Source organism: Prevotella sp. ICM33 (assembly GCF_000517825.1).
Classification (GTDB): domain Bacteria; phylum Bacteroidota; class Bacteroidia; order Bacteroidales; family Bacteroidaceae; genus Prevotella; species Prevotella melaninogenica.
In genome coordinates, this window is the sequence record NZ_JACD01000087.1 from 1 (window position 1) to 48,186 (window position 48,186).

Sequence of the window (48,186 nt, forward strand, 5' to 3'; positions counted from 1 at the left end):
TCCAAACTTTTGAGTGTTAAAACTCGAATGAGTGATGATTTATTTCATCTTTTTGACAAGTTTGGCAATGGTCACTTGTTATCTCGCCTTTTATTATAGATGACACCATGCTTGGGGAGAATAGCGTGAGAATGCAGGGTATTAGTCGTGGTTTCAATCATGTAAGAGGTAGATGTGTATTGGGCTACAAACTGCTACTTCGTGCATCCTTTGACAGCAAGACAACCATACCCTTTGTTTTTTTTATCATTCCAGTCCAATTTGACAACTTATAGCTAAGTGAAAAGTACTCCATCCCATTGGTGTTAGTACTTCGCACCAATGGTGCTTACCAACAGCACAATATGTGCTAAGCAACACTACAAGTATTTTAAAGTTTCTATATGCAAAGTTATATCAAGATGAAAAAGAATGAATATTCATATCAAACTTTCGAATAGTTTAATCATCATTCTTAAACACAATCATTTACGTTTCCCTAAAACTTATTGGTATATCCATATTAACCGAATGCACTTTAATGCGCCCAACTTCAGTATTCAGAGAACAAAGTATTTCTCTAAAATAATTTTGCTGTCACTACTGTCATCCAAAATCATCATATAACATATTAGTTTACAGTGGTATTACATGAAATGTTAAAAGTGACAGCAACTTAAAATAAAAAATACTCTTGTAATAAGATGTGTAAAATAATCCTTCTATTCGAGTGTAAAACTTCAAAAAACACATTTACATAATCCTACCTTTATGCTTTAACCCAAGCAAATAAAGTCAATTCCAAACGTTAGTCATGTTCTTTTCATCACATTTTATTATAATTTCTCCACTCTCTTTATGTTGTTTTGATTAATATTATTATCTTTGCAGTGATTATTTCGAAATAAATATCTCTGCTTATCCGAGAAAGATGAGCAGACAGTAAATTCTAATCGTATAAATGAAACAATTCAGACTGGTGGACAACATCGTCGGATGGCTTGCATTCTTTATTGCAGCCTTCGTCTACTGTTCCACAATTGAACCGACAGCCAGTTTCTGGGACTGTCCCGAATTCATTACAACAGGCTATAAACTGGAGATTGGACACCCTCCTGGGGCACCATTCTTTATGCTTACAGCCAATCTTTTCTCACATTTTGCAAGCGACCCAACAGAGGTAGCACGTATGGTTAACACCATGAGCGCATTGCTTTCTGCAACGTGTATCATGTTCCTTTTCTGGACCATTACCCACCTCTCACGTAGACTGATTGTGCGTGATGGTGAAGCTCCTTCACTTGCAAAAACTATCGCCATCGAAGGTGCAGGCCTTGTTGGTGCACTGATTTATACTTTCAGTGACACTTTCTGGTTCTCAGCAGTTGAGGGCGAGGTATATGCCTATTCATCAGCGTTTACAGCTGTTGTTTTCTGGCTTATATTGAAATGGGAAGATAATGCAGACAAACCTCATTCTGACCGTTGGTTGATACTGATTACCTATATGACTGGTCTGTCAATTGGTGTGCACCTACTCAACCTCCTTTGTATTCCAGCCATTGCACTGGTTTACTATTATAAGAAGGTGCCAGATGCAAACTTGAAGGGTTCACTCTTTGCTTTGCTCCTCTCAGTAGTCCTCGTTGCAGCCGTTCTGTATGGTGTTGTTCCAGGTATTATCACAGTAGGTGGATGGTTTGAGTTGTTCTTCACGAATACACTTGGCATGCCATTCAACACGGGTACCATTATTTATATTGCCTTACTTATTGCTTCCTTCATTTGGGGCATCTATGAGACATATCAGGATAAGAACCCACGCCGTCAGAATATAGCATTCTTGGCAGCACTGGGACTGATTGGTATTCCATTCTATGGCTATGGATGGGCAGCATTCTTTACTGGACTTGTTGTTCTTGCACTCGTTTACGTACTGCTTCAGTGGCAACGTCCATTTAGCAAAGATGGCAAGAAGCAGCGTGTTGCACTTGTTTCTTCACGCATAAAGAATACAGCTTTGCTTTGTATGCTGATGTTGTTTATCGGCTACTCTTCATATGCTGTAATCGTTATACGCTCAACAGCCAATCCACCAATGGACCAGAATTCACCAGAGGATATCTTTACTTTGGGTAGTTATCTGAGTCGTGACCAGTATGGTGACCGTCCATTACTCTACGGACAGGCATACTCAAGTCAACCTGCAGTTGCAGAAGACGGTATGCACTATAAGTTTGATGAAGGTGCTCCGGTCTATGAGCGTAAGGAGAAAGCGTCTAAAGACGAGAAAGACTCTTACTTCATTGTCCGTCATAAAGCAACACAGGTTTTTGAACAGAATATGTTATTCCCACGTATGTACAACCCTGGTTCTGCTGGTCTATACGAACAGTGGATGGGTGGTATTACTGGACATGATGTTGATGGCGTAAAGATGCCTACACAATGGGAAAACTTAAAATTCTTCCTTTCTTACCAGTGTAACTTCATGTACTGGCGTTACTTCATGTGGAACTTTGCAGGACGACAGAACGATATTCAAGGTAATGGTGAACCAGAACATGGTAACTGGATTACAGGTATATCATTCATTGACAATTCACTTTATGGTGACCAAAACTTGTTACCAGATGAGTTGAAAGCAAATAAAGGACACAACGTCTTCTATTGTCTACCATTATTGCTCGGATTAATCGGTCTTTTCTGGCAGGCATGGCGTGGAAAACGTGGTATACAACAGTTCTGGGTCGTATTCTTCTTGTTCTTTATGACTGGTCTTGCCATTGTTATCTACCTGAATCAGACACCAAGTCAGCCACGTGAACGTGACTATGCTTATGCTGCTTCATTCTATGCATACGCTATCTGGTGTGGATTAGGAGTATTGGCACTCTACGACTGGGCACGTAAACTCAAGGTTGCACCAGTATTATCAGCCTCTGTCATCTCACTTGTTTGTCTGCTTGTTCCTATCCAGATGGCATCACAGACATGGGATGACCACGATCGTTCAGGTCGATATACTTGCCGTGACTTTGGTCAGAACTATCTTAATTCATTACAACAGAAGGGTAATCCTATTATCTTTACGAATGGTGACAACGATACCTTCCCACTTTGGTATAACCAAGAGGTTGAGGGAGTACGTACAGATACACGTGTTTGTAACCTTTCTTATCTGCAGACAGACTGGTACATCGATCAGATGCGCCGTCCAGCATACAACTCACCAAGTGTACCTATCTCATGGCCACGCCTTGATTATGTAAGTGGAACAAATGAATATGTACAGATTCAACCAGAATTCAAGGAACAAATACGAGAGTTCTATAAGCAGGATCCTGTTTCAGCAAAGGCACAATTTGGTGACGACCCATTTGAATTAAAGAATATTCTCAAGTATTGGGTACGCTCAAAGAATGCTGACAGCCATGTTATCCCTACTGATACCATCTACATGACTATCGATAAGGAGGCTGTTCGTCGCAGTGGTATGATGCGTCCAGGTGATTCTATTCCAGATCGAATGGTTATCTCATTGGCAGGAAAACAAGCTTTATACAAGAATGACTTGATGATGCTTGAGATGATTGCTAACTGTAACTGGACACGTCCTCTCTATGTAGCTGTAACCGTTGGAGCTGAGAACTTTATGAACTTAGGTGAAAACTTCATTCAAGAAGGTCTCGTAAATCGTATCACTCCATTCTCTACAATGGACAATGCAAATTCTACTGGCATCAATATGCGTAACTTCGATACTGAGAAGACTTATGATGTCATGATGAATCGCTTCAAATGGGGTGGTCTTAGCAAGCCAGGACTTTACATCGATGAAACTGTAGCTCGTATGTGCTATACACATCGTCGTGAGATGGCTGACCTTGCACTTCACCTCATTGCAAAGGGTGAGAAGGCTAAAGCGTTGAAAGTATTACAGAAGGCTGAGAAGGAAATACCAAGCTATAACGTGCCAATTAGCTACATGAGTGGTTCATCAGATATGGCACGTGCATACGCATTACTTGGTCAGAAAGTAAAGGCACGCCAGATGTATGATGATTTGTGGAAGATTTCACTTCAGTATGTAAACTACTATTTGAGTCTTAATCCTCGTCTCTTTAATATGTCTCAGAGTTCATGTAAGATGAATTTCCAGATTATGATGAATCTTGTTAACGAGAATGAGCAAGCTGATCGTGAATGGGCAAACAAACATGCAGCCCAGCTTGACAATCTTTTTGTAAGATTCAAAAATAGAGGTGGTGCATTGATGTAGGATTACTATAATCCTATTAAAGAGATTCAAAACTAAAAGCCAGAATCTGGTTGTCCTTAAAGACAGCCAAACTCTGGCTTTTTGCTTTACACTATCCGCTCTTAGCTCTACACAAACAGGATCTTAGTTGAATAGACGATAATAATATTAAAGTACAAATTCTTTCTCAGTCATTGAGAAAAGAGTTTAGGGATGTATTAAATAATATGCTAATAGAACAACCTGCACGCTGGCTACGTATCTTTTATCCACACGCTCTTTGGCGTATGGACAAGAACGATCACTCCGTTTATCTCACATTTGATGATGGACCAATACCCGAAGCAACACCATTTATTCTCGACATACTTGACCAATTCAATGCAAAGGCAATGTTCTTCATGGTTGCTGACAATGTAAGAAAACATCCAGAAATCTATGAGGAAGTAATACGTCGTGGACATAAAGTAGGAAATCATACTTATCATCATCTTGGTTCTTTCAAACACTGGACACTAACCTATGCTGTAGATGTTACTAAGGCAGATGCGCTTCTCAATACTCCTTATTTCCGTCCACCACACGGATGGTTACGCCATACAGTATATTGGTGGGTAAAACAAAATTATCGTGTTGTTATGTGGGACCTTGTAACACGTGATTATTCTAAATGGTTATCAGCTGCAGATGTTGTAAACAATGTAAAGCGATATGCTCGTAATGGTTCTATCATCACATTTCATGACTCTCTCAAAAGTATTGATAAGCTTCGTACAGCACTCCCAGAATCATTGCAATGGCTTAAAAACCAAGGTTATGAGTTTAAAGTCTTCCCTGATGACCCTGCCGAAACATTTTAATCACCCATACCTCTATGGTATAAAAAATAAAAATATTGTGGTAGTAGTTTATGTTTCTCCTTTAACTATCATCTAATTACCCCCTTTCTATAAGGAAATTTAATCTAATTATATGTCATCAATAGATGCTTTAAGCCCTAACATAAATAAGGAAGATTCAATTGTCGTTCAATCATCAACAATAAAATCTTTAGCACACTCCATGGGATTCTTTGCTTGTGGTATAGCAAAGGCAGCACCTGTTGATGAAGCTGTAGCACTGAAATATCGTAAATGGCTGGAGAATGGTGAAGAAGCTTCAATGGCATATATGACAAATTACTTAGAGAAACGACTTGACCCACGGCTTCTCGTTCCTGGTGTACGGAGTATCGTTTCACTTGCTCTCAACTATACTCCAGCTCAACAGCTACCTAAAGGCGAGTATCAAATAGCAGCATATGCACTTGGTTTAGATTATCATGACCTAATGAAGCAAAAGATGAGGGAATTAGCGATAAAGATAACAGAACGGTGGCAACTCCCCAAACAAGAAGAAGGCGAAGAATCCTCAGTACGTTGCTTCTGTGATACTGCTCCTGTCCTTGAACGTTATTGGGCACAGAAGGCAGGACTTGGATGGGTAGGACGCAATCATCAGCTCATCATTCCTCATGCAGGTTCTATGTTCTTTTTGGGTGAGATTTTCTTACCTTTTGATGTTGATGTATACGATGAAGCGATGTCAAACCGATGTGGAAGTTGCCATCGTTGTATTGATGCCTGCCCTACTCGTGCAATCATCCCTGATGAAGATTTCCATGCCGAACGATGTCTTTCATATCAACTGATTGAAAATCGTGGAGAACTAACTGACGAAGCAAAAAGCCACATGGGTGATACAATATATGGCTGTGATCGATGCCAAACTGCATGCCCTTGGAATCGCTTTGCAACACCTAATACAGAACCAGCTCTCCAACCTAAGCCTGAGCTTCTCAGCATGAGCAAAGAGAAGTGGCACAATCTAACAGTTGAAGATTATCAACGGTTATTTAAAGGATCTGCTGTTAAGCGAGTTAAATACGAGGGTCTGAAAAGAAATATTAAGGTAAAGGAAAAATAAGTAATTCTTTAGATATATGTAGTAACAAAGGCTCTCTAACAAGAGATATTACTATACTTCCTACAAGAATAAGTTTATTTTTAATTTGCTGTCACTTTTAACACTTTCCGTAACTATACTGTAAACTAAGTTGTTAGCCAAAGACCTTGAATGACAGAAGTGACAGCAAAATTAGTTTTAAGGAAAAACATCTTATTATCAGTACTCAGTTGTAAAGTGCATCATCTATCTCAGTACTTTTAAAATTCTTTAGAAGAAGGAGTCAAACACAATTAAGAATCTTATCAATACTCCATTCAAAAAATGAGATGGACCAAATAAGTTACCATTATATCTACCTACAACGCACCATAAACAACTTTAATAGTAACATTTGTTCCCACTTTCTAACTTGGCATCAACTTTGTAGCATTTAATATAGAGAAATAAAACAAAATATTATAAATCAAATAAAGGAGATACAACATGGCTAAAGTAGAAAAAGGAATTGTTTTCACTTCAAACAGTGTGATTGATTATGCAGAAGGTGGCGTAGTAAGTAAAGAATTGGTACACAGTAATGCTGGTAGTGTTACTTTGTTCAGTTTCGATGCTGGTCAAGGACTTTCAGAGCATACCGCACCATTCGATGCTTTCATTCAGGTTGTTGATGGAAAAATGGAATTGACCGTTGAAAACATAAAGCACGTGATTAGTGCTGGCGAAAGTTTCATCATTCCAAGTGGTGCACCTCATTCTGTGAACGCACCTGAGCGATTCAAGATGATTATAACAATGATTAGAGGGTAGGGTTGATAGTTTACCAGTTGACGAGTAAACGAGTTGACGAGTAAACAAGTTGCTTGATAGAATAGTTAATTAGTTGACGAGTTGACAAGTTAACGAGTAAACAAGTTGCTTGATAGAATATAGTTAATTAGTTAACGAGTTTACAAGTTAACAAGATGCTTGATAGAATATAGTTAATTAGTTGACGAGTTAGCAAGTAAACAAGTTACTTAATAATAAGATTTAAAAGGACTAATTAGTTGGTTAATAAAACGAGTTGGCAAGTTGAAATGATTAAAGGGGATTGAATCCTTCTTATCAAACAACTTGTCAACTCGTTTACTTGTTCACTCGTTTACTTATCAAATTATCAACTATCTTCTACTTCACAATAGCTTGATAATCCTTTTCAAATGAACGAGGATGGCGACCTATTAAAACAGTATTCAATAAACAGTTAGCAACCAATTCTTCATTTGTAAGATCAACCTTAGGTTCTTTCTTAACTTCCTTACCAAGAAGAACTTCCCACGGACCATTAAAGTCATGGTCATCTGCTCCATAGAACATCTCGTTAGTATCTGGATCTTCCATTAACTGATAACGAATCTGCTTCTTTGATGCAACAGGATTAAGCGTTAACAATAAATTGTATGCATTACCAAACTGCACACGCAAATGGCGACCTTTAGGAAACATAAGTCCTATCTGTGGATAAATTTCATCAAACTCGTAAGCTTGGAATAACTCTTTTAGCTTCATAGATAATCTTGTAATATATTATCAATTAATACTTTCGACACACCATTGCAATGATGCAGACGAACCATTATAAATGCAAAGTTACATTATTTTTTTGATACACTTGCAAGTTAGAACATTAATTCGTATATTTGCAGCGTATCACTAACCAGGGGGTCATTTACAGAAAATGATTCCCCATAAACATTCAATACACATGAGAAGAGACCAAGAAATTTTTGACCTTATTGAGATGGAACACAAACGCCAGCTCAAAGGTATGGAGCTGATTGCATCAGAGAATTTCGTCAGTGACGAAGTTATGCAAGCCATGGGATCTTACCTAACAAACAAGTATGCTGAAGGTTACCCAGGCAAACGCTATTATGGTGGTTGTCAAGTGGTTGACCAAGTTGAAACACTGGCCATTGAGCGCGTAAAGCAACTCTTTGGTGCTGAATATGCCAATGTGCAGCCTCACTCTGGTGCGCAGGCTAACCAAGCTGTGTTGCTTGCCGTGCTGAAACCAGGCGACACATTTATGGGACTTGACCTTGACCAAGGCGGTCATCTCTCTCATGGTAGTGAAGTAAACACATCTGGTATCCTTTATAACCATGTTGGTTATACATTGAACCGTGAGACTGGTCGTGTTGACTATGACGAGATGGAGCGTCTCGCACGTGAGCACAAGCCAAAGCTTATCATCGGTGGTGGTTCTGCTTACAGCCGTGAGTGGGATTATAAGCGCATGCGCAAGATTGCTGACGAGGTAGGTGCTTTGTTAATGGTTGACATGGCTCATCCTGCTGGTCTTATTGCTGCAGGTTTGCTCGATAACCCTGTAAAATATGCTCATATTGTTACCACAACAACTCATAAGACACTCCGTGGTCCTCGTGGCGGTATTATCCTTATGGGTAAGGACTTCGATAATCCTTGGGGCTTAACAAACAAGAAGGGTGATTTGAAACCAATGTCTATGCTCTTCAATTCTGCTGTATTCCCAGGTAACCAGGGTGGTCCATTGGAACATGTTATTGCAGCTAAAGCTGTTGGCTTTGGTGAGAACCTCCTACCAAGCTGGAAGGAATATGCAACACAGGTGAAGAAGAATGCTTCTGTTCTTGCTCAGGCACTTGTTGAGAAAGGCTTCAGCATTGTTAGCGGTGGCACAGACAACCATTCTATGCTGCTCGACCTACGTCAGAAGTATCCAGACCTTACTGGTAAGGTTGCTGAGAATGCACTTGTTGCTGCTGACATCACCGCCAATAAGAATAAGGTACCATACGATGAGCGTTCTGCGTTCCAGACCAGCGGTTTACGCCTTGGAACAGCTGCAATGACAACACGTGGCTGTAAGGAAGATATGATGTTACTCTGTGCTGACCTTATTGATGAGGTATTGTCAGACCCAGAGAACGAGCAGGTTATCAAGCGTGTACGTGAGAAAGTGAATGAGACGATGAAAGATTATCCTCTCTTCGCTTACTAAACACAAGATTTATAAAAGATATTATACAATAGAGGTGTGCCAATCATTTGGTACACCTCTATTCGTAAAATTACCATATAACGAAATTAGTGTTTTCCAATACCCCACATTATCCATTAGCAATTTACAATATTCAATAAAACGGGTATAATATTCCCTAAATTCCCATCTTCAATCATTGTAGTATTGCTCAACACACATCGTGTTGATGCTCAGCACACATTGTGCTGTTGGTAAACACCAATGGTGCTAAGCGCTAACCACAATACACGATGTAAGCAACTTCTTACATATCAAACGGCTTATGTATTCTCAGAACAATACTGAAGTAATACACAAGCCGTTTTTATGAGTTCATTAATACAATCCAATTCAATGGAATGTAAACTAAACTGACATTCTCCTACTCTCCCGTATAGAACTTGATAAGTTTTGTAAGTCCTAAATTGCAAGCAGGACAGAATTCAGGGTGCATATTTGTACGCATACGACAGTCTGGGTATGCGCGATAAACACCATGCTGAGAATAGCCTGCAGGTTCATAAACGCCCACCTTCCACTTATCATAACGCGCATTGGGTTTATCAAGGTCAGCTGGCTGAGGAGTTGGAATAGGCGTCTTCTTGTTAATAAGATTCTCCCATTTTCCATGGAAGTCAACTAAAGTTGTAAGGTTTGGCTCCCAAGGTTCTACGTCGGTTGGATACATATTAATCTGCTCCTTTTCGTATGCATATTCATCACCCAGACCTGCAAAGGAATGTCCAAACTCATGTACAACAACTGGCTTGAAATAAGGATTACGCACCATTGAAAGGTTATAAGAGTTCAGAATACCACCGCCGCCATACTTCTCTGTATTTACAAGTACGATGATATGCTCATAAGGTGTACCAGCCAACCAGTCATGTAAATCCTTTAGATGTAATGTTGTCAGATAACGGTCACTGTAGAATGTATCAAAATGCGAGTGAAGGGCTGTATTTTTCCAAATACCCTTTGATGGTTCAGACGTACCACTCTCCATAGATGGTGACTTAACAGCTACAACATTAAAGCGTTGACGTAGTGATTTAAATGGCTCATGTGCAAAAAGGGCTTCATTAGCAGTACGACAATCTTCTATAAAGTTTGCCATCTCCGCCTCTGTATATCCCTCTGCAACATAAGCAATGTGAATACAACGTGTCGTGTCTGCAGCCTTCTGTAATGTTTCGTAAGGTGTTACAGAACGTTCACCAATATGACGAATGAGAATATCCTTTGGATTAACAGTATGACTCATAGATACTGTTACCTCACGACGGTTGTTCCTTAGTTCAACTGTTATATCTACAGAATCCTTTGGGAAAGGAACGAGAAAGACATTTTCAAATGCTTTACCAGAAGGTTTCTTTGCCTCATCATACGTTAACCATTCCTGAAAAAGTGTTGAGAATGAATTTCGATAAATAACCTTTTGTGTACGATGGTCACGAACAATAACTTGACCATTTCCTTCGACAGGCACCTCAGCCAATCGTTCATGCTTACCATACCATCGTGGTATGCGTGACAACTCGTCTACAGCAATGGCCTGATGCTTAGCATTACCTGAAAAAATGTAATCAAGACGAAGTGTTGCATCCTCAAAGTAATGATTAAAATCCTGTGCTGCAGCAGTTAGTGTGACAGCCAAGAACAAGAGCGTGATAATTTTTTTCATAAGGTTATAATGAATTAGGTTTCTACATTATGATCTATTACATCAATCATGAACAGGCATTTGAATAGCTTTACGCCTATTCTCAATTAGATAAATATCATACCATATATTATCGAATACAAAGTTATCAATAATAATGAAAAAGTCAAAACGAAATACCATAAATCACAACTGAAAAACACATAAATTATAAAACAATAAACAACAAAAAACCGTCTCAGCCAGAATAAAGTCTGCATTTAACCCAAATCGTTCATTAGCCACAAAATGTATAGTTCTTATTACTATGGTATGTTACCTAATAAGCGATTTGGCTTTAAAAACTAATAATATAATTTACTATCCTTATAACCTAAATATATATCGCTTAACTACAAAACTAATAACAAAAACATAAATCAAAAATTTGGCTGTTTGTTTTTTTTAATGTAACTTTGCAACGCAATACCGCCGATATGGCTCAGTTGGTAGAGCAACGCATTCGTAATGCGTAGGTCCCCGGTTCGAGTCCGGGTATCGGCTCCATTTGCGGAATTAGCACATCGGTAGTGCACGGGCTTCCCAAGCCTGGGAGGCGGGTTCGATTCCCGTATTCCGCTCACCGGTTATTAGATATAAAAATAAGGACAGCTTTCTTAAGTTGTCCTTATTTATTATTATAAGATTCAGAAGCAGATAAACCTTGATTTTTGGTTAAAACATGCTGCTTCCATTAGACACTACTACTAATCCCAACCTTTAATTTCTACAATATTATAATCAACATATTTCTTATCAACGACGATAATGAAAAATGGTTGTGTAAAGTAGGTTTGTGCCTTTCCTTGTTCTAACTTGTATTGCAATTCAAGATGCTTCTTCTTTAAAGTCAATGAAAGAGGTGCCAAGTCTGTCTTCCGATTTGTTTGCGGGAGAATATAAGCAATTGCAAAGTTCTTATTAAAATCAATCTTGGTTGGTTCACCGCCCTTACCCATAAAAGCTGCCTCACCAAACTCTTTTACAAGAGTCTCCTGTGAGGTAATCTTCTTTATTATCGGTTTGGTCTCATTACCAATATGAAAATAATTACGAGCTTCTGTATAACTTACAATATTAGATTTCTCCACCCCCATTTTAGAAGTACCACATGAAGACAACAACAACATTGTAGCTGCAAAAGCAAGCAAAAGTTTCTTCATCATAAAATAATTACTATCAAATATTTTTATAAACACTATACTTCTCTAAGTGAATATGAAAGAGTCACTTAAGTAGTTTTTACATCAACTGTGACTGACATTTTACCAATAATATCTGTCAGCAAAGACAAAAGTAATTAAATTATGTCATATTATCACTTTTAAGCAATTAAAATTAGTTAATTTAACACATGGCACATCTTTTGCTTATATAAGATTGTGCAAAGAATGATTCAATGCACGAATTTATTAACAAAATAGAATAAAATATGGCACATGGACATGATGTACTCCATATGATGGAGGGTAATAGTTATGAAACAAAAGAAGATTTAGTAAAGGCAATTATAGAGCACTTCGGTGAAGAGGAGCGTTTTCATACTTGTTCTGTAGACGGAATGAACGCTGAGGAATTAGTAGATTTCTTGACAGAACGTGGTAAATTTATGCCTGCTAAAGGGGGATTCACTGTTGATACAACTAAGATTTGTAATCACTAAGACAGTGAAAAATTGAGGTAAAAAACATAATAAACTTTAGAGTTGAATCTAAAAACATTTGATTATGATTAAAATATATGGAATGAATACTTGTCCAGACTGTATTGCAGTTGACAAGCACGTAGAAGGTGACAACCGTTACGAGGTAATTGAAATTGGTTCACATATTAAGTATTTGAAGGAATTCCTTCGTCTTCGTGATAACAACGCTGTATTTGACGAGGCAAAGAAGCACGGCTATGCTGGCGTACCTTGTTTTGTACTTGAAGATGGTACAGTAACACTGTCACCTGAAGAAGCAGGTATCAACCTTAACGATGCCCCTGCAGCAGCTTCTTGCCGACTTGATGGTTCTGGCTGCTAACAAAATAGATAGAATAAAATTAAAGCCCTCGACAATTCGTGGAAATAACTTCATGAATTACGAGGGCTTTCTCTATTCATATATATTACTGACATATATCAGAATTACTAATGAACTTGCAAAATTAAAAAGCACCCCATATAGGAGTGCTTTCTATAATAATTCAAATAAAATCAAACTTTACTTTGCATAAGCAACAGAACGAATCTCACGAATAACCGTAATCTTAACCTGTCCTGGATAGGTCATTTCATTCTGTATCTTCTCTGCAATCTCAGAACTGAGCTTCTCGCTTTCTGCATCATCCATCTTATCAGCACCAACGATTACACGGAGTTCGCGACCAGCCTGAATAGCATAAGTCTTTGTTACACCTGGATAACTCATTGCAATCGCTTCAAGATCGTTCAGACGCTTGATATAAGCTTCCACAATCTCACGACGAGCACCTGGACGAGCACCAGAGATGGCATCACATACCTGAACGATTGGTGCAAGAAGTGTAGTCATCTCAACCTCATCGTGGTGAGCTGCAATGGCATTGCAAATATCTGGTTTCTCCTTATACTTCTCAGCAATCTTACCTCCATAAAGAGCATGTGGTAAATCAGTCTCTTCGTCTGGTACCTTACCGATATCATGCAATAAGCCTGCACGCTTTGCCTTCTTTGGATTCAAACCTAACTCACTTGCCATAACAGCACAAAGATTTGCTGTTTCACGGGCATGCTGCAAAAGGTTCTGACCATATGAAGAACGATATTTCATCTTACCAACAATACGAATCAACTCTGGATGAAGACCATGAATTCCAAGGTCAATAGCTGTACGCTTACCTGTTTCAATGATCTCATTATCAAGCTGTTTCTTAACCTTAGCAACAACTTCTTCGATACGTGCTGGGTGAATTCGTCCATCAGCAACAAGCTGATGAAGTGCCAAACGACAAATCTCACGACGAACAGGATCAAAAGCTGAAATAACAATAGCTTCTGGAGTATCATCAACAACAATCTCAACACCTGTTGCAGCCTCCAAAGCGCGGATATTACGACCTTCACGACCAATAATACGTCCCTTCACCTCATCACTATCAATATGGAAAACACTTACTGAATTCTCAATAGCTGTTTCGGTTGCAACACGCTGGATGGTCTGGATGACTATTCTCTTAGCCTGCTGATTAGCATTAAGCTTTGCTTCATCAACAATCTCATTAATATATGAGGCAGCGTCAAGCTTTGCTTGATCCTTCAAGCTTTCAATCAAACGCTTCTTAGCTTCTTCAGAACTAAGACCAGAGAGTTCCTCGAGTTTCATTCGCTCCTGCTCCTGCATCTTCTCAAGATCCTGCTGCTTAATCTGCAGTAGCTTCTTCTCATTATCAACACGCTGCTGCTGCTGATCAACATCCTGCTTACGACGATTAATCTCTTCTTGACGTTGATTCAATGCAACCTCACGCTGCTTCAAGCGATTCTCACCCTGCTGAATCTTCAATGTGCGCTGTTGAACCTCTTTCTCGAGTTCACTTTTCTTATTAAGAAACTTCTCCTTAACTTCAAGAAGTTTCTTTTCTTTAATTACCTCTGCAGCTTTCTCTGCTTTATCCATTGTATCTTTGTATTTTCCAGTTAAGATATAACGGAAAATAGCAAATCCACCAGCACATCCTGCTGAAAGGCATACCACAGCTATTATAACTGTTACTATTGGACTCATTGATTCTTTTTATGATTTAAATTAAATATTCTCACTATTACTTCAGTGCATCTTCAATTTCTGAAGTGAGTTTACTGAGAATATCATTGAATGGAGCAGTATCATTACGTACACCTTCTTTCTTATATCGCAATGCAATATCCAACATAGCCATATATATAATATCCTTACCCCCCTTCTTACCCTTAAAAAGAGTTGAATAAGTATTAATTGTGTCGGTAATAAGCTTGGCTGCCGAACGATAATACTCCTCATCCTCTCGTGGAACGTTTACGGAGAGTTCTGCATCATAGACATGCAATCTTATATGTAACTTATCGTCTGCCATTATATTCTGTTTTATTTCTCACTTAGAAGTGTAATACACTTATTTACATCTCGGATAAGTTTGGCAACACGCTTTTGTGCAGTTTCCATATCACCATCCGTAACTTCAAGCATTTTAGCCATCTTCAACGAGTTATAATCAGCTTCTGCTTGAGATAACTCACCCTGCAGTTGCTTTATCTCCTGTTCACGTTGGTCGACAAGCGCATATAACTCGTCATTTTCCTTCTTCAGTGCTTCATACTGAAGAATCATCTGACGAACACGCGTCGCAAACGTATTCAGAATCTTCTCATTTGCATTCATAGCTAATCTATTCGTTTTGGCTACAAAATTACATTAAAGTTTCTATTTAAGCAAATATATGCTTAATTATTTTGACTCTGCCTCTTCTGCAGGTTTAGGTTCCTTCTTAGCAAGTGAAACTACTTGATAAACGAAGTCTGTAGTCCATTTACGACTAAATCCAAGACGCTGATTATATTGGCGAACTGACATAACAGCCTTAATAACACCTGGATCAGAGAAACTATTCTTATCGTATATATCATTTACAGTCTTCTCCGTCATCGTATAGATAGCTTTCTTGAAAAAGCCAGGAACCCGCAACTTAAACTTCATCAAATTACCCACAAGCATCATCAAATCTTGTGTGAAACCTTGGAACTGATAAAGATAAGGCTGGATATCCTGCATCTTCTTACAATTCTTTTTAATGCTTGCATCTATTTCATCAAAGAAGTTATCATCAACATTATAAATATTTTTCATAGTCTTTCGCACACTTGCTTTTTCGCCAGGTCCCAACTTATTATTCAACGTAGGGACACGAAAAGTCTGCTTGTAGGTACGTAAATCTGGAAGCATTGCTAAATTATTGATACCCAAACGAGTTGCAAGCACTGCTTGAAAATAAACTCGAACAAGTGTCATATAGTCCTCCATACCACCAGTCTTTGACTGTGTAGCATCATTCTTCCCAAAGAGTTTTGATAAGAATCCCATATCTTTTGTTTAAAGTTTTAAAGTTATTAAGATGAACTTTTAATTTTTACTCGATTGCAAAGTTAATAAAAAAACATGAAATTCACCTATTAAGTAAATGATTTCTCATTTTCACAGCTTTTAATTAAATTAAATTTATTACCTTTGCAATCAAGATAGCAATATTGCAAATGAAAGCGTGTAACGACAAATACTTAACGAAAGGATTGGTTGTCCTCAATGACTTGTTCATATTGAGTACAGCCCTATTACCACCCATATTTGCACTTAAAGCACATATGGTAGGATACGACTATAGGTATTTAGCGTTAAAGCATATAAAGATAAACAATAACTACTAATTTAAAACAGATATCAAACCATACTATTATGAAAGGAATAGTTCTCGCTGGCGGTTCAGGCACACGCCTCTACCCTATCACAAAAGGAATAAGCAAGCAGCTTATACCAATTTACGATAAACCAATGATTTACTATCCAGTATCAGTTTTGATGCTGGCTGGAATTAAAGAGATTCTAATCATCTCTACCCCATTTGACTTACCAGGCTTTAAACGTCTTTTAGGAGATGGAAGTAGCTTTGGAGTACGCTTTGAATACGCAGAACAACCTTCACCAGATGGCCTTGCACAAGCATTTATCATAGGCGAGAAGTTTATTGGCAATGATTCTGTTTGCTTGGTTTTGGGAGATAATATTTTCTATGGAGCAGGCTTCAGTTCATTATTACAAAATAGCGTACAAATGGCTGAAAAAGAGAACAAAGCTACAGTATTTGGCTATTATGTAAATGATCCTGAGAGATATGGTGTTGCTGAGTTTGATAAAACTGGAAAATGTCTTAGCATAGAAGAAAAGCCCGAACATCCAAAGAGTAACTACGCTGTTGTAGGACTTTACTTCTACCCTAATAGTGTTGTTGAGATTGCGAAGAATATTAAACCATCTCCACGAGGAGAGTTAGAGATTACAACTGTCAATCAGTGCTATCTTAAAGAAGATAATTTAATGGTACAGACTCTACAACGTGGTTTTGCATGGCTTGACACTGGTACACATGACAGTTTGTCGGAGGCAAGTACTTTCATTGAATGTATCGAGAAACGACAAGGACTTAAGGTTGCATGCTTGGAAGAAATAGCATACAAAAAAGGCTGGATAACCACAGAAAAGCTTCGAGAAGAAGCACAACCAATGATTAAGAACAACTATGGTAAATATCTCCTTCAGCTTGCTGAGGAGAAGAGTAACCCAAAATAAATTCCTTACTGAATAATAAGAAAAGTAATAAATATGGAAGAAACAACTAAATTAGAGCAAGGGAAGGAACTTGAAGTTAATGAAGGTAACTCCTCCTTTGATTTTGCCACCTTGTATCGAACCATCGTACTCAACTGGTACTGGTTCGTACTGTCATTAATTATTTTCGGTAGCTTAGGGGCAATCTATCTTAGATATGCCACACCAATGTATCAGGCTACTGCAAAGTTGCTGATTAAGGACGAAAGTAATAGCAATAGACGTGGTTCCTCTTTACAGAACATGTCAAATCTTGGTATTATCTCAAACTCAACTGGTATTGATAACGAGATGGAGATTCTGACATCACACTCTATTGCTGAAGATGCTATTAGAGACTTGAAGTTATATGTTAACTACTCAACAAAGGGAAGAGTAAAAGACATTATTCTTTATCGCAATCAACCTCTTAACGTTGATGTAGACCAGGCTCATCTTGAGAGATTGAATGCTCCCATTAACTTGAGCATAACAAGAGACAGTTTAACATATACTGTTACTGGAACTTACTATGTACCAACTAACGACAACTCAAATGAAGGTCCATACACTATTAATAGAAAGTTCACCAGCCTTCCTGCAACAATAGCAACTCGTGCGGGTATTATTACGATTAGTCCTAATTACGGACATTCATTAAAGAATGCAGATGTTCTTAATGTAAGCATTCTCTCACCAAGAATGGCTTCTAATAAGTATGTCAGCGAACTTCAAGTTGCACAGACCGCAAAGTCAACCTCTATTGCGCAGCTGCAGCTTACAGACGAAGTACCACAGCGTTCTCTTGATTACTTGAAGCAGTTAGCAATTGTATATAACCGTCAAGCAAATGAGGACAAGAATACCATTGCACTTCGTACAGACAAGTTCATCAATGATCGTTTGGGTAAGATTAATGCCGAACTGGGCAAGACTGAAGGTCAGTTGCAGAACTATAAACAGCAAAATGGTATTGTAGAGTTGAAGATGAACGCAGGTAACTCTGTAGCAAATCAGAATAGCTCTGAGTTAAAGCTTGCAGAGGTTGAGACACAGATTGAATTGTTCAATACAATTGCAAGAGAGGTTGAAAGTTCATCTCGTAATCTTTCTCAAGTAATTCCTTCTAATGTAGGTTTGGATGACCAAAGTTCTACAACTCTGATTAACAAATATAACGAGTTAGTACTTGAACGTAATCGTTTACTCCGTAGTGCTTCAGAAAGTTCTCCAGTAGTAGAGCCACTAACAGCACAAATTCGTGAGCTAAATGGTAACATTCGTCGTGCGATTGGTGCTGCACGCCAGAACCTACAGATTCAGCGTGATGCCGTTTTAGCACAGGTTAATAAGTTTAATGAACAGGTTGCTGAGACTCCACAACAGGAACGTATGCTGACACAGATTGACCGTCAGCAGGAAGTAAAGTCTGGTTTGTACCTGATGTTACTCCAAAAGCGTGAGGAAAACAACATTTCTTTGGCAGCAACAGCCGATAAAGGTAAACTTATTGATGACCCACAGTTGTTAGGTAAGATTAGTCCAAAGTCAACATCAATTATGCTTGTTGCTCTACTAATTGGCTTAGCACTTCCTGTATTGGTAATCCTTATCTTACAATTCTTCCGTTATAAGATTGAGGGTCATGACGATGTTGCTCGCCTTACCAAGTTACCAATCATTGCAGACGTTGCTATTGCAAGTAATAAGGCGAAGGGTAAAGCAGATATTGTTGTACATGAAAACCAGAACAACCAGATGGAAGAAATCTTCCGTTCAATGCGTACCAACCTTCAGTTTATGCTTAAGGAAGGACAGAAGGTTGTACTCTTCACTTCATCTACTTCTGGTGAGGGTAAGACCTTTAACGCAGCAAACCTTTCTGTTAGTTTCGGTCTCTTAGGCAAGAAAGTTATCTTGGTTGGTCTTGATATTCGTCGTCCACGTTTGGCAGAGTTGTTCGGTATCAACGATCACAAGCATGGTATTACAAACCTTCTTGTAAAGGATAATCCAACGATAGAAGATATATATGAGCAGATTTTGCCTTCAGGAGTTAATAAGAATCTTGATCTCCTCATGGCAGGTCCAATTCCTCCAAACCCAGCAGAGCTTATTGCACGTAATTCATTAGATATTATCATTAATCTCTTGAAGGAGAGATATGATTATATCATGATTGATACCGCACCAGTCGGTCTTGTTACAGATACTCTTCAGATTGCGCGCGTTGCAAATGCTTCTATCTATATGTGTCGTGCAGACTATACTCCAAAGTCAAGCTTCAACTTGATTAATGCACTTGCAAACGAGAAGAAGTTCCCTAACATGGCTATTGTTCTCAATGGTATCGACATGTCTAAGAGAAAATATAGCTATTACTATGGCTATGGCGGTTATGGCAAGTATGGTAGATATGGTAGAGCAAGCTACGGTACAAGCTATGGACAGTATGGAAACTATGGCAATTATGGTAACTATGCTAACAGCCACTATGGCAATAAGCACGATGACTCTATAAAGAGATAAACTAACAAACAATGATTATTGCAGTTGACTTCGATGGAACCATCGTAGAACATAAATATCCTAAAATCGGTAGCGAAATTCCTTTCGCTACCGATACGCTTAAAATGCTGATTAAAGATGGTCACCAACTTATCTTATGGAGCGTCAGAGAAGGCGAACTACTCCAAGAGGCTGTTGATTGGTGCCATGAACGTGGGGTAGATTTTTGGGCTGTAAACAAGGATTATCCTGAAGAAGAAAAAGAGAAGAACAATCATTTTTCAAGAAAGTTAAAGGTAGAAATGTTTATCGATGACCGTAATCTTGGTGGCCTACCAGACTGGGGAACTATCTATCAAATGATTACCAATAACGAGACATGGGAAAGCCGTAACTTTACGCATCGTTCGTTTGAAGATCATAAACCACCTAAGAAAAAGCACTGGTGGAATTTCTAACAAATAAAATAGGATACTCTACAAGGGTATCCTATTTTATTTGTACTATAACTTACCAACAACACTACGTGTGCGGAGCATCAGCACAACATGTGCGGAGCATTAACACAATATGTGCTAACTTACAACACATACATGAAGAACAAATTATGGGGGACGTTATAACAAAAGAATATATTGGAAAATATTGGTGTCCGGTAAAACTTTCCTCTCCAATTTGTTGTAATAAAGAATGCTTATAAAAGTATCATTTGGGGTGTTTTTCTCTGAATATTCGGCTAAATTTCATTCAAATAATAGTTTTGAGTAACGGTTACTATTTGAAACAAAAAGTAAGCCCCCACTGGTTAAATGTACCTGTATTGCCGATAAACAAAGGCTTGTAGAACTTTCAATCAGTTTTTATCGGACACCAATAATTGGAAAACATTAATAAGTTTCAATAAAAAAGATGCATCAAATATATTCATAGAATTACAATATATTTGATACATCCCTTATCGGAATATGTTCAGGTTTTAATAAACCTATTTTGATTAAAGTTTACCAGCTTCACCCAAATAACTATCCTTAAAACCAAGAAAGTAAAGTACACCATCTAAACCGATAGTAGTAATATTTTGTTCAGCATTAGCTTGCACACGTGGTTTAGCATGAAAGGCAATACCCAAGCCAGCGTCAGAAAGCATAGGAAGATCGTTAGCACCATCACCAACAGCAATAGTCTGAGCGAGATTGACCTTCTCTACTTGTGCTAATAACTTCAATAACTCAGCCTTACGTTTACCATCAACAATATCACCAATGTAGCGCCCTGTAAGTTTATTATTTTCATCTATCTCAAGTTCATTAGCATATACATAATCAATACCATACTTCCGCTGTAGATACTCTCCAAAATAAGTAAAGCCACCACTTAATATGGCTATCTTATATCCACACTGCTTCAAAACAGTCATTAAGCGATCAACTCCCTCTGTTATAGGCATCGTTTCGGCAATATCCTTCATGACATCAGCATCGAGCCCCTTCAACAAAGCAACTCGTTCTGTAAAGCTTTTCTTAAAGTCAATTTCACCACGCATTGCACGCTCAGTAATAGCAGCAACCTGCTCGCCTACTCCCGCACGCTTTGCCAATTCGTCAATACATTCTGTCTGAATAAGTGTAGAATCCATATCAAAACATATTAAACGACGCATACGTCTGTACATATTGTCTTCCTGCAAAGAAAAATCAATTCCTTGTTCGTGACTCATCTGCATGAGATCAGCCTGCATCTGTCTATAGTCTTTAGGAGTACCACGCAATGAAAACTCTATACATGCTCTGACATTTTGATTACTTTTGCGAATACTCTGACGCCCTGTCAAGCGAAGAATAGAATCTATATTTACACCTTGTTCTGTAATCACCCGAGTAGCCTCCTCGATATTACGAGCTGATAAAGACCTACCAATAATCGTGAGAATATAACGATTTTTCCCTTGTCTGTTAACCCAATCTTCGTATTCATCATCTGTTACAGGAGCAAAACCGATATTTACACCAAGTTCCGTAGCCTTGAATAACAGTTCTTTCATTACCTGCCCGGCACCCTGATCATCAATACGAATAAGAATACCAAGTGATAAAGTAGAATGGATATCAGCTTGACCAATATCTAAAATATGGGCATTATAACAAGCAAGAATAGACATCACCGCAGTTGTTAACCCTGGTCTATCTTGTCCTGTTATACGTATAAGTATTAGTTCCTCCCTTTTTACGTTTGCTTCGTTCATAATATGTTTTTTACAGATACAAAAGTAATCATTTCTGACGAAGTAAACAAATAGCAATTATTATTTATACATACTCTGCCGTTTACTATAAGTAAGATTCACTAAAATAAGTATGTAACCAGAATAATTGACCTATTTAGATAATGCAAAAAGTTTAAACAAAATAAAAAACGCACTTAAACTCATAGAGCAAGTGCGTTCCTAAAATCAATTATAAAATATATAATCTAAACTCATACAACATTAGTTGTACCAAATTTCACCACCAAGCGTTTCATTCGCATCGGTATGTTCCTGACTGTTCTGATTCTCGAAATCATGAGTTTCGTAAAATTCTCGTGTTTTGTTTTCTTTCATGTTTATACCTCCTATTAATTAGACTAAATGGTAAATATATTACGTTATCCGCTAAATGACTGTTACAAATATAGGTAAAATGAAAATAAAAAACAAGTAAAACACTGAATAAATTAATTATTTAAACATTTTTTACTGCATAATGAATTTTTTATATCATTATATGCATTTATGATATCAAAACTATTATCTGGATTAAGATGTGCCAGTAAGGACAAAATAAAATAAGACTTAATACCAAGTATAAGTCAAAATGTACTTTGAAGAACACTCACACTGAAACTTAAGCGTGATATTACGCTTCATATTAGTTACTAAGCTTGACTGCGGGTCTACTTTTATATCTTTTAAAGCTAAATGTTCAGAAGAAAAGAGTTTATACATAGTTTCCTTGGCACACCAAGCAATAAGCTTATCTGTCGTATCAACAAAGACCTCATCATCTCTTAGGAAACGTGATGATATACGGTTTACTCTATCAGAAACGTATTCTATATCAACACCTACTTCATAGTCACGAGAAAGAATAACAGCAACATAACCAAGAGTATGAGATATACTTATATGATAGCCCTCTATCATTGGTTTACCATCCTCATTATGTTCTACTAAAGGCTCATAGCCTAACATTTCCGTTAAAACATAATGTACCCCATCGTTCTCAGCCTGTCTTCCTTTCTCTATCTCCAACAGACCAATGACGACCTTACCCTCAACATCATTCGTTATCCTTACCACAAACAGTAACTTTAACTTTACTAATACGACGCTCTTCAATAGCTAAGACTTCAAACTTATAGTTCTTATAGTCCAGCATCTCATGTACTGCAGGGAAATCTCCCTTGATTTCTAATAGTAAACCTGCTACAGAATCAGCATCGCCTTCTATCTCATCAAACTCATCATCTGGGAGATTAAGAATCTTTGAGAAGTCTTTCAAGAGAGTTTTACCCTCAAATATGTAGATATTAGAACCTAACTTTGTATAATTACGCTCTTCTTCATCAAACTCGTCATTAATCTCTCCGACAATTTCTTCAAGAATGTCCTCTAAAGTAACAATACCACTCGTACCGCCAAACTCATCAACGACAATAGCTATATGAACTTTATTTTCTTGGAAGTCACGTAAGAGATCGTCTATCTTCTTCGTCTCTGGAACAAAATAAGGTGGTCGAATCAAACTCTGCCATCTAAAGTTAGTTGGCTTAGATAGGTGAGGCAGGAGATCCTTAATATAAAGTACACCTCGTATATTATCTTGATTATCTTGATAAACAGGAATACGAGAATAGTTATTATCAACGATACATTTCAAGACATCTTCATATGAACAGCGGATATCCAAATCTATAATATCCTGACGAGAAGTCATTACCTCTTTTGCAGTCTCATCTCCAAAGCGAATAATACCTTGCAGCATACCCTGCTCATCCTTAATATCATTCTTATCAGTCAATTCTAAAGCCTGTTCAAGATCATCAACAGACAACTGACGATTCTCCTTTTGAACTACCTTTTCAGCAAAAGCACCACTTTTCAACAATATAGTTTCGATAGGCCAAAACAACTTACGGAAGAAAACAATGCCTTTGACACCACTTCTACAGAATGCCAATGGATTTCTTCTACTATAAACCTTTGGAATAATCTCACCAAAGAGTAAAAGCAAAAAAGTCAACAGAATGGTTACACAAAGAAACTGCAACCACTCTTCCTTAAATGTAAACAGACTGGAAAAAATATAGTTACACAGCATAATAATCGCAACATTGACAAGATTATTCGTAATAAGAATTGTTGCCAACGTACGCTCACTATCGTCTCTAAACTGCTGAATAAGCTTATCAGAAGTATTCTTATCCGGGTCAAGCGACTCTATATCAGTTGGAGATAAACTAAAAAAAGCAATCTCCGACGCACTTGCAAAAGCCGAAAGACTTAGTAGAAAAACAGCCAATAGAATTGCAAGAATCACACTAATATCTATTGGATTAATACTTATATAAGAAGAAAAAACTACTAAAAAACTATCCATTAAAAAGGTAAATTAGAATTATCTGTAGTATCAGAAGCATTATCATCTACTTTCTCTCCAGACACACTTTCAGATTTACGGGATGCGGAAAGCCATTCAAGGTTGTCACCATAAATCTCTGTAACATAACGACGCATACCTTTCTTATCATCATAAGTACGATAACGCACACGCCCCTCAATATAAAGTTTATCGCCTTTATGAATATACTTCTCAGCATACTTAGCCAATGCCTTAAAGAGAACTATGTTATGCCAATCAGTATGATCAGGTACAACCGTACCATTTGGAAGTGTATATCCACGCTCCGTTGTTGCCAAAGTAAAAGAGGCAACACATTGGTCTGCCTCATAATATTTTATCTCTGGCTCTCGACCGACATTACCAATTAACATTACTTTATTCATAAGAAAGCAATAGCAAAAAGGCATGTGAAATTACTTCCACATACCTAAATATCTAAACTTAAAATTCTTACCTTTAGCAGAAGGGAACTGACTTCTATTGTCAACCCTATCTTTTAGATACTCAACGATACGATTATAGCAATCCCACCCTGAAACAGCCTTACATTGTGCTACAAAATGAGTATCACGATATTCATGTTTACCAGAAGTAGGAATGAGGACGACACGCTTAAAATCAAGTTCACCTTCATACCACCCCTCACGTTCCTCATTGAGATGCATAATAGCTGGATTATCCTTACGAACGATTCCATCAACAACCGGACGAAGGGCTTTTTTCTGCTTAAAATCCATCATTGTAGCTGCCTCTGTCTTAATGACTATAAAATAAACTCGAGGACGAACCTTATAACGTTTTGGATAAAAGACATCGTTGGAAGCATAATTTCTGATATCATCTTCCAATTCTGGAGTGAGTTGAATGTCAGGAATAGAACTTAAAAAATCCAAAGCTTCCTCAACATTGTGTACTAATACTTCATTATCGAAATATCGCAAATATAAATTCATAAAGAAATGCTATGTATGTTTCTCTAAAAAAAAAGAGCGGCAAACGAGGCTCGAACTCGCGACCCCGACCTTGGCAAGGTCGTGCTCTACCAACTGAGCTATTGCCGCATTTACTAAGTAAGTAACGACTTACTTCAAAACTCTATGTGAAGAGGAGGAGACTCGAACTCCCACGAAACAATTTTCACTACCCCCTCAAAGTAGCGCGTCTACCAATTCCGCCACCTCTCCAACATATACGAGACATTCTGATTTAGAAAGTGCCCAGAACAGGACTCGAACCTGCACGTCGTGAAACACACGCACCTGAAACGTGCGCGTCTACCAATTCCGCCACCTGGGCATTTACTTAGAAGAAAACTTCTATATAATTCAGAATATCAAAGAGCGGCAAACGAGGCTCGAACTCGCGACCCCGACCTTGGCAAGGTCGTGCTCTACCAACTGAGCTATTGCCGCATTTAACGTCTCTCTTTCTCTAAAGAGTTAGACAAAAAGTCGGGGTGACAGGATTCGAACCTGCGACCGCCTGGTCCCAAACCAGATGCGCTACCGAGCTGCGCTACACCCCGTTGCATATTCATTAACGATTGGCTCATTTCTGAATTGCGAGTGCAAAGGTACTATATATTTCCGATACCTCCAAACTTTTCTATGTTTTTTTTCAATAAAAATTAATACTTTTCTTACGAACCCAACTTGCATATAGCATCAAACAAACGCAAAGTTATTGATAAACAAGCAAGTAAGAAGATAGAGTACTTATAATGTTTAAACTCAAAAGAATATCTTATTTTTTAATCAAAACAATATTTTCATACGACAATGTACTTTTCAAGCAAGATAACAATAGATGCAAAAGAACAAACTTTCCTATCCTTGTAAGCCCTAAATCACCAAGAAAAATCTCTAACTCTTCACTCATAATAACAGTCCGACCACAACTTTTATACCCATTACCAACAAATTCTTTTCATAAAAACTTCTCATCATGAAGACTCATCCTATACAATAATACAAAATAAAAGCCGAATAATCCCAAGAAACAGTTATTAAATAAATATCTTTTGTTATATGCCCTATTTGGCTTATTAGGCTTATTAGGCCAATTAGGCTTATTGGGCTTATAAGCCTAATAATACCATAATCTTAATTATTCACCCCCTCTACACTCAAGTACCAACAAAACATCAACACCCAACACCCATCACCCAACACTATATATATATAAGGTATAAACAAAAAACGATGGGCTTACTCTATAAGAATAACCCCATCGTTTTAATATTACAAATCCTTTTAAATAAGGAAATAGATAATACTTATTTAATGATACCTTGCGCCTTGAAAATCTTAGTCAAAGCCTGAACACCGCGTTCAACCTGCTCCTCTGTATGAGTAGCCATTAAAGCAAAACGCACCAAGGTGTCTTGTGGAGCACATGCTGGAGGAATTACTGGATTGATAAACACACCAGCCTCATACGCCAACTTTGTAACCACAAAGGTCTTTTCAATATCACGAACATAAAGAGGGATGATAGGACTCTCTGTTTCACCTATCTCAAAGCCTTCTTCTTTAAATCGCTTCAAAGCATAATTAGTCACCTTCCATAACTGCTCCAAACGTTCTGGCTCCTGCTCTATAATATGGAGAGCTTCCAAAGCAGCAGCTGTTGCTGCAGGTGCATTACTTGCAGAAAAGATATATGTACGGCAGGTATGACGGAGATAATTAATAGTATCCTTATCACCAGCAATAAAGCCACCAATTGAAGCCAAACTCTTTGAGAAAGTACCCATAATGAGGTCTACCTCATCTGTCAAGCCAAAATGATCACAAACACCTCTACCCTGGCGACCAAATACACCTAAACCATGTGCCTCATCAACCATGATTGAGCAGTTATACTTGTGCTTCAATTCAACAATTGCTGGCAGATTAGCTAAATCACCCTCCATCGAGAAGACGCCATCAACAACAATCAGCTTAACCGCTTCATGAGGAAGTCTCTGAAGAACACGCTCCAAATCTTCCATATCATTGTGCTTGTAACGAAGTTGAGTAGCAAAACTCAAACGACGTCCATCAACAATACTTGCGTGATCACGGTCATCACAGATAACATAATCACCACGTCCTACTACAACAGAGAGGACACCAGCATTTACAGAAAAACCTGTTGAAAAAACAAGCGCCTCATCCTTGCCTTCAAAAGCAGCAAGCTCTTTCTCCAACTGAACATGAAGATCGAGTGTACCATTTAAGAAACGACTACCGGCACAACCTGAGCCATACTTCTCAAGGGCACGCTGAGCAGCATTAATCACACGTGGATCGTTTGGAAGACCTGTATAGGCGTTAGAACCAAACATAAGAATCTCATTGCCATCAATATCTGTAACTTCTGTTCCTTGCTTACTTGTAATCTCGCGGAAATATGGATAAACACCTGCATCCATAAACTTCTGCGGCTCGCGGTAGCTTTTGTACTTGTCTTGTAACTGTCCCATTATTTTTTAATGTGGTGTAGTCATTGACTACTTAAATATTATTTTAGGCTGCAAAGATACTAATTTAGAATGACAAAAAAGTCTTTTTGATTAGAAAAGTGATTTTTAAACATTTTTACTCTCATAATATCCATGATATAACTGATAAATATGTATCTTTGTACAAATAAACCATGCGCTGATTATTTGGCACAATGAATAAGAAAAAAGTAGTTTTTATCCTAAACCCTATATCGGGTACAATTAGTAAGGCGGGTATTCCAGACCTTATTGAAGAACGACTCGATAAAGACAAGTTTGACTATCGCATTGCAGAAACGCAACATGCGGGTCACGCGACCGACCTTGCTCGAGAAGCCGTGGAAGAAGGCGTAGACCTCGTTGTGGCTGTGGGTGGAGATGGAACGGTCAACGAAGTTGGAAGGTCACTTATCAATACTAAGTCTGCTTTAGGCATACTCCCTTGCGGTTCAGGAAATGGACTTGCAAGGCATCTAAACCTACCGATGAATCTAAAGAAATGTATTGACATCATAAACTGTTATGATGTTAAAGCACTCGACTATGGTATCATCAATAACCATCCGTTCTTCTGCACGTGTGGAATGGGATTTGATGCTTTTATTTCGATGAAATTTGCAGAAGCTGGCAAACGTGGACCTATCACTTACATGCAGAAAGTTCTTGAAGAAGGATTAAGCTATGAGCCTGAAACTTATGTAATAGAAGATGAGGATGGAACACATCGTTATAAGGCTTTCCTCGTATCAGCAGCCAATGCTTCACAATATGGTAACAATGCCTATATCGCTCCGCAAGCATCTATGAGCGATGGTCTGTTGGATATTATTATCATGGAACCATTTGACCTCATCGAAGCCCCACAGGTTGCCATTGAGCTTTTCAACAAAACGTTGGATAAAAACTTAAAGATAAAGACTTTTAGAGCCAAACATATTCATATACGCCGCAAGAAAGAAGGAGTTATTCATTACGACGGCGATCCTATCACATCTGACGCTGACGTAGACATCTCTGTGGTACCAAAGGGAATAAATATCGTAGTCAATCCTAAGGGAGGGAAAGATTGTAGACAACCCAACATGCTGCAAACTGCCTTTTCTGAAATATTCTACAACATTGATTTGATGAGACAAGACCTCACAAAACAAAGTAGAAAGGTACAGGCTCTTAATAAAAATCTGCTTCGTAAACTGAATATATAAATCCTGAAACGAGACGAATGGGATTTACTTTCAAGCAATTTCATATCATTGATGATCACACGGCCATGAAGGTCGGGACTGATGGCGTATTGCTCGGAGCTTGGGCAAAAGGTGGTACAAGAATCCTTGATATAGGAACAGGAACTGGACTTATTGCCCTTATGATGGCACAACGTTTCTCAATAGCACAGATCGATGCTATTGAGATTGACAAGGGAGCGCTTGAAGATGCGCATCTTAATGTTTCAGCATCTCCATTTAATGATAGAATAAATATTCTCAATAGTTCCCTACAAGATTACATCCCATGCAGTGAAACCCAAGAAGAAGGAATTTACGATGCAATTGTATGCAATCCACCTTATTTTATTAATTCATTGAAAAATCCTTTACAACAAAGAACAACTGCAAGACACACTGACACCCTCTCTCACCAAGAATTAATCTACCATTCTAAAAGGCTCCTTAAAGCAAACGGAACACTATCCGTTATCATCCCTTATGATAACAAAGATATACTTGAAGCAGAAGCTATATTTAATGGATTATCAATACTAAAGATAACTAATATTAAAACAAAATCTTCAAAACCTGCTAAACGCTGCTTAATAGAGTTTGGAAAGGATACTACCACAGTATATAAGATAGAAGAACAAGTACTAAACGACGATAATGGAGTACGCACAATGTGGTATCAAAATCTTACACAAGCATTCTACATTAAGTAAGTAAGAAGGCAATAAATGATAAGACAATATCTAACATTCAGTAAAGAAACGTATTTAAAGCTATTATCATCCGAAAACACATTAACAGACAAGTAAGACATTAAGGGTTTACTGTAGCTTATTATTCCTACAATAGTAGGCTTACTCACCAACTTTTATCGGAGCAAAGAGGCTTAGCACACATAGTGCGGAGGCTTAACACCAATGGTGCGAAGCATCAACACCAAATGAGCGGAGTACAAACATCCTACTATTTGCCACCTGTTTCTTATGCACATAACCCCACCTTTTTACAAGATAGCTAATTAAAGCACAATTATTCTTTTAGTCTTTCGGTTTTATTTTGTACCTTTGCAAGCTAAAAGCAGGTATAAAAGAACTTTATGAAACAAAATAGCTCTATACAAATGATTACTGATTACGAAGGAGACATGCCAAACTTGGACGTACAAGTTGATGGTGAAATCCCTATTTTCGTAACCCGTAACCTCGTTATGTTCCCAGGTATTCTCTCCCCTATCCTCGTTGGCAGAAAACCAACTCTGGCTCTTGTCGAACACTTGGAAGAGAACCCTAACACGATTATAGCAATTGTAAGTCAGAAAGATAGCAACATTAATGACCCTCAAGTAGACGATGTCTATATGACAGGTATCTACGCACGATTCGTTCGTGCCTTTGATATGCCTGGCAATTACGAGGGGAACAACCGCACGGTCATCTTACAGGGACTTGGTAAGTGTAAGATTAAGGACATCACAACTACTGAGCCCTACATGAAGGGATATACCGTTGCTATACCAGAAGAAGCTGAGCCAAAGAGAGACAAGGAATTCTCTACGGCTGTTGAGGACATGAAGATGGTCACTAAGGAGTATATCCATGGTAGCGATGACATCCCAGATGACACACAGTTTGCACTCGACAACATCAACAATCCTGTTGTCGCAGTGAATTATGTGTGTTCAACTATGCCATTCCCAGTAACAGACAAGATTCAAATGTTAGAAGAAAATTCTATCAAAGATCGTCTGTTTGCGTTGATGAAGGTGCTGAATCGTGAAATTCAGTTCCAGCATCTCCGTCAGGATATACGCTCAAAAACACGTGAGGACCTTGACGAACAGCAGCGCGAATACTTCCTACATCAGCAGATTAAGAACATTAAGGAAGAATTGGGTGATGGCGATTCTGCACCTGACAAGAAAGAATTACTTGAAAAGGCTAAGAATAAAAAGTGGTCAGAAGATATTGCCAAGATATTCCAAAAGGAATTAGACAAACTTGACACCTTAAACCCACAGAGCCCTGATTACAGTGTGCAGGTGAATTATCTGCAGACAATGGTCAACCTACCATGGAATGAATATACTAAGGACGATCTTGACTTGAAGCGTGCAAAACGTATTCTCGATAAGGATCACTATGGTATGGAGAAGGTGAAGGAACGTATCCTTGAATACATTGCAGTCCTTCAGTTGCGTGGCAATCTGAAGTCGCCAATTCTCTGCCTTTACGGTCCTCCGGGTGTTGGTAAGACCAGTTTGGGTAAGAGTATTGCGGAAGCTATGAAGCGTAAGTATATACGTGTATCTCTCGGTGGTCTCCACGACGAATCTGAAATCAGAGGACACCGTAAGACTTACATTGGTGCTATGCCTGGACGTATCATCAAGAATATCCAAAAGGCAGGCTCATCAAATCCTGTTTTCATTCTTGACGAGATTGACAAAGTTACTCAGAACACTGTTAATGGCGACCCATCATCAGCCTTGTTGGAGGTTCTCGACCCTGAGCAGAACAACGCTTTCCATGATAATTATCTGGATATGGACTATGACTTATCAAAGGTATTGTTCATAGCTACGGCAAACGACCTCAATACTATTCCACGTCCACTACTCGACCGTATGGAACTTATTGAGGTTTCAGGTTACATCACGGAAGAAAAGGTTGAGATAGCAAAACGCCACCTCGTACCAAAAGAACTCGAAAATACAGGTTTAGACCAGTTAGAAGAGAAACCAAAGTTTGCCAAGGCAACGTTGGAAAAGATTATTGAAAACTATACACGCGAAAGTGGTGTGCGTCAACTTGAGAAGCAAATCAACAAGGCTATGCGCAAGTTGGCTTTCAAGCAGGCTATGGATAAGCAACTTCCTTATACGAAGATTACTCCAGATAAGTTGGAGGATCTATTAGGTAAGCCACCTTTCACACGTGATATCTACCAGGGCAACAAATATGCAGGTGTGGTAACAGGTCTTGCATGGACCAGTGTTGGTGGTGAGATTCTCTTTATTGAAACCTCACTTTCTAAGGGTAAAGCGGGTAAGTTAACCCTGACTGGTAACCTTGGTGACGTCATGAAAGAGTCTGCTGTCATTGCATTGGAGTATGTCAAGGCACATATCAGCGCATTGAACGTAGATTATCGCATCTTTGAACAGTGGAACATCCATATCCACGTACCAGAAGGAGCAACTCCAAAGGATGGTCCTTCAGCTGGTATAACGATTGCGACAAGTATTGCTTCAGCACTTACACAGCGTAAGGTACGTAAGAACACAGCTATGACGGGTGAGATAACCTTACGTGGTAAGGTTCTTCCAGTGGGTGGTATCAAGGAGAAGATACTTGCTGCTAAACGTGCAGGAATTACTGATATCGTGATGTGTTCAGAGAATAAGAAGGATGTTGAGGAGATTCCTGAGGTTTATCGTAAGGGTCTTCAATTCCACTTCGTTGAGAACATTCAGCAGGTATGGGACTTTGCTTTGACCGATGAAAAGGTAGAACACCCTGTAGACTTTACGATTGTTGAAGAAAAGAAGGAGGAAACAAAATAATGACATTTGAGCTTCAGCATACAGATAATGCCAGTGATGCCCGCACAGGTATCATCACAACCGACCACGGACAGATAAAGACTCCTATCTTTATGCCTGTTGGTACCGTCGGTTCTGTTAAGGGTGTACACTTTGAGGAGTTGCGAAAACAAGTTAAGGCACAGATTATCTTAGGTAATACCTATCACCTTTACCTGCGTCCGGGACTTGATATCATCAAGGCTGCAGGTGGTCTGCATGGTTTCAATGGTTGGGATCGTCCAATCCTGACAGACTCTGGTGGCTTCCAAGTTTTCTCATTGACAGGTATTCGTAAACTGTCAGAAGAGGGCTGTGAGTTCAGAAGTCACATCGATGGTTCTAAGCATATCTTCACACCCGAGAACGTGATGGACACCGAACGAATCATTGGTGCTGATATTATGATGGCTTTCGACGAGTGCCCTCCAGGACAGAGCGATTACCAATATGCCAAAAAGAGTTTGGAAATGACACAGCGTTGGCTTGATCGTTGTATCAAACGATTCAACGAGACGGAGCCGCTCTACGGTCATAACCAAAGTCTCTTCCCTATCGTTCAAGGCTGTACTTACAAAGACTTACGCCGTGAAGCAGCAAAGTTTGTGGCTGATAAGGGTGCAGATGGTAATGCTATCGGTGGCTTGGCAGTCGGTGAACCAACAGAGGTAATGTATGAGATGATTGAAGTAGTCAATGAGATTCTTCCAAAGGACAAGCCTCGTTACCTGATGGGAGTTGGTACACCACAGAACATTCTTGAAGCTATTGAGCGCGGTGTAGATATGTTCGACTGCGTTATGCCTACTCGCAACGGCCGTAATGCAATGCTCTTCACCTACAATGGTACGATGAATATGAAGAATAAGAAGTGGGAAAATGATTTCTCACCGATTGATCCAGATGGCTGTGACATTGATGTTATCACAAGTAAAGCCTATCTCCATCATCTCTTCAAAGCGGGAGAATTACTCGCAATGCAGATTGCCAGCATCCACAACCTTGCGTTCTATCTCCGTCTCGTAACGGATGCACGTACACATATTGAGCAGGGTGACTTCGTACAGTGGAAAGCTTCTGTCATTGAACAGTTAGGAAGAAGAATTTAAGAAGAAACCAAATGAGTAAGGTTAAAGAGATTGTTGATAAAGTTAAGAAACTGATTAAACATTTCGGGCAACGTGTTTTTGCACGCTTTCCTGTCTTGAAGAAGGTCGGACATCTACTTCAGATGCTCTCCCCTTCGCGTTATATCGGTATTCTGGACTGGTATATCATTAAGAAGTTCATAGGTACATACATCTATGCTATCTTATTGATTATCTCCATTGCTATTGTGTTCGACTTCAACGAGAACCTCTCTAAGTTCACGCAATATCATGCCCCATGGCGAGCAATCATCTTTGATTACTACGCCAACTTCGTCCCTTACTATTCCAATCTCTTCTCACCACTATTCGTATTCATTGCAGTAATCTTCTTTACTTCCAAACTGGCTGGTAATTCTGAGATTATATCAATGATGGCAGCAGGCATGTCTATCAGACGACTGATGCGCCCTTACATGATATCATGTATTCTCATCGCAGGCTTAACATTCTATCTTAATAGCTTTGTGATACCTCATGGGACTGTTATTCGCCAAAACTTTGAGACACTCTATCGTAATTCTAAAAAGAACACATCGGCAGAGAACGTACAACTGTTTGTTGCAAAGAATACTACCGCTTATATTCAGCATTACGACGACCAGTATAAACGGGGCTATGGATTCTCACTTGTAAAGACTAAAAACAAGAAGATTGTCAGCCACATGACTGCAATGGAGATTCAGTATGATACCGTTGCTGACACAAAGTATCATTGGAAGGTAAGTAATTGGAAGATACGTACACTCAAAGGATTAAAGGAGCATATCCAAAGTGGAGCATCAAAGGACACCGTTCTACTCATGGAACCGACCGACCTTGTCTATTCTAAAGGTCAACAGGAGACCTTTACCTCTCCAGAACTACTAAACTATATCTCCAAGCAGACCAGCCGTGGCTCTGGTAATGTGGTACAGTATGAAGTTGAGTTCCACAAACGAATAGCGATGTCGTTCTCGTCTTTTATCCTCACCATTATCGGTCTCTCCCTCTCTTCACGTAAGAGGAAAGGTGGAATGGGACTCTATCTTGGAATCGGTTTGGCATTGAGTTTCGGCTATATCATGCTCCAGACCGTTTCAGCAACCTTTGCTATTCAGGATGATACACCGCCTATATTGGCAGCATGGATACCAAACATTATCTTTGCTATCATCGCCTACTTCTGCTATAGACATGCACCAAGTTAATAAGGCGAATAAAACAAAAGTAAAAACTACCCTCATTGAAGAAGGGCAAAACAGTAAAATATGTATTTTGAAGATTTAGATTTAAACGATAACGTACTTGACGCACTATATGACATGCGTTTTGATGAATGTACTCCAGTTCAGGAGAAGTGCATTCCCGAAATATTAAAAGGACACGACGTATTGGGCGTTGCCCAGACTGGAACAGGTAAAACAGCGGCTTACCTCCTTCCAGTTCTCTCTAAACTGGCTGATGGTGGCTACCCTGAGTCAGCAATTAATTGTGTCATCATGTCGCCTACTCGCGAGTTAGCACAGCAGATTGACCAAGGTATGCAGGGCTTTGCCTACTATCTTGATGGTGTATCTTGTGTTGCTGTCTATGGCGGTAATGATGGTAATAGATACGACCAAGAGTTGAAGAGTCTCGCATTAGGAGCAGATGTAGTGATTGCTACACCGGGTCGTTTCATCTCTCACATCTCTCTCGGTAACGTAGACTTATCTAAGGTGAGTTTCTTCATCCTTGACGAAGCCGACCGTATGCTCGACATGGGTTTTGCTGATGACATTATGACTATTGCAAAGAAATTGCCTGCAACATGTCAGACAATTATGTTCTCTGCTACAATGCCTAAGAAGATTGAAGAACTTGCGAAGACATTGCTAAAGAATCCTGTTGAGATTAAACTCGCTGTTAGTAAACCTGCAGAGAAGATTCAGCAGACAGCTTACGTATGCTATGAAACGCAGAAAATGGGTATCATTAAGGATATCTTCAAGGCTGGAGATCTCAAGCGTGTCATTATCTTCTCAGGTTTAAAACAGAAGGTAAAGCAGATTGCAGGATCGCTTAATCGCATGCACATCAACTGTGGTGAGATGCATTCCGACCTCGATCAAGAACAGCGTAATGACGTTATGTTTAAGTTCAAGAGCGGACAAATTGATGTATTGGTGGCTACTGACATCGTTTCACGTGGTATTGATATCGATGATATTGCAATGGTCATCAACTATGATGTACCTCATGACGCAGAGGATTATGTTCACCGTATTGGCCGTACAGCACGTGCTGACCGTGACGGAAAGGCGATTACCTTCGTGAATGAAGACGATATCTACTTCTTCCAGCAGATTGAATCGTTCTTAGAGAAGGAGGTTGAGAAGGCGCAACTACCAGCAGAACTTGGCGAAGGTCCTGAATATAAGAGCAACGGAAAGCCTAAGAAGGGTGGCAATAGTGCCAAGAGCCGTCGCCGTAAGGACCGTGACCATCAGAGTCATAAGGACAAGAAACAGGGAAACAACAAGCAGCGCAACAGACGTCCTGCACCACAGACACAGAACAACACTGACGAGAACAACGCGAACCAACAGGAGCGTAAGGCTGGTAACAAACAGAATAATAAAACTCAAAAGCAGCAAGATAACAAGCCTGTAGCAACTGAGGGTAAACCAGTAAACAAGAAGAATAACCGTCAGAATAAGGGTAAGCAGCAGGAGCGTCAGACAAAAACAGAGAACGAGAAGCGCAATGACAGAAAACCTGCTAATAATAAAGGCAATGCTGACAACACTACCAATCAGCAGAATAAGAAGCCTAACAATAAGCGTAAGAAACGTAACAACCGCCAGCGTACACCAGAAGACAAGTCTGTAAGAAGGAGTACGAAATATGATATTCGTGAGGAGTTGCCATCAACATCAAACAACGAATCAGGCTTGAAGGCTCTTATTAAAAAACCTCTGAAGTGGCTTCGTGGACTCGGTAAGAAGTAAAGCGAGTTCGTTTACACATTATTATATAATGCCCGTAATCCCAAACAAGGATTATGGGCATTGTTATATCGCTATCAAACCTTTATCGTATTATACGCATAAAACATAGTTTTTTACTCATATTAGTTTATTAAACCTAAACAGATTGTATGCTATTATCGAATAGCTTGTTTGTTTTTGAAACAAAGACATTGCACACTATTTCGAGTTACATAACCTGCCAAGAACTCTGTCTATCTACGAAATTAATAAAAGAAGAAGTCTTCAAACGCTCAAAAAGGAATACTCTTCTTCATTACTAAGCCTTATTAATCAATATATCCGAAGTCCCATGCAACAGATTCTGTGACTAAAGAAAATAGTAATACTCCTCCACACCATTGGTGCTTACCCTCCGCACAACATGTGCGAAGCGTTCGCACATAATGTGCTAAGCATAAAAATGTAGGGAGAAGATTTGTAAAAATGGAAAATACAACCTCACTTAAAATATTTAAACCCAAACATACTTATCCGACTTGTAATGCAGTAATTATGCGTTAAGATAAAAAACTATAGCAAAGTGGCTTTTATCAAGATTAATTTTCCTGTCACTACTGTCATTACCTATATATAGGTAACTATTTATTTTACAAACACTTGCACGAAATGTTAAAAGTGACAGCAACATGAATTATAAAAAATAGTGTAATAAGGTAAGATGTTTACGTATATGTAGTACTAACAATACGCTCTTCATCTTGCAAAAAAGATAACAGGTATTCTACTAAAATCGAAAGTGAGTTGATAGTGACTTATTCACACCATAATCAAATATTTTACAACAAAAAGATAGATATTTAAGCAAAAATCGTTATCTTTGCAACATAAACAAGCGTAATTATAAAAACAGAACATTTCAGGGTATAATAATAAAAACAACTATTTATGAAAGCAACAGAAGTCGTAGAGAGATTAAAACAGCGTTTTCCAAATGAGCCAGAGTATATTCAGGCTGTTTCACAGGTATTAGATACGATCGAAGATGAATACAATAAACATCCAGGTTTTGAACAAGCCAATCTTATCGAGCGACTCTGTGTGCCAGACAGAATCATTAAGTTCCGTGTAAACTGGGTTGATGACAAGGGAAATGTACAAACCAATATGGGCTTCCGTGTACAACATAACAACACTATTGGTCCTTACAAAGGTGGATTACGTTTCCATGCATCGGTTAATGAGTCTATCTTAAAATTCCTTGCCTTTGAACAGACATTCAAGAACTCACTGACAACACTCCCTATGGGTGGCGCTAAGGGTGGTTCAGACTTTTCTCCTCGAGGTAAGTCAAATGCAGAGGTAATGCGTTTCTGTCAGGCTTTCATGAGAGAATTGTGGAATTACATTGGTCCAGACTGTGACGTTCCAGCTGGTGACATCGGTGTTGGTGGACGCGAAGTTGGCTATATGTTTGGACAATATAAGAAACTGACGAATCAGTTTGTTGGTATTCTTACAGGTAAAGGTCAGGAGTTCGGTGGTTCCCTCATCCGTCCTGAAGCAACAGGATATGGTAATGTATACTTCTTGCAGAACATGCTTAAGACTCGCAATATTGACCTTAAAGGTAAGACTGTCCTTGTCTCTGGTTCGGGTAATGTAGCACAGTACACAATAGAAAAGTTGCTTGAATTAGGTGCAAAGCCCCTTACCTGTTCTGATTCTGATGGTTACATCTATGACCCAGATGGCATAGATGAGGAGAAGTTGGCTTATATAATGGAACTTAAGAACATTGAGCGTGGACGTATTCGTGAGTATGCAGAGAAGTATAATGTGAAGTATGTCCCAGGAGGAAGACCTTGGTCTGAGAAGGCTGACATCGCAACTCCATGTGCTACACAGAATGAAATCAACGGAGAAGCAGCTGCTGAACTCGTAAAGAATGGTGTTATTGCTGTGACAGAAGGTGCAAACATGCCTTCTACACCAGAGGCAGTAAAGATTTTCCAAGAGGCAAAAGTACTTTATTGCCCAGGTAAAGCAAGTAATGCCGGTGGTGTAGCAGTGTCAGGACTTGAGATGAGTCAGAACTCTGGACGTCTGAAGTGGAGCCGTGAAGAGGTTGACCAGAAACTCCATCAGATTATGGATGATATCCACGCAAACTGTGTAAAATACGGAACAGAGTCAGATGGATATATCAACTATGTAAAGGGTGCTAATGTAGCAGGCTTCATTAAAGTTGCTAAGGCAATGATGGCGCAAGGCGTTATTTAGATTCTTCACAGTTAGAACCGCAATAAAAGAACTGGAGTACACAACTTAAACTTTTATATATGCTCAAAGCATTCAACAGGAAAGATATCTACCATGAATGTTTGAAAGCGTGATAAAAGATTTTAAGTTATGTGCTCCTGTTATTTTGCTACAATCAACCTTAATTGGATTACATATTCTGACTTTATCAAACAATTCTACATTAACCCATAAAACACGCCTACCCCAACTCAACTAACCTTTAAAAAGACTTTTGAAACATAACAAATCAAGTTCGTTTTTTTCCGTATAATTTAGTACTTTTGCAGTTGAATTAAAAATAAAGTTATGAAACTTTCAACAATATTACTTTCCATCATGTTAGGACTCAGTTCTTCAACTATGGCACAACAGAAAGATGTTACTATCAAACTTATCGAAACAACTGATGTGCATGGTTCTTTCTTCCCATACGACTTCATCACCAGAAAACCTAAAAGTGGTTCTATGGCAAGAGTCTATACATTGGTAGAAGAGCTGCGTAAGAAGGATGGGAAAGACAATGTCTATTTATTGGATAATGGCGATATCCTACAAGGTCAGCCTATCTCCTACTACTATAATTACGTCGCACCAGAGAAGACTAACATCGCTGCAAGCGTGCTTAACTATATGGGATATGACGTAGCAACGGTTGGAAACCACGATATAGAGACAGGACATAAGGTTTATGACAAATGGTTTAAGGAACTGAAGTTCCCTATCCTTGGTGCAAATATTATTGACACAAAGACTAATAAGCCTTATATCTTACCTTATTATACTATCAAGAAAAAGAATGGTATTAAGGTTTGTGTTATCGGTATGCTCACTCCTGCTATACCTAACTGGTTGAAAGAGAGTATTTGGAGTGGTCTACGCTTTGAAGAAATGGTCTCTTGTGCCAAGCGAACAATGGCAGAAGTGAAAACGAAAGAAAAGCCAGACGTTATTGTTGGTTTGTTCCATTCTGGCTGGGATGGTGGTATCAAGACGCCAGAATACGACGAAGACGCTTCGAAGAAGGTAGCAAAGGAAGTACCAGGTTTTGATATTGTGTTCTTCGGTCATGACCATACTCCACATAGTTCGATTGAAAAGAATATTGTTGGTAAAGACGTAATCTGTCTTGACCCTGCTAACAATGCACAACGTGTAGCCATAGCAACATTAACCCTTAGACCTAAGACTGTCAAAGGTAAACGGCAATACACCGTAACAAAAGCTACGGGTGAATTGGTTGATGTAAAGGAACTCAAAGCTGACGATGCTTTCATTCAGCACTTCCAGCCAGAGATTGATGCTGTAAAGGCATGGAGCGACCAGGTAATTGGAAGATTTGAAAATACTATCTATTCAAAAGATAGTTACTTTGGCAACTCTGCTTTCAACGACCTTATCCTCAACTTGGAGTTGGAGATTACTAAGGCAGATATTGCTTTCAATGCACCTTTATTATTCAACGCATCTATCAAGGCTGGTCCTATCACTGTTGCTGATATGTTCAATCTTTATAAGTATGAGAATAACCTCTGTACCATGCGTTTGACAGGTAAAGAGATTCGTAAGCATCTTGAAATGAGTTATGACCTATGGTGTAACACAATGAAGAGTCCTGACGACCATCTGCTTTTGCTCTCTAACACACAGAATGATGCACAACGTCTTGGTTTCAAGAACTTCTCATTCAACTTTGATTCAGCAGCTGGTATAGATTATGAAGTAGACGTTACGAAACCTGACGGACAGAAGGTACGTATCCTTCGCATGAGTAATGGAGAACCATTTGATGAAAATAAGTGGTACACAGTAGCAGTTAATAGCTATCGTGCTAATGGTGGTGGCGAGTTATTAACCAAGGGTGCTGGTATTCCACGTGACTCTTTGAAGAGTCGAATCATTTGGGAAAGCCCAAAAGACCAACGCCATTATTTGATGGAAGAGATAAAGAAGGCAGGTGTGATGAATCCACAGCCAAACCATAACTGGAAGTTTATTCCAGAGACATGGACCATTCCTGCTGCAGCACGTGACCGCAAACTTCTTTTTGGAGAATAAACAAATAAGAAGGGAAAGTAACCAAAGAGTAATAAACATAATGACAGTTTAGAGTTTAAGGTTAATAGAATTAGGCAAAAGATTAATACTGAGACCAATGAAAAAATACTGGTTTGTTTTCTGTAAGACAGATATCATGCTTGAGAAAGTGGGTAAAGGCTATACCATTCCACTTTCTGAAGAAGCTCCAGTAACACTACATCCTTGGACACATGTACTGAATGTCACTCCTATGGAGGATTGTACAGAAGTGAAGGCGGTCATGATAGACCAACCTATTACGAACAATCCTCTGTATGAGATGTGTGGCTTACGTCCATCTTTCTACCACCTTTCCAAGGAACTTTATCTTAAGGCTGGCAAGTGTCATGAACTACTTTACTGGGATAATAACACTAAGTTCTGTGGCGTTTGTGGTGCACCAATGAAGATACACACCGATATATCAAAGCGTTGTACGAATTGTGGAAAAGAAGTATGGCCACAATTGGCAACAGCAGTCATCGTTCTTGTACACCGAGGCGACGAAATCCTTTTGGTACATGCTCGTAACTTCAAGACCGATTTCTATGGACTTGTAGCGGGCTTTGTTGAGACTGGTGAAACACTCGAAGAGGCTGTACATCGTGAGGTAGAAGAAGAAACAGGGATCAAGATAAAGAACATCCGTTATTTTGGTTCACAACCTTGGCCCTATCCTTGTGGTCTGATGGTAGGCTTTAATGCCGATTATGACGGTGGAGACATTCATCTACAACAAAGCGAACTATCAAAAGCAGCCTGGTTTACTAAAGACAACCTACCAACCATTCCTGAGCCTTTATCAATTGCACGAATAATTCTTGATGATTGGATAAATAAAACATCAATATAAACTAAAGAGTATTTAAACCTTAAAACAATGATGACTTTCTTAGAAAAAGCCCTCGGATTTGATTCCAAATCTATGAAGCTCCGCACTGAGATTATCGCAGGAGCAACAACATTCTTAACTATGAGCTATATCTTAGCTGTCAATCCAAGTATTCTTGCAAGTACTGGTATGGACAAGGGAGCGCTCTTCACAGGTACAGCACTGGCAGCAGCTATAGCTACATTGTTGTTAGCATTTATGGCAAAGCTTCCTTTTGCACAAGCTCCATCTATGGGTCTTAACGCCTTCTTTGCCTATACACTCTGCGTATCATTAAAGTTTACATGGCAGCAGTCGCTTGCTATCATGCTCATTGAGGGTATTCTCTTCGTCGTAATTACCTTCTTCAACGTGCGAGAGATGATTCTCAATGCTATCCCGACAAATTTACGCTATGCCATATCAGCTGGTATTGGTATGTTCATTGCTTTTATCGGTCTGAAGAATGCAAATATTATCGTTAATAACGATGCAACCCTCGTTGGCTTAGGAGCCTTCACACCTACCTGTATTCTTGGTATCATTGCTATCTTACTCAGTGGTGCGCTCATGGCAAGAAACGTCAAAGGCTCTTTGTTCTGGGGTATCATCATCACAACAATTATAGGTATACCAATGGGCGTAACAGTCTTTCCTAATGGATGGCTACCAGTTTCTGCACCACAGGACATAACTCCTATCTTCTGTAAGTTTGACTTTTCAGGTCTTCTGAATCTTAAGACTGTATTGGTAATATTCTCTCTACTCTTAATAAACATCTTTGACACTATCGGCACCCTGATGGGCTTAGCTGATAAAACAGGTATAGTTGAACCAAATGGCAACATCCCGCATGTAAAGGAAGCAATGATGAGTGATGCCATTGGTACAACTTGCGGTGCTATGTTGGGTAGTTCTACGCTAACTACATACGTTGAGAGCGCAAGCGGTATTGCAGAAGGTGGTCGATCTGGTGTAACAGCATTTACAGTAGGTATTTTCTTCATCGTATCACTCTTCCTCTCCCCTATCTTCTTACTCATCCCAAGTGCAGCAACAAGTGGAGCTTTGGTTATGGTAGGTGTACTGATGATTGACTCTGTAAAGAAAATCAATCTTCAGGATATTACAGAATCATTCCCAGCCTTCATCACAATGATTACAATGGTGCTTTGCTATTCTATCGCTGATGGTATTTGCTTAGGAATCATTGCATATGTATTCATGAAGACTTTTACACGTCAGTGGAAGGATCTGAACTGGACACTCGTTGTATTAGCAGTTCTCTTTATCCTGAACTTTGTGAGAAGCTAACAACGACTTTTAAATAAGCAACTCCCTATGAGTCATAAAGCTACTCATAGGGAGTTTTTATTTATATCACCATACCACACCTACTCTAAAAGAACATTTCTTTGTCATATAATAGAAAAAGAAGAAAAAACCATGATAAAGTTTGCACAATTAAAATAAAATGACTACTTTTGCAACCGCTTACGAAAAGTAAGGGCGTTTAGCTCAGCTGGTTTAGAGCATCTGCCTTACAAGCAGAGGGTCGGCGGTTCGAATCCGTCAACGCCCACCACCTTGGGTAGTTTCCAGAGTGGCCAAATGGGGCAGACTGTAAATCTGCTGCTTCTAGCTTCGGTGGTTCGAATCCATCACTACCCACAAAAGAGTTGTAATCATTTGATTACAACTCTTTTGCTTTCTAAACCCATTACCATCAAACCGCTGACGAAACATTGGGGCAACTAATGATGTGCTGACAAAGTTATAGAAATAAAAAAGACTCCCAATACAGAGAGTCTTTTGAGGTGCCTAGCGGAATCGAACCGCTCTACATGGTTTTGCAGACCATTGCCTAACCTCCCGGCCCAAGCACCATTCTATTACAAATCATAATTGCGATTTGCGAGTGCAAAGATAATCAATTATTTCGGTTTAACCAAACAATTCAGAAACTTTTTTCAATAAAGATTACGTAAAATCTTCTTCATGTAAGATGCCGAGAATCTTTCACAGACATCGAGCAAAAAGATAAGTTCAAGTAATCCTATTGATAGGTTTCTTAAATGAAACTATTTAAAACAAGCGGGCTTCTTACGACCTTCCAATTTCTGCTTTTTCTTTAACTGATCATGAATGGTACAACCCGAGCATCCATGACATGGATCACTTGCTGCTCGAAACGATTGCCACGTACGATAAACCACATAGCCTATAGCTGATAAAATCACTATGGCTAAGACAACATACTGCCACATCTTTTCCTACTTATTCTACTTTTCACACTGGAGTATTAGTAGTATCTTCTGTAAAGATATCTTCTGCTACCTCCATCTCATCATCATCAAACCACTTTGACAGCTTTTCGCGTGCCTGCTTTTTCATATCATCATCAACAGAAGACCACACCTTATTTAATACGTAAAGCAAAACACCAAGGTCGTCTGATAGTCCTGCAATAGGAATAGCATCAGGCACAGCATCAAGCGGTGAGATGAGATAACCCAATGCACCAATGATAATAGCCTTATCCTTAAGTGACACCTTATCACTTTGTATCAAATAATACAAAATCAATGCCACATATACCAACTTAGCACCAGCACGCTTTGCTACACGTTGAATCTTGTCAAAGAAACCCTGTTGGGTAAACTTGTCTTTATACTTTTGAAAATCAGGTAATTCCATACTACAACTAAATCATTAACAAAACTTACTTAAAATCCATAACTCGGTCTACATAAGCCTTCGCCTCTGGATAGTCTTGATTAGCACGACGAATCTTGTTACGCACTAAAACTTTCATCATTACCCTATAAAGAAGGAAGAGAACCAAGCCTACACCGATAGCTGCCAACACATTCAGTATTCCTTTAAAAGGCAGCGAATCATCTGGAAATGCCGACATTACCAATATCGGTAAGCACAAAAGGAAGCCCGCTATTGTATAACGCGAACGCTCTGTACCCTCACTGTCCAAAGCCGCTTGGTAATCAAAAAGATAATTAGAAAGTTCCTCCTCACTTACATTAGCTGGTAACTGAGGGAAGCCCACTTCGTCTTTATGATTTCTGATTTTATTTTCTACTGTGTGTTGAAAATCATCCAACACAGTTACATACTGTTCTTCTAAATCTTTCATGATTTTCCAATGTTTTTATATTAATAAAAAACTCCCAACTCTCCTCCATCATTCCAAACAGAATGGGAGAAGATGAGCGTATATGAAAGAAAAATAAAACAGTGTTCCTATAAGCCGGGTTCTGTTTCTTCCTCATCTTTCGATAATAGGAAGATGCCTGTCATTTATCTATATTACAAGTCACCTTGCAATTAAAGCATTCTACCCTCCGTTGTGCTTGCGCTTGGGCGGGCTACCCTCAAACAACGGTTTACATGAACTTGCAGCTCCTGAACGGCACAGCCAGACGATCACCCGCCTGCTGGTAGTCTCTTACACCACCTTCTCACCCTTACCACACATTACTGCATGGCGGTTATTTTCTTCTACCTACATCTACTGTCACCAATAGCTTCTATTTTCGGAAGCAGGATGCCCTATGCTGCCCGGACTTTCCTCTCGCATCCATTACAGATGCCAGCGACAGAGCCGGAACACTGCCTTATCAGAATGCAAAGATAATGGAAAACATGGAAAAGCCAAAATATTTCAATGATAATCTAAACTTAGCCAAGAAAAGAGATAGTATAAAAAGACAGAAAGAAGTTATTGTGTGAACCTAAACACATAGACATTAAGATAATTATAACAACATAATAGCATATCAAGCTATAAACAAGATTCTTAAAGCTACCTTTACACCTATTATACCTATGCTCTACGTATTATAAAACAAGGCTTTACACACATTAGAGTATATCTTCACGAAAGTATTTTCATGACAATAAAAATTTCTTTTCATGAAAATAATCACGTCATACAGTAGTTTTTGCATCTCTGCCATACCTTTCAGTACCTATAAGTATTAAATAATGTGCTCATCCAAAGCCCTCTCCAAAGAGTGGAGTTACATCAACCACATGATACAATGACTTACATTTCCTTTCATTTTGTCAACTTATTAAAACAATAAGATGACAATTAGGAACAAAACAACTACCTAAAACAAATAAATGCAAAATTTACATCACATCAGATTAATAGTCGTTAAGTGTTAAATTTTAATTGTTAAAATCGGATAAAGATAACTGACAAATTGTCGGTTTTACAAAATTTGCTCCTATATTTGCATTTCAGAATATGTCAACAAGACATTTACAAATAATGACGGCTTGACACATAAAAAAGTAATTAACGAACAAATAATTAAGAATATGAAGAATTTATCAAAGTATTTGGCAGGCGCGGCATGTGTTACAGCCCTCGCCTTTTCTACCGGCGCCTTCATCAAAGTGTATGCTGCAGAAGCACCAGTTGTAGCTCCTGGTCAGCCAGTTGACCTCACATACGCAGCTGAGAAAGCTCTTCCAGCTGTCGTTCACATTAAGTATGTACAGAATTCTAAGACGCAGACCGTTGATGTTCAAGATGACCCATTTGGTGGTTTCTTCGACCCATTTGGTTTCTTTGGAAATCCTAATCAAGGTAATGGTTCACGCCGTCAGCAGGTTCAGACTCCTAAGAAGGAGGCTACAGGTAGCGGTGTTATCATCTCACCTGATGGTTATATCGTAACAAATAATCACGTTGTTGAGGGTGCTGATGAATTGACAGTCACACTGAATGACAACCGTGAGTTCTCTGCTCGCATCGTTGGCACCGACAAGCAGACTGACCTCGCACTGCTAAAGGTAAACGCAAAGGATCTCCCTACCCTTCCTATTGGCGACTCCGACAAGCTGAAAGTTGGAGAATGGGTAATTGCAGTAGGTAACCCTTACAACCTCAACAATACTGTAACGGCTGGTATCGTAAGTGCTAAGTCACGTGGTTTGGGCGCTACTCGCAATGGTATTGAGAGCTTTATCCAGACTGACGCAGCCATCAACCAGGGTAACTCTGGTGGTGCATTGGTTAACACTCAGGGTGAGTTAGTAGGTATCAACGCTATGCTCTACTCACAGACAGGTGCATATAGTGGTTATGGTTTTGCTATCCCAACATCAATAATGAATAAGGTTGTTGATGATATCAAGAAGTATGGTAGCGTACAACGTGTAATGCTCGGCATTCAAGGTGGTGACGTACTGAACTTCATCAACGCTCAGAAAGAAGAAGGCAAGAACGTTGACCTTGGTACAAATGCTGGTGTTTACGTTAGCGAGGTTTCAGAAGAAGGAAATGGTGCAGCCTTAGGTTTGGCAAAGGGTGATGTTATCACTAAGTTTGACGGACAGAAGGTGACACGTATGTCTGAGCTTCAGCAGGCACTCAACAGCAAGCGTCCTGGCGATAAGGCAACCGTTACTTTCATCCGCAATAAGAAAGAAATCTCAAAGACTATCACACTGAAGAATGCACAGGGTACGACAAAGGTAATCGAGCAGGCTGACATCGACGTTCTTGGTGGTCAGTTCCGTCCAGTACAGGATGCCCTTAAAAAGCAGTTGAATATCAACTATGGTCTTGAGGTACTGAAGGTTAACAATGGTGCATTGAAGTCTGCTGGAATCAATCGTGGCTTCATCATTCAGAATGTAAACGAGACCATGGTGAAGAACATTGACGACTTGCAGAATATTGTTAAGAAGGCATCTACCAGCAAGGACCCAGTTCTCTACGTTCAGGGTATTTACCCAACTGGTAAGAAGGCTTACTTCGCTATTCCTCTTGCTGATTAACGACAAATAACTTTCAGCTGAAAAGCTGACAAAATAAGAATTCCCCCATTCTTGGTTTTAGATACAAGAATGGGGGAATATTTTTTGATAAGCAGTACCGTGAAAAATTATTACATAATTTCAAGTAAAATATCTATAAACAACGGCAAAAACACATATAAAAAGCGACTTTATAACCAACAGTATATCAATCAGTTATAAATCAGCAAATCAAAAGGTACTTAATAGGACTTCAAAAGGGCGTTAGTAAGGGTCTTAAAGGGCACCTTTTGCAA

The 48,186-nt window shown here is 39.1% G+C and carries 36 protein-coding genes, 10 tRNA genes, 1 other RNA gene and 1 pseudogene; 26 read left to right on the forward strand and 22 right to left on the reverse strand.

Annotation, left to right across the window (positions count from 1 at the left end; translation table 11 throughout):
• The 5 genes and pseudogenes from HMPREF1505_RS13015 to HMPREF1505_RS10855 form a co-directional block, all read left to right on the forward strand.
• Positions 1-242, forward strand: a pseudogene (locus HMPREF1505_RS13015) (hypothetical protein); the annotation flags it as partial.
• A 698-nt stretch (positions 243-940) separates the two neighbouring features.
• On the forward strand, positions 941-4,261 hold the full coding sequence (locus HMPREF1505_RS10840; protein ID WP_036925309.1) for a DUF2723 domain-containing protein: 3,321 nt from the start codon (positions 941-943) through the stop codon (positions 4,259-4,261).
• A gap of 206 nt (positions 4,262-4,467) precedes the next feature.
• The gene (locus HMPREF1505_RS10845) at positions 4,468-5,100 is read left to right on the forward strand and encodes a polysaccharide deacetylase family protein (RefSeq protein ID WP_036925311.1); all 633 of its coding nucleotides are present in this window, start codon (positions 4,468-4,470) and stop codon (positions 5,098-5,100) included.
• 112 nt (positions 5,101-5,212) lie between these two features.
• Entirely contained in the window at positions 5,213-6,205 is a 993-nt protein-coding gene (queG, locus tag HMPREF1505_RS10850; RefSeq protein ID WP_051412369.1) for a tRNA epoxyqueuosine(34) reductase QueG, read from the forward strand.
• 465 nt (positions 6,206-6,670) lie between these two features.
• Positions 6,671-6,994: a cupin domain-containing protein gene (locus tag HMPREF1505_RS10855; protein WP_004360870.1), complete on the forward strand. Its 324-nt coding sequence runs from the start codon at positions 6,671-6,673 to the stop codon at positions 6,992-6,994.
• A gap of 360 nt (positions 6,995-7,354) precedes the next feature.
• On the opposite strand, the gene HMPREF1505_RS10860 is transcribed toward HMPREF1505_RS10855, so the two are convergent.
• Entirely contained in the window at positions 7,355-7,735 is a 381-nt protein-coding gene (locus HMPREF1505_RS10860; protein ID WP_013264595.1) for a hypothetical protein, read from the reverse strand.
• Between the two features lie 196 nt (positions 7,736-7,931).
• Between HMPREF1505_RS10860 and glyA the strand changes: the two genes are divergently transcribed.
• Positions 7,932-9,212 (forward strand): serine hydroxymethyltransferase, encoded by a 1,281-nt coding sequence (gene glyA / locus HMPREF1505_RS10865; RefSeq protein WP_036925313.1) that lies wholly within the window; start codon positions 7,932-7,934, stop codon positions 9,210-9,212.
• A 403-nt stretch (positions 9,213-9,615) separates the two neighbouring features.
• On the opposite strand, the gene HMPREF1505_RS10870 is transcribed toward glyA, so the two are convergent.
• A complete protein-coding gene (locus tag HMPREF1505_RS10870) occupies positions 9,616-10,917 on the reverse strand; it encodes a M64 family metallopeptidase (RefSeq protein ID WP_036925314.1) in 1,302 nt (433 codons plus the stop codon).
• 449 nt (positions 10,918-11,366) lie between these two features.
• On the opposite strand from HMPREF1505_RS10870, the gene HMPREF1505_RS10875 reads away from it, so the two are divergent.
• Positions 11,367-11,442 (forward strand) — tRNA-Thr (locus tag HMPREF1505_RS10875).
• Positions 11,443-11,445: 3 nt separating this feature from the next.
• A tRNA-Gly gene (locus tag HMPREF1505_RS10880) sits at positions 11,446-11,516 on the forward strand.
• 126 nt (positions 11,517-11,642) lie between these two features.
• On the opposite strand, the gene HMPREF1505_RS10885 is transcribed toward HMPREF1505_RS10880, so the two are convergent.
• A complete protein-coding gene (locus HMPREF1505_RS10885) occupies positions 11,643-12,101 on the reverse strand; it encodes a hypothetical protein (protein WP_081722956.1) in 459 nt (152 codons plus the stop codon).
• A gap of 266 nt (positions 12,102-12,367) precedes the next feature.
• On the opposite strand from HMPREF1505_RS10885, the gene HMPREF1505_RS10890 reads away from it, so the two are divergent.
• Positions 12,368-12,598 (forward strand): YecH family metal-binding protein, encoded by a 231-nt coding sequence (locus HMPREF1505_RS10890; protein WP_004360865.1) that lies wholly within the window; start codon positions 12,368-12,370, stop codon positions 12,596-12,598.
• A 64-nt stretch (positions 12,599-12,662) separates the two neighbouring features.
• Entirely contained in the window at positions 12,663-12,962 is a 300-nt protein-coding gene (locus HMPREF1505_RS10895) for a hypothetical protein (protein WP_013264228.1), read from the forward strand.
• A 180-nt stretch (positions 12,963-13,142) separates the two neighbouring features.
• On the opposite strand, the gene rny is transcribed toward HMPREF1505_RS10895, so the two are convergent.
• The 4 genes from rny to HMPREF1505_RS10915 all read right to left on the reverse strand — a co-directional run bounded on the left by rny (position 13,143) and on the right by HMPREF1505_RS10915 (position 16,016).
• The gene (gene rny / locus HMPREF1505_RS10900; protein WP_004360863.1) at positions 13,143-14,684 is read right to left on the reverse strand and encodes a ribonuclease Y; all 1,542 of its coding nucleotides are present in this window, start codon (positions 14,682-14,684) and stop codon (positions 13,143-13,145) included.
• 37 nt (positions 14,685-14,721) lie between these two features.
• Complete coding sequence (locus HMPREF1505_RS10905; RefSeq protein ID WP_036925316.1) at positions 14,722-15,012, reverse strand: cell division protein ZapA; 291 nt, start codon at positions 15,010-15,012, stop codon at positions 14,722-14,724.
• Positions 15,013-15,023: 11 nt separating this feature from the next.
• Positions 15,024-15,317, reverse strand: coding sequence for a hypothetical protein (locus HMPREF1505_RS10910; protein WP_036861252.1), 294 nt, complete (start codon positions 15,315-15,317; stop codon positions 15,024-15,026).
• Between the two features lie 66 nt (positions 15,318-15,383).
• Complete coding sequence (locus HMPREF1505_RS10915) at positions 15,384-16,016, reverse strand: hypothetical protein (protein ID WP_004360860.1); 633 nt, start codon at positions 16,014-16,016, stop codon at positions 15,384-15,386.
• Between the two features lie 369 nt (positions 16,017-16,385).
• On the opposite strand from HMPREF1505_RS10915, the gene rfbA reads away from it, so the two are divergent.
• Genes rfbA through HMPREF1505_RS10930 form a run of 3 tightly spaced genes read left to right on the forward strand, consistent with a single transcriptional unit; the run spans position 16,386 to position 20,260 of the window.
• Positions 16,386-17,276: a glucose-1-phosphate thymidylyltransferase RfbA gene (gene rfbA, locus HMPREF1505_RS10920; protein ID WP_036861248.1), complete on the forward strand. Its 891-nt coding sequence runs from the start codon at positions 16,386-16,388 to the stop codon at positions 17,274-17,276.
• A gap of 33 nt (positions 17,277-17,309) precedes the next feature.
• On the forward strand, positions 17,310-19,823 hold the full coding sequence (locus HMPREF1505_RS10925; RefSeq protein WP_036925318.1) for a tyrosine-protein kinase: 2,514 nt from the start codon (positions 17,310-17,312) through the stop codon (positions 19,821-19,823).
• 11 nt (positions 19,824-19,834) lie between these two features.
• Entirely contained in the window at positions 19,835-20,260 is a 426-nt protein-coding gene (locus HMPREF1505_RS10930; RefSeq protein WP_036925320.1) for a BT0820 family HAD-type phosphatase, read from the forward strand.
• Positions 20,261-20,796: 536 nt separating this feature from the next.
• On the opposite strand, the gene serB is transcribed toward HMPREF1505_RS10930, so the two are convergent.
• The 11 genes from serB to HMPREF1505_RS10985 form a co-directional block, all read right to left on the reverse strand.
• Positions 20,797-22,044 (reverse strand): phosphoserine phosphatase SerB, encoded by a 1,248-nt coding sequence (gene serB / locus HMPREF1505_RS10935; protein ID WP_036925321.1) that lies wholly within the window; start codon positions 22,042-22,044, stop codon positions 20,797-20,799.
• 588 nt (positions 22,045-22,632) lie between these two features.
• A complete protein-coding gene (locus tag HMPREF1505_RS10940) occupies positions 22,633-23,139 on the reverse strand; it encodes a 4'-phosphopantetheinyl transferase superfamily protein (RefSeq protein WP_036925322.1) in 507 nt (168 codons plus the stop codon).
• A complete protein-coding gene (gldE, locus tag HMPREF1505_RS10945) occupies positions 23,120-24,439 on the reverse strand; it encodes a gliding motility-associated protein GldE (protein WP_036925323.1) in 1,320 nt (439 codons plus the stop codon). The genes HMPREF1505_RS10940 and gldE overlap by 20 nt, the downstream gene beginning before the upstream one ends.
• Positions 24,439-24,846 carry a single-stranded DNA-binding protein gene (locus tag HMPREF1505_RS10950; RefSeq protein ID WP_174254473.1) on the reverse strand — a complete coding sequence of 136 codons (408 nt, stop codon included), beginning with the start codon at positions 24,844-24,846 and terminating at the stop codon, positions 24,439-24,441. The genes gldE and HMPREF1505_RS10950 overlap by 1 nt, the downstream gene beginning before the upstream one ends.
• Positions 24,847-24,876: 30 nt before the next feature.
• On the reverse strand, positions 24,877-25,416 hold the full coding sequence (locus HMPREF1505_RS10955; RefSeq protein WP_004360852.1) for a hypothetical protein: 540 nt from the start codon (positions 25,414-25,416) through the stop codon (positions 24,877-24,879).
• Between the two features lie 35 nt (positions 25,417-25,451).
• Positions 25,452-25,524 (reverse strand) — tRNA-Gly (locus HMPREF1505_RS10960).
• Positions 25,525-25,563: 39 nt separating this feature from the next.
• Positions 25,564-25,647: transfer RNA gene (locus HMPREF1505_RS10965), tRNA-Leu, on the reverse strand.
• Between the two features lie 30 nt (positions 25,648-25,677).
• A tRNA-Leu gene (locus tag HMPREF1505_RS10970) sits at positions 25,678-25,759 on the reverse strand.
• A 43-nt stretch (positions 25,760-25,802) separates the two neighbouring features.
• Positions 25,803-25,875, reverse strand: a tRNA-Gly gene (locus HMPREF1505_RS10975).
• A 39-nt stretch (positions 25,876-25,914) separates the two neighbouring features.
• A tRNA-Pro gene (locus HMPREF1505_RS10980) sits at positions 25,915-25,988 on the reverse strand.
• A gap of 750 nt (positions 25,989-26,738) precedes the next feature.
• On the reverse strand, positions 26,739-27,929 hold the full coding sequence (locus HMPREF1505_RS10985; protein WP_004360851.1) for an aminotransferase class I/II-fold pyridoxal phosphate-dependent enzyme: 1,191 nt from the start codon (positions 27,927-27,929) through the stop codon (positions 26,739-26,741).
• Positions 27,930-28,123: 194 nt separating this feature from the next.
• Between HMPREF1505_RS10985 and HMPREF1505_RS10990 the strand changes: the two genes are divergently transcribed.
• The 12 genes from HMPREF1505_RS10990 to HMPREF1505_RS11045 all read left to right on the forward strand — a co-directional run bounded on the left by HMPREF1505_RS10990 (position 28,124) and on the right by HMPREF1505_RS11045 (position 43,771).
• Positions 28,124-29,155: a diacylglycerol kinase family protein gene (locus tag HMPREF1505_RS10990; protein WP_036925324.1), complete on the forward strand. Its 1,032-nt coding sequence runs from the start codon at positions 28,124-28,126 to the stop codon at positions 29,153-29,155.
• 17 nt (positions 29,156-29,172) lie between these two features.
• Entirely contained in the window at positions 29,173-29,883 is a 711-nt protein-coding gene (locus HMPREF1505_RS10995) for a tRNA1(Val) (adenine(37)-N6)-methyltransferase (RefSeq protein WP_036925326.1), read from the forward strand.
• A 383-nt stretch (positions 29,884-30,266) separates the two neighbouring features.
• Positions 30,267-32,732, forward strand: coding sequence for an endopeptidase La (lon, locus tag HMPREF1505_RS11000; protein WP_036925327.1), 2,466 nt, complete (start codon positions 30,267-30,269; stop codon positions 32,730-32,732).
• Positions 32,732-33,859 carry a tRNA guanosine(34) transglycosylase Tgt gene (gene tgt, locus HMPREF1505_RS11005; protein ID WP_036925328.1) on the forward strand — a complete coding sequence of 376 codons (1,128 nt, stop codon included), beginning with the start codon at positions 32,732-32,734 and terminating at the stop codon, positions 33,857-33,859. Before lon ends, tgt begins: the two co-directional genes overlap by 1 nt.
• Positions 33,860-33,870: 11 nt before the next feature.
• On the forward strand, positions 33,871-35,088 hold the full coding sequence (locus HMPREF1505_RS11010; RefSeq protein ID WP_036925329.1) for an LptF/LptG family permease: 1,218 nt from the start codon (positions 33,871-33,873) through the stop codon (positions 35,086-35,088).
• Between the two features lie 60 nt (positions 35,089-35,148).
• Complete coding sequence (locus HMPREF1505_RS11015) at positions 35,149-36,870, forward strand: DEAD/DEAH box helicase (protein WP_036925330.1); 1,722 nt, start codon at positions 35,149-35,151, stop codon at positions 36,868-36,870.
• A gap of 927 nt (positions 36,871-37,797) precedes the next feature.
• Positions 37,798-39,132, forward strand: a complete 1,335-nt coding sequence (locus HMPREF1505_RS11020; RefSeq protein ID WP_036925332.1) for an NADP-specific glutamate dehydrogenase — start codon at positions 37,798-37,800, stop codon at positions 39,130-39,132.
• A gap of 327 nt (positions 39,133-39,459) precedes the next feature.
• Complete coding sequence (locus HMPREF1505_RS11025; RefSeq protein ID WP_036925333.1) at positions 39,460-41,208, forward strand: bifunctional UDP-sugar hydrolase/5'-nucleotidase; 1,749 nt, start codon at positions 39,460-39,462, stop codon at positions 41,206-41,208.
• 97 nt (positions 41,209-41,305) lie between these two features.
• A complete protein-coding gene (gene nudC / locus HMPREF1505_RS11030) occupies positions 41,306-42,082 on the forward strand; it encodes an NAD(+) diphosphatase (RefSeq protein ID WP_036925335.1) in 777 nt (258 codons plus the stop codon).
• Positions 42,083-42,112: 30 nt separating this feature from the next.
• Positions 42,113-43,414: an NCS2 family permease gene (locus HMPREF1505_RS11035; RefSeq protein ID WP_036925343.1), complete on the forward strand. Its 1,302-nt coding sequence runs from the start codon at positions 42,113-42,115 to the stop codon at positions 43,412-43,414.
• A gap of 193 nt (positions 43,415-43,607) precedes the next feature.
• Positions 43,608-43,685, forward strand: a tRNA-Val gene (locus HMPREF1505_RS11040).
• 4 nt (positions 43,686-43,689) lie between these two features.
• A tRNA-Tyr gene (locus HMPREF1505_RS11045) sits at positions 43,690-43,771 on the forward strand.
• A gap of 144 nt (positions 43,772-43,915) precedes the next feature.
• Here HMPREF1505_RS11045 and HMPREF1505_RS13220 read toward each other — a convergent pair.
• From HMPREF1505_RS13220 to rnpB, 4 genes are all read right to left on the reverse strand, one after another.
• Positions 43,916-43,986: transfer RNA gene (locus HMPREF1505_RS13220), tRNA-Cys, on the reverse strand.
• Between the two features lie 403 nt (positions 43,987-44,389).
• Complete coding sequence (locus HMPREF1505_RS11050; protein ID WP_004360837.1) at positions 44,390-44,797, reverse strand: YkvA family protein; 408 nt, start codon at positions 44,795-44,797, stop codon at positions 44,390-44,392.
• A gap of 25 nt (positions 44,798-44,822) precedes the next feature.
• Positions 44,823-45,251 carry a hypothetical protein gene (locus HMPREF1505_RS11055; RefSeq protein WP_036925336.1) on the reverse strand — a complete coding sequence of 143 codons (429 nt, stop codon included), beginning with the start codon at positions 45,249-45,251 and terminating at the stop codon, positions 44,823-44,825.
• Between the two features lie 94 nt (positions 45,252-45,345).
• An RNA gene (gene rnpB / locus HMPREF1505_RS12710) (RNase P RNA component class A) lies at positions 45,346-45,731 on the reverse strand.
• A 713-nt stretch (positions 45,732-46,444) separates the two neighbouring features.
• Here rnpB and HMPREF1505_RS11060 point away from each other — a divergent pair.
• Complete coding sequence (locus HMPREF1505_RS11060; protein ID WP_036925337.1) at positions 46,445-47,911, forward strand: trypsin-like peptidase domain-containing protein; 1,467 nt, start codon at positions 46,445-46,447, stop codon at positions 47,909-47,911.
• Positions 47,912-48,186: the final 275 nt, after the last annotated feature.

Coding starts and splice junctions, on each gene's coding strand:
- HMPREF1505_RS10840 (WP_036925309.1), top strand. CDS start 941: ATGAAACAATTCAGACTGGTGGACAACATCGTCGGATGGCTTGCATTC.
- HMPREF1505_RS10845 (WP_036925311.1), top strand. CDS start 4,468: ATGCTAATAGAACAACCTGCACGCTGGCTACGTATCTTTTATCCACAC.
- queG (WP_051412369.1), top strand. CDS start 5,213: ATGTCATCAATAGATGCTTTAAGCCCTAACATAAATAAGGAAGATTCA.
- HMPREF1505_RS10855 (WP_004360870.1), top strand. CDS start 6,671: ATGGCTAAAGTAGAAAAAGGAATTGTTTTCACTTCAAACAGTGTGATT.
- HMPREF1505_RS10860 (WP_013264595.1), bottom strand. CDS start 7,735: ATGAAGCTAAAAGAGTTATTCCAAGCTTACGAGTTTGATGAAATTTAT.
- glyA (WP_036925313.1), top strand. CDS start 7,932: ATGAGAAGAGACCAAGAAATTTTTGACCTTATTGAGATGGAACACAAA.
- HMPREF1505_RS10870 (WP_036925314.1), bottom strand. CDS start 10,917: ATGAAAAAAATTATCACGCTCTTGTTCTTGGCTGTCACACTAACTGCT.
- HMPREF1505_RS10885 (WP_081722956.1), bottom strand. CDS start 12,101: ATGATGAAGAAACTTTTGCTTGCTTTTGCAGCTACAATGTTGTTGTTG.
- HMPREF1505_RS10890 (WP_004360865.1), top strand. CDS start 12,368: ATGGCACATGGACATGATGTACTCCATATGATGGAGGGTAATAGTTAT.
- HMPREF1505_RS10895 (WP_013264228.1), top strand. CDS start 12,663: ATGATTAAAATATATGGAATGAATACTTGTCCAGACTGTATTGCAGTT.
- rny (WP_004360863.1), bottom strand. CDS start 14,684: ATGAGTCCAATAGTAACAGTTATAATAGCTGTGGTATGCCTTTCAGCA.
- HMPREF1505_RS10905 (WP_036925316.1), bottom strand. CDS start 15,012: ATGGCAGACGATAAGTTACATATAAGATTGCATGTCTATGATGCAGAA.
- HMPREF1505_RS10910 (WP_036861252.1), bottom strand. CDS start 15,317: ATGAATGCAAATGAGAAGATTCTGAATACGTTTGCGACGCGTGTTCGT.
- HMPREF1505_RS10915 (WP_004360860.1), bottom strand. CDS start 16,016: ATGGGATTCTTATCAAAACTCTTTGGGAAGAATGATGCTACACAGTCA.
- rfbA (WP_036861248.1), top strand. CDS start 16,386: ATGAAAGGAATAGTTCTCGCTGGCGGTTCAGGCACACGCCTCTACCCT.
- HMPREF1505_RS10925 (WP_036925318.1), top strand. CDS start 17,310: ATGGAAGAAACAACTAAATTAGAGCAAGGGAAGGAACTTGAAGTTAAT.
- HMPREF1505_RS10930 (WP_036925320.1), top strand. CDS start 19,835: ATGATTATTGCAGTTGACTTCGATGGAACCATCGTAGAACATAAATAT.
- serB (WP_036925321.1), bottom strand. CDS start 22,044: ATGAACGAAGCAAACGTAAAAAGGGAGGAACTAATACTTATACGTATA.
- gldE (WP_036925323.1), bottom strand. CDS start 24,439: ATGGATAGTTTTTTAGTAGTTTTTTCTTCTTATATAAGTATTAATCCA.
- HMPREF1505_RS10950 (WP_174254473.1), bottom strand. CDS start 24,846: ATGAATAAAGTAATGTTAATTGGTAATGTCGGTCGAGAGCCAGAGATA.
- HMPREF1505_RS10955 (WP_004360852.1), bottom strand. CDS start 25,416: ATGAATTTATATTTGCGATATTTCGATAATGAAGTATTAGTACACAAT.
- HMPREF1505_RS10985 (WP_004360851.1), bottom strand. CDS start 27,929: ATGGGACAGTTACAAGACAAGTACAAAAGCTACCGCGAGCCGCAGAAG.
- HMPREF1505_RS10990 (WP_036925324.1), top strand. CDS start 28,124: ATGAATAAGAAAAAAGTAGTTTTTATCCTAAACCCTATATCGGGTACA.
- HMPREF1505_RS10995 (WP_036925326.1), top strand. CDS start 29,173: ATGGGATTTACTTTCAAGCAATTTCATATCATTGATGATCACACGGCC.
- lon (WP_036925327.1), top strand. CDS start 30,267: ATGAAACAAAATAGCTCTATACAAATGATTACTGATTACGAAGGAGAC.
- tgt (WP_036925328.1), top strand. CDS start 32,732: ATGACATTTGAGCTTCAGCATACAGATAATGCCAGTGATGCCCGCACA.
- HMPREF1505_RS11010 (WP_036925329.1), top strand. CDS start 33,871: ATGAGTAAGGTTAAAGAGATTGTTGATAAAGTTAAGAAACTGATTAAA.
- HMPREF1505_RS11015 (WP_036925330.1), top strand. CDS start 35,149: ATGTATTTTGAAGATTTAGATTTAAACGATAACGTACTTGACGCACTA.
- HMPREF1505_RS11020 (WP_036925332.1), top strand. CDS start 37,798: ATGAAAGCAACAGAAGTCGTAGAGAGATTAAAACAGCGTTTTCCAAAT.
- HMPREF1505_RS11025 (WP_036925333.1), top strand. CDS start 39,460: ATGAAACTTTCAACAATATTACTTTCCATCATGTTAGGACTCAGTTCT.
- nudC (WP_036925335.1), top strand. CDS start 41,306: ATGAAAAAATACTGGTTTGTTTTCTGTAAGACAGATATCATGCTTGAG.
- HMPREF1505_RS11035 (WP_036925343.1), top strand. CDS start 42,113: ATGACTTTCTTAGAAAAAGCCCTCGGATTTGATTCCAAATCTATGAAG.
- HMPREF1505_RS11050 (WP_004360837.1), bottom strand. CDS start 44,797: ATGGAATTACCTGATTTTCAAAAGTATAAAGACAAGTTTACCCAACAG.
- HMPREF1505_RS11055 (WP_036925336.1), bottom strand. CDS start 45,251: ATGAAAGATTTAGAAGAACAGTATGTAACTGTGTTGGATGATTTTCAA.
- HMPREF1505_RS11060 (WP_036925337.1), top strand. CDS start 46,445: ATGAAGAATTTATCAAAGTATTTGGCAGGCGCGGCATGTGTTACAGCC.